This window comes from Nocardia sp. NPDC003963, assembly GCF_053605105.1.
This window is the reverse complement of record NZ_JBSGIP010000035.1, coordinates 1-57,671: the sequence shown is the minus strand read 5'-3', so window position 1 is coordinate 57,671 and position 57,671 is coordinate 1. Positions and strand designations below refer to the sequence as shown.

The following is a 57,671-nucleotide window of genomic DNA, read 5'->3' as shown; positions in this document are numbered from 1 at the left end:
GCTTTCAACAACACGAACACACCCGCCAGCACCGCCAGCTGGACCCGGGCCGGGGTGGTGAGCACACCCTCCCGACCGGTCAGCCGCAGGCCGCCGAAGATGTAGTGCGTCACCAGATTCGCGAAGAACGCGATCACCACGGCGACGAAGAGCCAATTCAGCACCATCCGGTAGAACGGCAGATCGAAGGCGTAGAAGCCCACGTCGAGCCCGAACTGCGGATCCGTACGTCCGAAGGAGCCGCCATGCAGGAACAACTGCACGGTGACCCAGTTCGACTGGGCGACCAGCCCGGACAGGATCCCCAGCAACGCCGGGGTACCCAGCCCGAACAACTTCAGCTTGCCCAGCACCGTCGTCCGGTACCGGGCGATGGGATCACCGGCGCCCGAAGTCGGCACGAAGACGGGGCGGGACCGGTAGGCCAGCAACAGCGCGAGCCAGACGATCGACCCGACCACGAGTGCGACCACCGCGAAAACCGCGATCCTGGTCAGCAACACGGTCAGGTACACCCCGCGGAAATCGACCTCCCCGAACCACAACCAGTTCGTATAGGTGTCGATGAGCCGGGGCCCTACCAACAGCAGTGCGGCCAGCACCACCGCCGCCACCAGCAGCAGACGGCTGCGCCGGGACAGCGATGGTAAACCGGCGGGGGGGCGCATGCCCACGATGCCACTCTCCAGGGTCCGGCGGCGAGTGAACCGGTGCGCCACCGGCCGCTGCACCGCAGTCCGAATTGTTGCGGTCGGGCCCTGCACGGACCCTCTGCGCCCACTTTACGGAAAACGGACATCTTCGCGACCACAGGGTTGGGGCGGTGTCGTGCCGGCGGATGCGAGGATGGTCCGGTGAGCGCCGATCTGCATGCCGAAATCGTCCTTGCCCGTTCCGTCCACGAGGTCGCGGAGTTCGTGGACGCCGAGGGCTGGGAAAGATCACCGCAGATGTTCGCGCTGGTCAGAACCGCGGATCTGGTGGCCGCCGAACCCGCGCTGATCGATCAGGTCGACGCGGCGGACGAGCTCACGCCGATCGCCCAGGACCCCCTGCCCGATCATGTGGCCGGCGGATCGATGGCGCTGGACGAATTCCTCGCCACCACCAGCTGGCCCCCCGCGGTCGCCGGCTGTGTCCTGGTCCAGGAGATCGTGGTACTCCCGCCGGACGCCGAGAACGATCTCGACGAGGCCCTCACCCCGTTGCTGGCCGACGCGGACGCCGCCGACGCGGCCGGCCGGGCCGCCGCCCACGCGCATCCGGGACGACGGGAAGCCCGGCTGTTCGCGGCCGTGCTGCGTACGGGAAACAGCCTGTGCCTGCTGCAGTTACGACCCGCCGAAGACGAAGACCCGGACGCCGACCTCGATCTGCGCACCTACCCCAACCTGGCGCCGAACCTGGTGGAAGCGCTACGGCATACGTTCGAAGACACCGGGGAATAGCTGTGTTTATGGCGGTGCCTCCGGCACCGCGTGGTGGGGCCCTATCAACCCCGCCCATGGATGCCGACCGTCCGGAAGAGTGAGGCGGTGGTGGGGTGGGGGGCTCGGCTGTAGCCGGGTGAGTCACTGCCGGAACTCGAGCGCCTCGGGCCGCGCCTGACGCATCGGTGGGTGGGCCTGCCACGTACGCCGGCCACTCGGCAGAGTGGTGGGTGGGTCCAGTTCAGGGCTCGGCTATGGGCAGACGAGCCACTGCTGGTCTGGAGCGGGGCCGGACAAGACGGGGCAGCGCTGCGGCGACTCCGGTCGACCCCGAGATTTCTTCTCACGCTCGACCACGCCCGAGAAACGACGCGTAGTTCCGACTACACACGCCGGCCGTGCGGCGCAGGTGGTGTGCGTGCCGGGTGCGGGTCTCAGCTGCAGCTGGGCGCGGCCTGGCCCGCCGACAGATCCTCCAGCGCCTGCACCGCGCCGGCCAGGGTCTCCACCCGCACCAACCGCAGGCCGTCGGGGATCCGCTGGCTCGCCTCGTTGCAGTTACCGGCCGGGACCAGGAACGTCTCGGCGCCGGCCTCCCGGGCAGCCATCATCTTGTACTGGATACCGCCGATCGCGCCGACTTTGCCGTCCTGGTCGATACTGCCCGTGCCCGCGATGAAGGAACCGCCGTCCAGATCTCCGGGGCTCAACTTCTCCACCAGGGCGAGGCTGAACATCAACCCGGCCGACGGGCCGCCGATATCGGCCAGATTGAAATCGATCTGCATGGGCGGGGCCGCCGATTCGGTGGGTGTCAGCCCCAGGAAACCCTTGGCCGCGTCGTCGGGCCGGGCGCCGAGGGTGATACCGGCGGTCTGTTCGGCGCCGTCGCGCCGGTACACCACCGTCAACACGGTCCCGGGAGCCCGGCTCGACACCTCGGTCACCACGTCCTGAGTGGTCGCGACCGGTTTACCGTTCACGCTCACGATCTGATCCCCGGGCCGCAGCACATCGTGGGCGGGGCCGTCCTCGGAGACCTCGTGCACCAGCACCGCGGTCGGCAGATTCAGCTGATGCATGGCCGCGACTTCGGCATTGCTCTCCGAGGTGGCGAAATCCTGTTCGTTCGACTCGTCGACTTCCTCGCGGGACACCCCGGGCGGGTAGACCTCGGCCCGTGGCACGATCCCGTGCCGGCCGCTCACCCAGAAACCGAGCGCCTCGAAGATCGTCAGTCCGTCCCGTACCGCGACCGTGGTCATGTTCAGATGACCGTTGGTCCGGTCCACCTCCGCGCCCGACACCTGCACGACCTGCAGACCGTCCACTTCGCCCAGCGTATCGAAGGTGGGTCCGGGACCCAGCGCCACGAACGGCACGGTGTACACACTGCCCACCACACCGAACAGCAGAACGGGGAACAGGGCGACCAGGAGCGTGATGAGCCGACGATTCACCCGGTCAACACTAGCCATCCGGACCCGCACAATGCGGGACAGGCACGCGAGCGCGAGCCACGAGATCGGCTACCGGCCGGCCGGCGCGGATCAGCTCTGGCGCGCGAGCGCCTGCTTCACCTCGGCCAAGGACGGATTGGTAGCGGTGGACCCGTCCGCGAATTTCAGGGTCGGCACGACATGGTTGCCGTTGTTCACACTTCCCACGAACTCCGCCGAAGCCGGATCCTGCTCGATATCGACCTCCACGTAACTGATCCCGGCCTCTTTGAGCTGGGTCTTCAACCGGCGGCAATAACCGCACCAGGTGGTCGAATACATGGTCAGGTCCGCAGTCACGTCAGTCACGAACAGAGCAACACCGGGGTGCTCGCGTTTATTGCAGGGTCCATCGGCGAGACCGCGGGGTCTCGATTCCGCGCCGCCGAAGACACCACCCGGGTGCACCGGCGCCGCCCGTCCCGTGCTCTCGAAATACACTGCTCCGGTGGGCGCAGTCGATCTATCCGAGTTGGACCCGGAGCAGGCCGCCGCTGTCCGCGCACCGCGGGGGCCGGTCTGCGTGCTCGCCGGCGCCGGTACCGGGAAGACCCGCACCATCACGTACCGCATCGCACATCTGGTGGCGGCCGGGCAGGTACGGGCGGATCAGGTGCTGGCTGTCACCTTCACCGCACGCGCGGCCGGGGAACTGCGCGGGCGGCTGCGGACGCTGGGGCTCGGGGACGCAGCATCGACCGTGCAGGCCCGCACCTTCCATGCCGCCGCGTTGCGGCAGTTGCGGTATTTCTGGCCGCAGGTGGTCGGCGAAGTGCCGTGGCGGATGCTGGACAGCAAATTCCCGGTGGTCGCCCAGGCCGCGAACCGGGTGGGTCTGGCCTCGGGTACCGAAAGTGTGAAGGATCTGCTCGGCGAGATCGAATGGGCCAAATCGTCGCTGGTGGCGCCCGAGGACTACGCTGCCGCGGCCGCGGCCCATCGGCGGGAGACACCGTTCGCTCCCGCCCGGATCGGGGAGGTCTACGCGGCCTACGAATCGGTGAAGACCACACCGGAGGGGCTGCTGCTGGATTTCGACGATCTGCTGCTGCACACCGCCGCCGCACTCGAGGACTATCCGTCGGTCGCCGACGAGTTCCGCGAACGCTACCGGTGTTTCGTCGTCGACGAATACCAGGATGTCACTCCGCTGCAGCAACGAGTGCTCGATGCCTGGCTGGGCGAACGCGACGATCTCACGGTCGTCGGGGACGCGAACCAGACCATCTACTCCTTCACCGGCGCCGGGCCCGGGCAGCTGCTGGACTTCTCCCGCCGGTTCCCGGACGCGACCGTGGTCCGGCTGGAACGCGACTACCGCTCCACCCCGCAGGTCGTCGATCTCGCCAATCGGGTGATCGGGATGGCGCAGGGCCGGATCGCGGGCACCCGGCTGCAGCTGGTGGGTCAGCGAGCGGACGGGCCGGAACCGGAATTCGCCGGATACGACGAACTCGCCGTCGAGGCCGCCGATGTGGCGCGGCGGATCGACGATCTGCTGGCCGCGGGCACACCGGCCGCCGAGATCGCCGTGCTTTACCGGATCAACGCGCAATCGGAAGCCTACGAACAGGCGCTGACCGAGCGCGGAATCGCCTATCAGGTGCGCGGCGGCGAAGGGTTCTTCCAGCGGCCGGAGGTACGCCAGGCTGTTCAGGAGCTGCGCCGGACGACGGCTCGCGACGACCTGCCCGCGGCGGCCTCCTCCGGGAAGAAACTGATCAGCCTGGTCCGGGCGGCCCTGGCCCCGATCGGGCTCACCACCTCGGCGCCGGCGGGCGCCCAGGCTCGTCAGCGGTGGGAGTCGCTGGTGGCGCTGGTCCGGCTGACCGAGGACCTCGTCGAACACGAACCGGAGCTGACGGCGGCCGGGCTGCTGCGTGAACTGGCCGCCCGCGCCGAAGCACGGCATCCACCGACCGTGCAGGGTGTGACACTGGCCTCACTGCACGCAGCCAAGGGCTTGGAGTGGGACGCGGTGTTCCTGGTCGGGCTCAGCGACGGCACCCTGCCCATCTCCTACACCCTGAACGGCGACGGCTCGGTCTCCGATATCGCGGCCCTGGAAGAGGAGCGTCGGCTGCTGTATGTGGGCGTCACCCGCGCCCGGATCCATCTCCGGTTGTCCTGGGCGTCGAGTCGCGGTGACGGTGATCGCCGGACCCGGCGCCGTTCCCGTTTCCTCACCGGATTGGTACCCGACAACTCACCCGCCTCCCGAATAGCCGCGCCGCCGTCGCCGGCCAACGACGCGAACCGCCCGGTGTGCCGGATCTGCGGTCGCGCGCTGCTCGATTCGGAGACACTGCTGCTGCGCCGATGCAAGAACTGTGTGGGACAACCGGATACGGAACTGCTCGGCGCCCTGCAGGACTGGCGGCGGGAGAAGGCCGCCGAACTGGCGATCGACCCGCGCGGGATCCTGGGTGTGAACACGCTGACCGCCATCGCCGAGCAGTTGCCCGAGGACGAAGCCGCGCTGGCCGCACTGGGTATCGGCGAGAGCAAGATGCGCAGATACGGTGCGGAGGTACTGGCCATCATCCGGTCCCGGCGCCGCTCGATCTCCCGCTGATCGCGCCGCTCGATCCAGCGCTGATCGCGACTCCGGCGGAGATCCCGGCAAAACCGCAGGTAGAAAATAGGTTGTCGAGTCCGGCGAGATTGCTTAAGGTGGAAATCGCGCTCGGGAGGGTACATCCACGCGCACACTGAAGAACAGTCCACATCACGACCACGAGTACAGGAGGGAGGCAGTCAGATGAACGGCACAACGAATTACGGCTTCGTCGCCGTAACGCCGAATATGCGGTCGTCAGCGGCTGCTTCCCGGGGGTTCCTCGCTTTGCAGGGGACCGGCCTGTCCTGCCTCGATTTCGCCGATGAGCAGGCGCGTATCCGCTATTCGCATCAGCAGAACATCGTCGAACCGCAGGACCAGTCCGTCGCGAACTGGCACCCGGGGGCTGCAGTCGCAGCTGCCGGCTCCTTCGCTATCGATCCCGTCATTGCACCCGCAGTGGCAGATAAGCGAGCGGAAAGCCTTCGCAAAGGACACCCAGCGACCGTGAACAGGCGGCCCCACAGCCGACCAAGGTAGGGATCAACCCCACACCTCCTGGCCACGGGACGCAGATGCGGAACCGTGGCCAGAATTATTTCCGGCCTTCAGCCCACAAGGCATCGGTTCCGCAGAACGAACACCGAACCGCTGCACAACAAGCTGAAGGAGAACGACGTGGTCACCACCACCCAGAGCTGGCCGTCGGCCACCACTGATGTGGCGTGTAGCACCGTGGCAACCGATCCCGCGGACCAGCGGCTTCCTGTCCTGCCCTGCCGGGCCGGGAACCCCGACCTCTGGTTTGCCGAGAGCCCGGTCCAGCTGGAAGAGGCCAAGGCGCTGTGCGCGGCCTGCCCGATCCGTAAGGGCTGCCTGACCGCGGCCATCGATCGGCGGGAGCCGTGGGGCGTCTGGGGCGGCGAGATCTTCGATCAGGGGGTCGTCATCGCCCGTAAGCGCCCGCGGGGCCGGCCGCGCAAGGTCGCCAGCTGTGTCTGACAGGGATTCCGTGTGCCCCACGGGTACACACCGACACCGGAAACGAGCCGCTCATCGCTTCGCCGATGAGCGGCTCGTTCGCTTGTGCGGTGATATCGACGGCCGCGCCCACCGCGCGTGATATCCGCCTGTACCGGAACGCTTTTCAGGCGCTGTCGCGCTGCTCCCGGAAGCCGGGCAGCCAGGAGGAGGCCAATTGCATGAACGGCACCTCGGCATCGAGTTGAGCGCAGATACCGATCGACCCGCCGAGCACGCGGAAGATCATGACGTATTCGGCCGGCAGCACCATCGCCCGCGCGGTCTTCATCTCCGGGGAGGAGTAATCGGTCGCCTTACCCGCCACGCGCTGCATCCAGCGCCGGGTGAAGTGGAACGATTCGGTGCGGATCGGGTCGGTGAAGGGGCGCAGGTAGTCTTCGATCTCGGTCTCGGTGAGCGTCTTACCCGGCAGCACCCAGCCGTTCGCGTGCAGGATCTTCGTCAGTTCGCCGTATTCCTCGGCGACGGCCAGGGCCAGGATCCGGCCCAGCAGCTCCGGGAAACCGCCGGGCAACGGCGCACAGGCACCGTAATCGATCACCGCGAGCTTGCCCTCCGGGGTGATCATGAAGTTGCCCGGATGCGGGTCGGCGTGCAGCAGGCCCACCGTTTCGGGGGCCGAGAAATGGAACCGGCCCATCAACCCGGCCACCCGGTTGCGCAGGAGGCGAGTGCCCGCCGGATCGGCCTGTCCGGCACTGATGACGGCGGAAACCGGTGTGCCGTCGAGCCATTCGCTGACGATCACCTTCGGGGCGCTGGCGACCACCTTGGGGATCACGAATTCGGGATGCCCGTCGTATGCCTTGCTGAAAGCCCGCTGATTGGCGGCTTCGTTGCGGTAGTCCAGTTCTTCTTCGGTGCGCTCGGTGATCTCGGCGAGCAGCGGTTTCACATCGGCGCCGGGAATGACCTTCGCGAACAGGCCGGTCATCCGGTTCAGCGTGCGCAGGTCGGCGCGCAATGCTTCGTCCGCACCCGGGTACTGCACCTTCACCGCGACCGGACGGCCGTCCGCCCAGACGGCCTTGTGCACCTGGCCGATACTGGCCGAGGCGGCCGGGGTGTCCTCGAACTCCTGGAAACGTTTACGCCAATCGGTACCGAGTTGCTGGTCGAGGACCCGGTGCACGGTGGCGGCGGGCATCGGGGGCGCGGCGGCCTGCAGTTTGGTGAGCGCCTCCCGATAGTGCTCACCGAACTCCTCCGGAACCGCGGCCTCCATCACACTCAGGGCCTGGCCGAACTTCATCGCGCCGCCCTTGAGCTCGCCGAGCACCGCGAACAGCTGTTCGGCCGCCTTCTGGTTGAGCTCGGTGTTGATCTCCTTACGATCCCCGCCCGCGAGCTTCTTGCCGAAACCGACCGCTGCGCGCCCCGCTACCCCGAGCGGAATCTTTGCCAACTTCGCATTGCGGGACATGGGCCGGCGCACGATCTCAGACACTCCCCCATAATGGCCGACAACCCGGGGCATCTGCCACGGAAAACCGCAGAGAATTACCCTCGGCGCCGAATGTGAATGTCATCACACGCTCGCTCCGGTGCCGTTCCCGAGACAACCGCAGCGGGGATGCGGCGCCCAGGATCGGCGGTCGAGGAACCGGGTATCGAGGTCGAGTTCGAGCGTCCGATCGAGCGTTTCCGGTGCTCGGCCCGGCTCGCAGGCGATGATCGTCTCCAATTCGCCGAGGGCCAGCGCGGCCACCGCGGCGATACCAGCGGGGCTGGCATGGCCGGTCCGTCCGAGAAGTTGCGCGGCCAACCGCGGCCACTCCGCGTCGTGGTCGACCCGCGTCAGATCCGCGCAGCGCAGGCAGCTGGTGCGCCCGGGCTGGACCAGTGGGCCGACGATCCCCTTACCGTCACGGAGCCGGACGACCAGATGCGCCGTCCGCGTATCGGACAGATCGCGCACCAACCGTGGATCGGGGATCAGTGTGTCGGCCAGGACCACCAGATCGGCGGGGCGGCTCCGGCCGCCGACAGCGCCGCGGTATTCGCGTGACCGCTGCGGACGGATCCCCATATCGCGCAGGCCGGCGGTGATCGCGTCGGTGAGCGGGCCGATTCCGTGCACCCGGATCGTGCGTACGGAACCGGCGGGCCGGGGCGGGTGGACCAGCAGACCCGCGCTATCGATCACCTCGAACAGGACCGTGGCCTGCCCGGGTTCCAGACCGAGCGCGCGGGACTGCCAGATGATCGCGGGTCTGCTGTTCAGCCCGTCGATCAGGCGGAGGAACCCGAGAACCTGCTGCGTTTCCAGGCCCGGTACCTCGCAGAGTAGGGCGGTATCCGGATCCCAGCCGAGTTGGACCTGCCCGTTGGAGCGGACCAGGATCGGCACCCGGGGATGCAGGAGTGGACCGCGGGGCCGGAGCGTCGTCATATGAGCAGTATGCGAGCGACGTTGCGGCGCAACGGGTTCGCCGGACCGGTTTGTCCACAGGTTCGCAGCCTGTGGACAAACCCTGTTCACGCAGGTGAGGGCCTATCCGCTACACCTCTTACGGGGCTCACGGAAAACAGCGCGAAATCGGTCCCGGAGAACTCCGTATCGGGGCCGTCCCCCGCTAGGCCCGACCGGGACCGGGATCTTCCGGATCCGTATCGGGACGCTGTTCGCCGTCCTCGGCGTCGGCGCCACCCGCGGATTCCGTATCGGCGCCGGACTTCCCGGCGGCCGCCTCGCGTTCGGCGGCCTCGGTCGCGGCCAGCTGAGCGAGCGGATCGTCGAAAACGCCGGCGCCGCCACCGATCACCGAATCGATGAAACCCGCGGGCGCGTCGAGATCGGCGGCGTCGGGAAGCAGATCGGGATGCGCCCACACACCGTCGCGCGCGGCGGTTCCGGCATCGTCGGTGAGGCGCTGCCACAGCGTCGCCGCCTCGCGCAGTTTGCGCGGCCGCAGTTCCAGACCGACCAGCGTGGCGAAGGTCTGTTCGGCGGGCCCGCCGGTGGCGCGCCGCCGGCGCAGTGTCTCGGCCAGCGCGCCCGCCCCGGGCAACCGGTCGCCCACCGCGGCGGCCACCACCACCTGTACCCAGCCCTCGATCAGGGCGAGCAGGGTCTCCAGCCGGTCCAGGGCCTGTTTCTGCTCGGGCGTGGTCTGCGGTTCGAAACTGCCCTGGGCGAGAATCTCCTCGAGTTTGGACGGATCGGTGAGCGCGGACGGATCGAGATTGCGCGCGGCGTCCTCGAGCGCGGAGAAATCCATGGTGATCCCGCGCGCGTAGTCCTCCACGGCCCCCAGGACCTGCTGACGCAACCAGGGCACATGGACGAACAGCCGCTGATGGGCGACCTCGCGCGCGGCGAGGAACACCATGATCTCGCTCTCCGGCTGTTCGAGTCCTTCACTGAACTCCGAAATGGCGGTGGGCAGCAGCGCGGCGGTACCGGCCGGGCCGAGCGGCAGACCGATATCGGTGCCGGTCAGCACCTCCTTCGCCAGCTGCCCCAGCGCCTGGCCGAGCTGCGAACCGAAGGCCAGCCCGCCCATCTGCCCCAGCATGCCCATCATGGGGCCGGCCATATCGCGGGCTTCCTCGGGCAGCCCGGCAGTCCACATCCCGGAGATCTGCTGGGCCACCGGATCGCACAGCCGCTGCCAGGTGGGCAGCGTTTTCTCGATCCAATCGTTCGCGGTCCAGGCGACGGTATTCGTCGCACCGGCCGGGAAGGTGGTCGCATCGTCGAGCCACAGTTCGGCCAGATGCGCGGCGTCGGCGACCGCCGCGGCGGTACCACTGGACACCGGCGGGACGGTTTTGCCGAGTTGCTGACGGGCCAATCGCTTGGCCACGTCGTAGTTCACCGGGCCACTGCCACCGCCGGTCATACCCTGGCCCATACCGCTGAGCATCTGGCCCAGCGACGAGAGCATCTGGCCCAGCGACGCGGGATCGAACCCGGCACCGCCGGCACCGAACCCGAAGGGATCGTTACCGCCGCCGCCCGGTTTGTCGCCGCGGCCGCGATCGTCGTCGTCGCCCTGCGAGAATCCGAACGGGAGATCGCTCATTCCGCCTCACCCGCCGGCATGACGTCCGGGTGCTGTCCGGGGAGCGCGCGCGAACCGTGGCCGGCCGGCGCTTCGTGAAGCTGCATGTCGTCCATAGTAGGCGCGACGAACCGGCCGGTCCGCCCCGCCGGACGGTCTTCGCGCAGGGTGAACATCGCGGCGCACCGGAAAAGGGTGCCGCGGCGCGCCGGTCACCGGCCGGCGGCCACCCAGGATTCCACGATCGTCCGGGCGATCGATATCGACCCGGGCAGCAGCAGCCGCGCGCCGGTGACCGGCGCGGCCGCACCGTCCTCCGGCCGCGCCCGCCAGCTCCCCGCCGCGAGCGCGCCGCGCACTTCGTCGCGGGTGAACCAATGTGCCTCGGCGATCTCACCGTCGGAGAAGACCAGCGGCTGCGCGGGGTCGGCCTGCGCACAGAACCCGAGCATCAGCGACCGCGGGAACGGCCAGGGCTGGCTGCCCAGATATTCGATATCGCGGACATCGAGCCCGACCTCCTCGCGCATCTCCCGTTCGACGCAGCGTTCCAGCGACTCCCCCGCCTCCACGAACCCCGCCAGCAGCGAGAACATCGTCTCCGGCCAGCTCGCCTGCCGGCCCAGCAACACACGGTCGCCGCCGTCGTGGATGAGACAGATCACGGCGGGGTCGGTCCGCGGGAAATCCTCCCGCCCGTCCTCGGCCAGCCGGGACCAGCCACCCTTGGCCGGTACGGTCGGCGTGCCGTCGATTCCGTGGAAGGCGGCGCTGGCGTGCCAGTTGATCAGCGCGAGCGCGGCCGACAGCACCCCGGCGGTGAAATCGTCGATCGGCGCGTCGGCCAGCTGGCGCAGATCCCGCAACGTCCCGGTGAGCGAACCGTCGGCGACCGCCCACAGGTGGACACCGTTGTCGACACCGAGGAATACGGCCTCGGGGCTGGGTTCGGCCGCGAGCTCGAGGGCGGAATCCCAGATCAGCGCACCCGATTCGAAACGCACCGCACCGCGCCGCCCGACCCGTAACAGCCGGGCGGTGGCCCAGCCCTCTTTCAGCGCTTGCGCGTCGGCGCGCAGATGGTCGGCGCGGTCGAGCGCCGAACGGGACAGCAGGGGAATCTGGTTGAGCTGGAAGACGGCCACGTTTCGAGACTATCCCGACCCGGTAACGGCCGCGCCGGGGTCAGCGGGCGCGACGGATGTAGAGCAGTTTGTCGCCGGATTCCAGGGCATCGACCGACGGTTCCCCGACCCGGACCAGCTCACCGGCCCGCACGACACCGAGCACGATATCGCTGAGGTGCCGGGGTGACCCACCGACCTCACCGGGTTCGACCTCGCGTTCGGCGACCGCGAAACCGTGCTCCGGGGTCAGCAGATCCTCCATCATCTCCACGACGCTGGGGGTGGTGGTCGCGATCCCGAGCAACCGGCCGGTGGTCTCCGAGGACACCACCACCGAATCGGCACCGGACTGCCGCAACAGGTGGGTGTTCTCCGATTCGCGGATCGAGGCGACGATCTTGGCCTTCTTGGTGAGTTCCCGGGCGGTGAGCGTGACCAGGACCGCGGTGTCGTCCCGGTTGGTCGCCACGATCACCGAGGCGGCGTTCTGCACACCCGCCAACCGCAGGACATCGGATTGGGTGGCCGAGCCGTGCACGGTGACGAGCCCGGCGGTCGAGGCTGCTTCCAGGCTCACCGCGTCGGTGTCGACCACGACGATATCGGCGGGTTGTACGCCGTCACCGAGCATGGCGTCGATAGCGGTGCGGCCCTTGGTGCCGTACCCGACGACGACGGTGTGATTACGCACGGTGCGCCTCCAACGCTGGATCTTCAATGCCTGACGGGAACGTTCGGTGAGTACCGCCAGTGTGGTACCGACCAGGACGATGAGGAACAGCACTCGCAACGGGGTGATGACGAAGATGTTCACCAGCCGGGCCGACGGGGTGACCGGTGCGATATCGCCGTACCCGGTGGTGGACAGCGATACGGTCGCGTAGTAGAAGGCGTCCAGCAGGGTCACCGAATCGTCGGCGCTGTCCCGGTAACCGTCACGGCCGAGATAGACGACGAATGCCGCGGCACACAACAGCCCGACCGCGAACAGCACCCGCCGGGTCAGCGATATCCACGGGCTGTTCTGGACCTCCGGGATACGAAGCAGGCCGACCAGCGCGAAATCCGGTGGCTCGGCCGCGCCGCGGGCCCGGCTCCCGAGATCGGCGAAACGCGAAGTCACCGGCGCCGCCCTTCACCGGCCCGGCCGTCCCGCACACCGGTCACCCTCAGTCCCTCCGACACAGCTCGGGAGCCTACCCGTTCGCCCGCCGTCACGTCGGACACGCTGTAGGGGCGGGTATCTATGGTGGTGCCATGGCAGATATCACCCCGGCGGGCGCACCGGATTCCGGTCGCACCCCGGCGCTTCGACTGGCCGCGCTGCTCATCGGCGCCGGCGTCCTGCACTTCGTGGCTCCCAAACCTTTCGATTCGACCATTCCCCCGCAGTTGCCCGGAAAGGCGCGCACCTACACCTATTGGTCCGGTGTCGCCGAGATCGGCGTGGGCACCGCCCTGCTGATCCCGCGCACCCGCCGGCTCGGCGGCCGACTGGCGGCATTGCTGTTCATCGCGGTGTTCCCGGCGAATATCCAGCTCGCGGTGGACACCCTGCGTAATCCGAAAGCACCGTCGGTACTCAAGGCGGTCTGGCTGCTGCGCCTGCCCATGCAGTGGCCGCTGGTCTCCCGGGCGCTGGCCGTGAGCCGCCGCGCGCCGCGGGACTGATATCCGACGAGCGCGCCTGGCGTTCCGGCAGGATCCGGCGCGCCGGGCCGGCTAGTTCCCGGCCGCGTCCCCGCGAGTCGGTTCGGTGAGCAGCGCGACCAGCTCCGCCGGACCCGGTAGGCGCTCGGGCGCGACGGTGCGACCGCTGCGCACATAGTGGAAGGCGGCACCGATCCGCCCGAGCATCCGATCCTCGGTTTCCCCGGTCCGCGCGGCCAGCAACCGCGCCCAGGCGAGCCGGTACACCGCCAGCTGCACCGCCACCGCGGCTTCGTCGGCGGGACCGGGCTCGGCGCCGGTCTTCCAGTCGACGACGGTCCAGCCGCCATCGGGTTCGGCGAACACCGCATCCATCCGGCCGCGGATCACCACCCCGGCGATGGTGGTCTCGAACGGCACCTCCACCTCCACCGGGCGCCGCGCCGACCAGCGCGAGGACAGGAAGGCGTCCTGCATCCGGGCCAGTTCCGCATCGGCCGCGGCCCCCGCATCGGCGGCGCCGGGGAGGTCGTCCAGGCCGGGCAACTGATCGGTGGCGAACCAGCGTTGTACCCACGCGTGGAAAGCGGTGCCGCGGCGCGCCATCGGGTTGGGCGGGTACGGGAGCGGGCGGCGTAGCCGCGCGGCCAGCCGGCCCGGATCGGCACGCATCTCGACCAGCGCGGTGGCCGGCAGCTGGGTCGGCAGTTCGACCTCGGCCGCCGCGGCCGCACCGGCCCGGTACTCCGCGAGCAATGCGTCCACATCGGCGATCCAGCCGTCGGGATCGTCATCGGGTTCGGGTGCATCCGCGCCGTCGGCGAATTCCGTCAGCGCGGCATGGACGAGTGCGGCGCCCGCCTCGATCTCCGCGCGGCGGTCACCGAGCGGATCGCCGGGCCAGGTGGCGGTCACCGGGGTGGCGGCCAGCGGATTCGGGGCGCCGGGTTCGGGTTCGACGGCCCAGTGCGCGATCTCGACTCCGCTACCGGGCAGTTCGGCGGCGGCTTTCACCTCGAGCAGGAATTCCGAGGGGCCCTTGGGTTTGTCGCCGGTTTCGGGCCAGTGGTGGGCCGAGACCAGCAGGGCTCGTTCGGTGCGGGTGAGCGCTACGTAGAACAGGCGCCGGTCCTCGTCCAGTCTGCGCCGGGCCAGCGCCTCCTTGTGCGCGGTGAGTCCGCGTTGCAGTTCGGCGCGATCGGTGACCTCGGACAGATCGAGCACCGGGACCCCGTCCGGTGCCTCCGCGGTGGCCCGATCGCCGCGCAGCGTCGTGGGAAGTTCGGCCAGGGCACCGAGCCAGGTGTTGACCCCGCGGGTGGACGGGAACACATCGCGGGTGACATGGGGTACCGCCACGACCTCCCATTCCAGCCCCTTGGCCGCGTGCACGGTGAGCACCTGGACCCGATCCGGGGCGACCTCGACCTCACCCGGTTCCAGTCCGTTCTCCACCGATTCGGCGGCAGTGAGGAAGGCGAGCAGGCCGCCCAGGTTCGCCCCGGAGTCGCCCGCGTATCCGGCGACCACCTCGGCGAAGGCATCCAGGTGTTCCCGGCCGGCACCGGCACCGGCCAGCGCGCGTCGCGCCTGGGTCTCGACGCCGACGCCGATGGTGCGTTCCACATCGGCGACCAGTTCGGTCAGTGGTTGCGCGGCCCGTTCGCGCAGCGTGGCCAGTTCCCGGCCCAGTGCGGTGACCCGCCGGTACCCGGCTACCGAATAGCGGTCCGGCGGACCGGGGTCGGCGATCGCGTCGGCCAGACCGGCGCGTTCGGCGGGTTCGGGAGCGACCTCGTGCAGGGCCGCCGCCAGGCTGGTGGAGTCGGTGATATCGCCACCGGGGTCGCGGCTGATCGACAGTTCGCGGGCACGCCGGGCCAGCGCGGCCAGATCGGCGCTGCCCAGGCGCCAGCGGGCGCCGGTGAGAATCCGGACGGCGGCACTACCGGCGGCCGGATCGGCGATCAGGCGCAGGGTGGCGACGATATCGGCGACTTCCGGTGTCGACAGCAATCCGCCCAGGCCCACGATTTCGACCGGCAGCCCGCACGCCCGGAGCTCCTCGGCCAGTTCGGCGGCATCGGCATTGCGGCGGATCAGGACCGCGGAGGTGGGCGGCGGCCGTTCGGCCGCGCGGGCCGCCGCCCATTCGGCGGCGATCCGTTCGGCGATCCAGCGGCGTTCATCGGCAACCGAATCGGTGAGTGCGAGCGCGACGGCACCCGGCTGCGCACCGGGTTTCGCGCGTAACGCGTCGACCGTGACCCCGCCGCCGGCCCGGGCCGCCCCGCGCAGCGGTTCCACGACCATATTCGCCAGCTCGAGCGCCTCGGGCGGGTTGCGCCAGCTCGTGAGCAGCGGTAGCACCGGCGCCGGAACACCCGGGCCGACGGGGAAATCGGTCGTGAAACGCGGCAGGTTGGCGGCCGAGGCCCCGCGCCAGCCGTAGATGGACTGCATGGGATCGCCGACCGCCGTCACCGAGAGCTCGGGGGCCCGGGTACGCGGCCCGCGGGACCGCTCCGGATAGCCGGCACCGAACAGCGCGGACAACAGGATGCGCTGGGCATGGCCGGTGTCCTGGTACTCGTCCAGCAGCACCAGCCGGAATCGGGCGCGTTCGGCCGCGGCCACCTCGGGATGTTCGGCGGCCAAGCGGGCCGCCAGTGACATCTGGGCCCCGAAATCCAGCGCACCGCGCTGGTGCAGCGTCTCCCGCAGTTGCTGGACCAGTGGGAGCAGCGCCACCCGCTCGCGCTGCGCGCGCAGGACGGCGAGCAGATCCTTGTTCGGGCCACCGCGCTGCCGCGGGCCGGGCGGGAGAGTGTGCACGAGTTTCTCGAGTTCGGTGTGCGCTTCGGCGAGTTCCTCGGGTTCCACCAGATGCTCGGCCAGCTGACCGGACAGCGCGAGCACCGCTTCGGTCACCGTCAACGGCGACCGCTCGGTCTCGAGGTCTCCGTCCCAGCCGCGCACCACCTGGTGGGCGAGCTGCCACAACTGGGTTTCGGTGAGCAGCGCGGCCGACGGTTCCACCGGGAGCAGCAGACCGTGCTCGCCCAGCAACCGGCCGGCGTAGGAGTGGTAGGTGCTGATCTCCGGTTCCGCGCCGGCCAGGGTGCTACGCAGTTCACCGGAGGGATCGAGATCGCGCAGCAACCGGGATCCGGCCAGCCGGGCCAGCCGGGTACGGATCCGGGCGGTGAGCTGCTGGGCCGCCTTACGGGTGAAGGTCAGCCCGAGCACCTCCTCGGGCGTGACCAGCCGGTTGGCGACCATCCACACCACCCGGGCCGCCATGGTCTCGGTTTTTCCCGCCCCGGCCCCGGCCACCACCAGGGCCGGGCCCGGGGGCGCGGCGATGACCGCGGCCTGTTCGGCGGTCGGTGGCGGGAGCCCGAGCGCGTCGGCCAGCCGGCCGGGCGAGACCCGGGCGCTCACTCGTCGGTCACCTGACGCCCGGCGTCCTGCACCGGGCAGCTGTTCTTCACGGCGCAGTGCCGGCAGCCTTCGTTGCGGATGGCCAGGAAGCCGGGGCCTTCGGTACTCGCCGCTGCCGCGTGGATGGTTTCGCGCCAGGTATCCAGCGCTTCGGCGTCCAGCGCCGGCTGGACGCGTTCCTTGGCGACCCCGCTGGAGGACGGCAACCCGACATACACCAGCCGGGCTCCACCGGGTTCGGGATCGGTGGTCCCCTCGTCCAAGGCTCCCGCGGCCGCCGCGACCTGGTAGGTCGCCAGCTGCGCGTGCTGGGCCGCGTCCGCCTCGCTGACCGGATTCTTGCCCGTCTTCACATCGACGATCACGAACCGGCCCTCGGCATCACGTTCCAGCCGGTCGATCCGGCCGCGGATCCGGACTTCGGGCGCGTCGGCGGCCGGAGCGGGCAGTACACAGTCGACCGATACCTCGATACCGGCCTGGGTCAGTTCGCGGCGGGTGTTGCGCACCCAGGCGACGAACGCGTCCAGCATGGCTTCGGTGCGGCGCAGTTCCTGCCGGGAGTACCAGTTGGTCTCCGGATCGATATTCGACCAGCTCTCGGCGAGTTCGGCACGGACCTGCTCGAGCGGTACCCGGCCCGCCAGCGCCTGGACCAGGGTGTGCACCAGAGTTCCCTTGACGGCGTAGGGATTGTCCCCGTCCGAACCGCCGTTACGTTCCAGCGCCCAGCGCAACGGACAGGTCCGCAGCAGTTCCACGGTCGACGGGGACAGCGCGATCGGCGCGTCGTCCTCCCACAGGGACTCGCTGGAGCTGAGTCCGGGTACGCCGTACCAGTCGTCGGGTGCGGTACCCGGAATTCCGGCGAGCGCGAGCCGGGCCAGCTGCCGGGCGGCGCGGCCGCGGCGTTCGGCACCGGCCCCCGGATCGCAGACCGCGGCGCGTAATTCGGCGATGAGCGCGTGCAGGGCGAGTACCCGGCCGGGTTCGGCGATCGGGAGAGCGCCCGGCTCACCGTCGGTAGCACCGCCGAGCAGTTCGGCCAGGAACCGGGAGGGGACCAGATCGCGGTCGCCGGTCACCGATTCCACCGCGGTCACCAGCAGCGACCGCCGGGCGCGGCTGCACGCCACGAACAGCAGCCGGCGCTCCTCGGCCAGGATCGGCGCGGCACGACTGACCCGTTCGGTGATCCCGGCGATATCGTCCACCAGATCCTCGGTGTGCAGCAGCGTGCCCCGCGGCCGGGGGTCGGGCCAGATCCCCTCCTGCACCCCGGCGACGGCCACGACCTCCCATTCCCGGCCGGCCGCCGCATGGGCGCTCAGCAGATCCACCGCCTCCTCCCGGTGCGATCGCACCGCCCGGTCGTGCGGTATCTGCTGCTGGAGCAGATATTCGACGAATCCCTCGATGGTCGCGCCCGGCAGCCGGTCGGTATAGGCGGCCGCCGCGTCGAACAACGCGACGGCCGCGTCGAGATCGCGGTCCGCCTGCATCCCCGCCGCGCCGCCGCGCCGGGATTGCGCCAGCCAGCGCCGTTCCAGCCGCGATCCGGTCCACAGCGCCCACAGCACATCCTCGAGCCCGCCGCCGTCGCGCCGGACCCGGCGCGCGCGGTCCAGTGTGCGGGCCGCCCGGTTCAGGGGCGCGATCTCGACCTCGGTGAGTCCGGCCACGATGCGGTCGTCGCCGGCGCCGAGCAGCAGATCCCGCAGCACTTCCACCGAAGGCCGGTCGGGGACGGGGGCAACGCGGGTCGTCTGCCCAGCGGGGTCACCCGGGTGGTGCTGCGCACCGCCGGTATCGCCCCCCTGTCCCTGGTCGCCGATGCCGATCTGCCACCGGGCCTGCACATCTCGCTCACCGGCACCCGGATGCCCGGTGACCTGGTCGGGGCCACCTGTCGGGCTCTCCTGCCCACCCACCGGAATTCCGGATTCGCGCCGGGCGGCGCGGGTCTCCGGCGCTGCCGCCGGACCCTTCGATTCGCTTCGAACAGTGCGGGTTTCCCGGCGCACCGCACTATGCGTGCCGGTATCGGTGGCATCTGGCGGCTCGGTGGCGAGCCGGTCGGCCGATTCGGCAGCCGGCCCGGTGGCCGACCCGGTGGGACGCTCCCCGGCCGATCCGAAGGCTTGTCCCTCGGCCGGCTCGGCGACCTCCCCATCAGCCGGTTCGGCAGCATGCCTGTCGATCGGGTGCGGCTGCTCCGGTGGGAATTCCTCGTCGTCCGGCGGCTCCGGTGGGAGGCCGTCCCAGGGATCCGCGGAGTAGTTGTCGTCGAGCCCGTACCAGTCCGCGTCGGCCACATGCCGACTGATATCGGCGAAGGGGTCCCGGGGCGGAAGGTCCGCGGTGGGATCGTCGGCGGACTCCGGGTCGAGGACCGGCGGCTCATCGACCGGTTCGAGCGGGAAACCCGCCGCCGCCGTGTCCGAGCCGGCGGTGCGGGCGAGTTCCACCGCGGTGCGGCGGATACCGCGGCGCAACCGGCGCAGCGCGATCGAATCGGCTCCGCCGAGCGGTCCGGCCAGCAGATCGAGCGCCTCGTCGGGGCCGAAGAGGGATCGGGTGGAACCCGCACCGCGTGGTGTCGCCTCCCCGGCGAGTACCGCTCGCAGCGCCAGCAGCATCCAGGCCGCGCCGCGGCGACGCGCCAGCGGCATATCGTTCGCGGGCTGCGCGATCGGGACCCCGGCCGCCAGCAACGCCCGCCGCAGCGGCGGCAGCAGCAGCGGTACCGACCGCACGACCACGGCCATCTGCGACCACGGCACCCCTTCGGTGAGATGCGCGCGGCGCAGATGGTCCGCGATCAGCGAGGCTTCCTTGGCCGGACTGCCCAGCACACGTACCCGGACCTCCGCCGGAGCGGGCGGCTCGGCGCCGGGGTCCGGCGGCGCTTCACCACGCTCCGCCGGGCCGAGATCGGCCCGGACGACTCGATGGGCGGCAGCGCCCGGCAGCCGGGACGCGATCCGGGCCGTGGCGGTATTGATCGCCGGACCCGACCGGTGGTTGTCGTAGAGGACGATGCGCCGCGCCGCCGGTACCTCGAGTTCGGTGAGGAACCGGGCATCGGCACCGCGGAAGGTGTAGACGGCCTGATCGGGATCACCGGCGACGACCGTGGTCGCGGCACCGGCGGCCAGCACCCGGACCAGCAGCGCAGCCTGCGGATCCAGATGCTGCGCGTCGTCGACCAGGAGACATTGCAACCGGGCCCGTTCGGCCGCCAGCAGTTCGGCATCACCGGCCAGCGCGTCCAGGGCCGCGCCGACCAGTTCCGCCGCGTTCAGGGCGGGCGCCGATGCCTCCGGTGCGGCCACCCCGACCGACCAGCGCAGCAGCATGGCCTGTTCGTAGCGCAGCGCGAAACCACCGGCGGCCACCCAGTCGGGCCGGTCGCGACGCCGCCCGAGTTCGATCAGGCCCTCCGGGCCCAGACCGCGTTCGGCGGCCCGCAACATGAGATCGCGCAGTTCGTCGGCGAAACCGGTCAGGCCGAGCGCGGGCTGTAACCGCCGCGGCCACAGATCCCCGGCTCCGGCGGCGATATCGGCCAGATCACCGCGCAACATCTCACGCAGTACCGCGTCCTGTTCGGCACCGGTGAGCAGCCGCGGCGGTGGGTTTCCGTATCGCGCGGCCTGGCGCCGCAGGATCCCGAAGGCGTAGGAGTGCACAGTGCGGGCCAGCGGCTCCCGGGTCGCACCGGCGACGCCCCGCACAGCAGAATCGGGAAGCGGGGACACCGGTTCGGGGAGCACGAACAAGGAGTCGGTGCCGATCGAGTCGTCCGCCGTCGCGGGTTCCGCGACCACCGGGGCGCACACCGACCAGTGGTCCAGCCGTTCGGTGAGCGCGTCCCGGGCGGCACCGGCCGCCTGTTTGGAATGGGTGAGCAGCAGCACCGATTCCGGATCCGCCCCGCCCGCGATCCGCGTGGCCGCCACATCCACCAAGAGCGCGGTCTTCCCGGTACCCGGGCCGCCCAGCACCCGCCAGATCCGATTCGCGCCCGGTCGCGCGGCGGTCGCGGGCGGGGTGCCGGCGAACAGCGCGCCGAGGTCGGCGCCCCAGGTCCGAGCCCGGGGAGCCGCTGCCTTCCGGCGCACCAGCCGCACCGGCCTATCCGAACGCACCACGACGGCTATTGCAACAGACGGGGCCGACAGCGCCGATACCACGTCGGACCCGCACCCGCAGCGGTGTCGGTGCGCTCGGCTAAGAATGTCACTGTGTCCACACTGCATGTTCATCGTTTCGGCCCGGCCACCGGGCCGGTACTACTGGCCCTGCACGGCTTGAGCGGCCACGGGAAGCGCTGGGAAACACTGGCCACCGGAGCACTGCCCGATATCCGGGTGATCGCCCCCGACCTGCGTGGACACGGTCGCTCCACCGCACTGCCGCCCTGGGACCTCGAAACGATCGTCGCGGATCTGGTGGCGCTGATCACCGCCGAAACCGATGAACCGGTGCTGGTGGTGGCCCATTCCTTCGGCGGCGCGTGCGCCCTGCAGCTGGCCCGGCGGCATCCGGAACTCGTACGCGGACTGGTACTGCTCGATCCGGCCGTGACGCTGGACCCGGCGTGGTTACACGAGATCGCGCAGGCGACTCTCGACTCGCCCGATTACACCGATACCGACGAGGCGCGGATGGACAAACTCGCCACGGGCTGGGGTGCGGCCGCGCCGGATGTGCTGCGGGCCGAACTCGACGAACACCTGGTGCCCGCCGCCAACGGCCGGATGAGATGGCGGGTGGATACCGCGGCGCTGATCTCCTATTGGGGACAGCTCGCCCGTGACCTCGCCCTCCCCGAGCCCGGTCTGCCGACCGTGGTGGTCCGGGCCACGAAGGTGGATCCGCCGTTCGTCACCCCCGCGCTTCTCACCGCGCTCACCGACCGGCTCGGCGACGCGCTGACGGTGCACGAATGGGATTGTGAGCATATGGTCGCCCAGATCCTGCCGCACGAGACCGCGGCGCTTATCCGCGCGGCGCTGTAGGTCCGGATGGTCACCACCGACGAACAGATCGAACGCGTCCGGGCCCTGGTCGCGTCGATTCCGGCGGGCCGGGTCGCGACCTACGGCGATATCGCCGCGGCCGCCGGGCTGTCCACACCGCGGACCGTGGGCTGGATCATGCGCACCGACGCCGCCGATCTGCCCTGGCATCGGGTCCTGGGCGCGTCGGGCCGGCCGGCGGCTCATCTCGCGGGGCGTCAGCTCCGGCTGCTGGTGATCGAGGGGGTGCCCGTCACGGACGGGCGAGTCGATCTGCGTACCGCGCGGCATCGGTTCGACTGATTCACCGAACAACAGCGATCCGGCCGTCGGTCCGCGGGCTGCGCGGCCGAAGCCGGACTCGCTCGCGATTCCCCGGCGGTCTCCGGTGGCCGGTCAGCCGGGATCGAGAATCCGTTTCAGGAACCGCCGCGTCCGGTCCTGCTGCGGATCGCCGATCACCCGGTCCGCCGGACCTCGCTCGACGACGACGCCCTCGTCGAGGAACAGGACCTGATCGGCCACCTGCTGCGCGAAGCGGATCTCGTGGGTGACGATCACCATCGTCCAGTCCTGGGCGGCCAGATCCTTGATCACCGCGAGCACCTCGCCCACCAGCTCCGGGTCCAGCGCCGACGTCGGCTCGTCGAACAGCACCACCCGCGGTTTCAGCGCCAGGGCCCGTGCGATTCCGACCCGCTGCTGCTGCCCGCCCGAAAGCTGGAACGGATAGGCGCCGGCCCGATCGCCGAGCCCGACCTGGTCGAGCAACGCCTTCGCCTCGGCGACGACCTCCGCACGCGGACGCTGTTGCGCGACGACCGGGCCCTCGATCACGTTCTCGAGCACGGTGCGATGCGGGAAGAGATTGTGGGACTGGAAAACCATCCCGCTCTGCGCCCGCAGCCGGCTCGTTTCCCGGCGCCCGGCCCGGCCCGGTGCGAGCCGGGCGAAGTCGATCTCGACATCGTCGATGCCGATCACGCCGCGTTCCGGGGTGTCCAGCGCGTTGAGCGACCGCAGCACAGTGGTCTTACCCGATCCGGAGGGTCCCAGCAGCACGGTCGACGTCCCGCGCCGGGACTCGAAATCGATACCGCGCAGGACCTGCCGGTCGCCGAAGGATTTCGCCAGCCCGTGTACCCGGACGCGGGCGGGTTCGGTGGTGGTGTCGGTGGTGTCGGTCATTTGGCCACATACCTGTCGAATCGGATCTCCAGTCGTTTCTGCGCGGCGGACAGCGCGACACAGATCACCCAGTAGTACAGGGCGGCGAACGAGTAGAGCGCGAGGAAGTCGTTGCTCTCGGCGGCCGCGAGCTGCGCCTCCCGGAACAGTTCGGTGAGCAGCACCACCGAACCCAGCGAGGTGTCCTTCAGCAGGGAGAGCAGCGTATTGGACAGCGGCGGTACCGCGGTTCTGGTCGCCTGCGGCAGGATCACCCGGCGCAGCGTCTGCGCGTATCCCAGGCCGATGGTCGCCGCCGCCTCGAACTGGCCCTTCGGTACGGACAGAATCGCCGACCGGATCACTTCGGCCGCGTAACCGGCCACATTGAGGCTGAACGCGATGACGGCCGCGACGAACGGATCGAATTTCAATCCGATCTGGGGCAGCCCGTAGAAGACGATGAACAGCTGGACCAGCAGCGGAGTACCGCGAATGATCGAGATGAACGCACGGGCCGGAGCGGAGCAGAGCCGGTAGGAGGAGATCCGCGCGAGCGCCACCAGCAGGGCGAGCACGAGCCCGATGCCGAAGCTGAGCGCGGTCAGCGGAATCGTCACCTGCACCAGCCCGACGAACATCGGCCAGGCCGCCCCGCGCACCACCTCCCAGGTACTGCGCGGGCCGCGTCCTTCGGAGAGGTCGGCCGTGCCGCCGTCCGGAACCGAGACATCGGCCTTGAAGTACTTCTCCGAGATATCGGTGAGCGTCCCGTCCGCCGCCAGGGCGGCGATCGCCCGGTCCGCCTCGTCGAGCAGGGTCGCGTCGTCCTTGCGGAAGGCGAGGACCTGCTCGCTGGTCTCCGCCCCGGCATCACCGACGATCTCGATATCCGTGGACCCGGTGCTGGCCAGATAGTCGAGTACGGCGATGTTGTCGTTGACGATCGCGTCGACCCGGCCCTGGGTGAGCAGCGCCGCCGCCTGCGCGAACCCCTCGACCGCCTCGACCTCGGCACCGGCCTCCCGGGCGACGCGCGCCCAGTTGCTGGTACTCGATTGCGCCGTGGTCCGTCCCGCGAGATCGTCCATGGTCCGGATGCGCTCATCGCCTGTACGCCGGACGATCACACCGTGGGAGTAGGTATAGGTGCTGGACAGGCCGTACTTGTCCCGGCGCTCGTCGTTGACCGAGACCTGGTTGGCGATCACGTCGATCCGGCCGGAATCCAGGGCGGGAAATATCGCGTCCCACTGCGTCTCGACGAACCGGATATCCCATCCGGCCCGGTCGGCGATCGCCTCCATCACTTCGATGTCGTAGCCGGTCAGCCGCTGGGATCGTGGATCGTGGAACGAGAAGGGCGGATAGGTGCCCTCGGTACCCACCCGGACCACCGGCCGATCGGGATCCTGAGCCGTCGCCACGCCCACCTGGACGATCCCGGTGAATATCAGCAGCAGGGACAGCAACCCGCCCCGGAGCATTCGTCGCATAGGCGACCCCCTCGTATCGGCCGGAAACCGGAATCCGGCGCTCCGGTGGAGGGTAGTGCGAACGCGCCCCCGGGGCCGGGCGGGCCGTCCCCGCGGGCCCCGCCGACCGGTCGTTCCCGACCGGATCGGCGCAGTTCGAGATGGGCGATCCGGCACTACCGGGCCGCTCATCGTCCCAGACGGCGAATAGCATGAGCCCATGCCGAATTCTCCGCTGGCCCCGGATGTGATCGTGCTCGCCGGGGGTCGGGCGAGCCGTATGGGTGGGGTCGACAAACCGGGCCTGGTGGTCGGCGGACGATCCATGCTGGAGACGGCCCTGGCCGCGGTGGCGCCACTCGGCCGGACGGTGGTGGTCGGGCCACCCCGGCCGGGACTGGGTGAACACATCCTGCAGACCCGGGAGCCGGAGCCCGGCTCGGGTCCGGTGGCCGCCGTCGCCGCCGGACTCGCCGCGCTCGGCGCGGGACCCGCCTCCCATATCGTTGTCCTCGCCGCCGATCTGCCCTTTCTCACCGATGCCACGATCAGCGAATTGCTGCGGCATCGTAGTGATTTCGACGCGGTGTTCGCGGCCGACGCAGCGGGACGTCCGCAGTACCTCATCGGGGTGTGGCGAACCGAACCGCTGCGGGCCCGGCTCGGCGAACTGGATACGGTGATCAATCAGCCGATGAAAGCCCTGGTTCCGCTTCGCACGGATATCGTCGCGCTCCCCGGGGTCGACGATTGCGATACCCCCGGCGAGATCGACGCGGCGCGGGCCGTGTTCGATGCCCGCGCCGGCACCACGGTGCCCCCGCGCAGTGCGCCCGCGGACACCACGCCACTGTCTCTGGACCGGGCGCGGGCGATCCTGCGCCACGAACTCACCCGCCTTCCCGAACACCGGGCGGAACTGCGCGCGGCCCGGGGCGCCGCCCTGGCCGCGCCGCTGACCGCTGCCGAAGCCCTGCCCCGCTTCGACGTCTCGGCCATGGACGGATACGCCGTGGCGGGCGAGGGTCCATGGGAACTACGCGCGGATATCGGTTTCGCCGGCGGGCAGCGCCCCGACGGTCTGCGACCGGGTGAAGCGGTACGCATCGCCACCGGGGCACAGGTTCCCGAGGGTACGACCCAGGTGCTGCGCGACGAATTCGCCCGCGGTCCTCGTTCGCTACCGGCGGGACCCACCGCCGAGCGCCGGCTGCACCGGCTGCCGGACAGCCCGCCGCGCTCCGATATCCGCCGGCGCGGTGAGGATCGCGCAGTCGGCGACGAGATCGCCCCGGCGGGCACCGCCGTGACTCCCGCGCTCGTATCCGCCGCGGCGGCGGTCGAGGTCACCGACGCGGTCGTGCGGGGCCCGGTCCGGGCCCGGATAGTCATGACCGGCGACGAGATCCGCAGTTCCGGTCCGCTACAGGCCGGACAGACCCGGGATTCGATCGGCCCGATCCTGCCCGATCTCCTCGCCGCCCACGGCGTACCGGTGATCGATCAGGTCCATCTGCGCGATACCGCGCACGGTTTCGACCAGGTCCTGGCCACCGCGACCGATTGCGATCTGCTGGTCGTGGTGGGCGCGACCGGGGGCGGCGCGGCCGACCAGCTCCGCGGCGCGCTCGACCGTCGCGCGGGCCGTCTCCTGATACCCCGGCTCGCCCTGCGCCCGGGCGGTTCTACGGTGGTCGCCGAAATACCCTCGGCGACAACTGTTCTCGGGCTTCCCGGCAATCCCTACGCGGCGATCGCGACACTGCTCGCACTGGTGCCGGCGATAATCGGCGGCCGCACCGGCCTACCGACGCCGCGTCGGCTCACCGGGCCACTGCGCAACGCGGCCGAGATCTCCGGCCCGGTGGCGCGGATCGTGCCCGCCCGATACAGCGAGCAGGCCGGCGGCGGCTGGATCGGCGATCCCGCGATCCGCACCGGCCACCTCGGCGGTCTCGTCGACCGGGACGGCCTGGTCGTCGTCGCCCCGGAAGCCCGGGACGACGACACTGCCGAATTCATCCCGTTGCCCTGAAACGTCCGGGTTTACATGGGTTTACCCACGCCGGAGCGGCCGAGGCCACTCGGCGTCCGCCGGCCGGCCGGAGAACTCCACGGCCACTTCCACCGGCTGGGAAGTCCGCCCCGGCACCGTATCGGCGGATCGTCTACGCTGACTGCCCGATCCGACCGCGCGGCGGTCGCTCGAGCAGGTTCGAGGTACGCGATGTTCAGCGTTTTCCGGTGGGGTCGGAATCGGCGTCCGGTATCCGTTGCAGCCATTGTCTGCGCGGTATTCGCGGTGGCCGGTGCGGGACTGATGCCCGGATCCGTCGCAGCGGCCGCCCCGGCGGTGACGGTGTATCCGGGGATGGAGATCCGGCACAGCGAGATAGCCGACGGCAAGGCCGTGATCACCCGCTGCACGGTGGGTCTCACCGGTTCGATCGGCTCGGCACAGTACGCGGTGACCGCGGGCCACTGCTACCACCAGGGAATCGTCACCGATAAAGTCGGCAACCCGATCGGCTATTTCGAATTCCATCGCCCGGACGAGGGTCTGAAATTCGGATTCGGGCTGATCCGGCTGTACGACGGCATCGGTGTCGCCGCGTCGATGGGACGGTTCGGGCTGTCCTCCGTGGATATGGAACCACAACTGAACCAGGAGATCTGCAAGATCGGCGCGACCACCGGCTGGAGTTGCGGGTCGATCACCGAAGCCAACGACGAATGGATCTACGCGACCAACGCGCTCGGTGCCGAAGCCGGCGATTCCGGCGGGGTGGTGTACCGCCAGACCGCCGACGGCCACGCCGCCTTCGTCGGCATCCTGGTGGCCTACGACAACGCACAGGGGCGCAGCGCGGTCGTGGAGCCGGCCGCCCTGCTGTTCGACCAGATCGACCGGTACGGCCCGACCCGCGACAACAAATTCGTGTGGTACCGGGTCTGATCCGGCTCGCCACACCGGATTTGCGTGGCCGCGCCCGAGATCTCACCGAAGCGGAAGCGGCCGCAGCGTCCCACTGGGCTCGATCTCCGTGCGACCCGGACCGGGCGAAGTGCCGCATTTCTCCGAAGACCCGACGGTATCCAGCTGCGGGTACTTCCCGAACTGTCGAACTTCTGGAAGAGGCCGCCGGCACTCCGGGTTTCAGCGGTATCCGGCTGCGCAACGCCCGCTGCTCCGGCCGCTTCGCCTCGGCGGGCCGGTCAGCGCACGCGTGCGCGGTCCATGTCCCGGACGGCCGCCCGGTAGCGATCCGCGATCAACCGGACCACCGCGGGGTGCACCCCGATCGGCTCGGCCACTCCGGTCGCGCCCGCCTGGTGGAGCCGCTCGTGGAAGAGCCCGTGCGCGAGCAGGTACGAGGCGATGAACACCCGCTCCTGCCCGGTCGCCCGCACCTGTTCCACCACTTCCGGAACACGCGGAGTCCCGGTGGCGACATAGGCAATCCGCACCGGGGTCGCGAGTTGCGCGGTGAGCTCGGCGGCGGCGCGGCGCACATCGGCGCGGGCGCGCGGATCCGAGGATCCCGCGGCCGCGAAAACCACGGCGTCCCCCGGACGCCAGCCGGCCGCGCGCAATCGCACGGCCATGACCCGGGCCAGCGCGGGATCGGGGCCCATAGCGGCGGTGACGGTCACCGCGGGATGTGCGCTGTCCGCGACCTCTCGGGGAACATCCTGGTAGACGTGGTATCCGGAGGCGAGGAACGCCGGAACCACCACGGCCGGAACAGTTTCGCCGGATACAGTTGATCCCGGATCACGCAGCACCTCGGCCGGCGACGGTCCGAGCACATCGACGAACGCGGTGCGTACGGCCGGGGTGACGGCGGGCCCGGGTTCGGGGCTCACGATCGGATCGGGCACACAACCGCAGATCGAGTACGCGCCGGGCAGTAGCGCGGCGCGACGGTCCCGGCCGCCCGGGACGACGGTATGCCCGCACCGGCCGTCCGATTCAGCCGACCGGCGACCCAGCTCGTGGCCGACGGCTTCGGCCAGTGCGGCGATCATCTGTACGCCCTTGGCGCTGCGGGTGCCGTGCGCGACCAGCACCAGCGCCGCGGGGCTCATCCGGGCACCACCGTGCGGACATAGCGCGCATTGCGCGGCGCGGCCGCCGGCAGCGGCGCGGTACCGGCATCGTTGTCGTTGCATTCGGCAGGGTCCATGGCCAGGCGGTATCCACGTTTGACCACCGTCTGGATCGCCTTCGGAGTACCCAGCCCCGCCCGCAACCGGGCGATGGCCGTCTCCACGGCGTGGGTGTCGTCACCACCGCCGGGCAGCGCCGCCAGCAGATCCTCGCGGGAGACGACCCGGCCGGGCTGGCGGGCCAGCGACCGCATCAGCGCCATCGGTGCCGGGGCAAGCTGTTTCACCGTGCCGTCGACCACCACGCACGCGCCGCGCACGCTGATGGTGTGACCGGAGGCGTTGATCCGTCCGGCGCGGCGCGGAAGCTCTTCGGCGACATGCCGGGCCAGCGCACCCAGCCGAGCCCGGCCGGGCATCGTGGTGGGCACGCCGAGTTCCTCGAGCGGGGCCGCGGTGATCGGCCCGACACAGGCCGCCGGCACTCGGCTGCGCAGTGCGTGCAGGACGCCCTCGAGCACTCCGGTTTCCTTGGCGCGCATCAGCATCGAGGCCACGGCCGGTGCGCTGGTGAAGGTCACGCAGTCGATCGCGGAGGTCACGATGGCCTCGATCAACTGGTCCATCGGGCCGCGGTCGGCCGGCGGCTCCCACCGGTACACCGGGACCGGCACCACATCGGCGCCCGCACAGCGCAGTACTTCACAGAAATCGGGAATGGGTTCCCATTCGGTGGTGGCACCGTGCAACTGGACCGCGATCCGGACGCCCTCGACCCCCTCGGCCAGCAGATGATCCAGTACCTCGGCCGAGGACTCCGACGCCGGGGACCACTCCTCGCGCAGTTCGGCGGCCCGGATCGCGCCCTTGGCCTTGGGACCGCGCGCGAGCATCCGGGTCCCGCCCAGGGTGGACCGCAGCCGCTCGGCCAGCCCCCAGCCCTCGGCGGCCTCCATCCAGCCGCGGAATCCGATACCGGTGGTCGCCACGGTGATCTGCGGCGGATCCGCGACGAGTTCCCCCGTCACCCGTTCCAGTTCGGTGTCGTCGGCGAGCGGAATGATCCGGATGGCCGGCGCGGACACCACCGACGCACCCCGCCGGGTGAGCAGGGTGGTGAATTCCTCGGCCCGCCGGGCCGCGGTGATACCGATGGTGAAACCGGCCAGCGAGGCACTCGCTTCCGGCACCGTCATGCGGGGCAGCCGTTCGGGGCCACGGTTACGGGCCGGTCCGAGATCGACACCTGTCCGTCGTCCACGCGCACGGAATATACCGGCAGGCTCTCCGTATCGTTGTCCAGGCACCGCCCGTCGAGCAGCGAGAAGGCCTGCTTCAGCAGAGGCGACGCGACCACCGGCTCACCACCGCGGTCGCCGACGATCCCGCGCGACATCACCGCCGCCCGGCCGAAGGGGTCGATATTGCCGACCGCGTACAGCATCCCCTCGGGCATCAGGAACAGGGCCGCCTGAGCACCGCCGGGCAGCAGTACCGCCACACCACGTCCGGGGATCAGGTACTCGAGCGCGCACGCCCGCGTCCAACCGGTGGTCGCCGGGACAACAGCCGGGCTATCGATAACAGTCATTGTGCCTCCTCAGAAGCAGTTACATACGGTCCGCGGAGGCCGCAGCGGAGGCCGAGGTATCGCATCGTTCATGCCTCCTCGGAAGCTGTTGCGTACGGTCCGTGGAGGCCGCCGCGAAGGCGGACGTACCGCATACCCAATTGGTACCGGCGGCCTGTTTCCTGGCGGTTAAGCCGTCATTTCCCACTCGTAGCGAGCCGCACTGCCACCACGGTCCCGGGCGATCGATCACCACGGGGCGCGCCCGGAACGCCCCGCGGCCGGGCTCCACTGCCCCTCATCCGGCCGGCTGCGGCGCTACCGGCCCGTCACCTCCCTACTCGGTCACACTCCCTGGCTGTCGCCGGGCATACCGGGCAGACCCAGCAGCACCGGAACCTTGCGCTCACCGCTCTCGTCGAAGGCGATGGTCGGATCGGCCTCGGCCGGAGCGTTGACGAACGAGACGAACCGGGAGAGCTTCTCCTCGTCGTCGAGGACCGCGGCCCATTCGTCGCGGTAACCGGCTACATGGTCGGCCATCGCCTGTTCCAGATCGGCGGCGATGCCGAGACTGTCCGCGCAGACCACGTCACGGATGTAGTCGATCCCGAGGTCCTGCTGCCACGGTGCGGTGCGCTGCAGCCGGTCGGCGGTGCGGATGTAGAACATGAGGTAGCGATCGATATAGGCGATGAGGGTCTCGTCGTCGAGGTCCCCGGCCAGCAGCACCGCGTGCGCCGGGGTGAGGCCGCCGTTACCGCCGACGTAGAGGTTCCACCCGTTCTCGGTGGCGATGACACCCACGTCCTTGCCGCGGGCCTCGGCGCATTCCCGGGCGCAACCGGATACCGCCAGCTTCAATTTGTGCGGCGACCGCAGTCCACGGTAGCGCTTCTCCAGTAGCACGGCCATGCCCACCGAATCCTGCTGGCCGTACCGGCACCAGGTGGATCCGACGCAACTCTTGACGGTGCGCAGCGATTTACCGTAGGCGTGACCCGATTCCATACCGGCGTCCACCAGCCGCTTCCAGATGAGCGGCAACTGTTCGACGCGGGCCCCGAACAGGTCGATCCGCTGCCCGCCGGTGATCTTGGTGTAGAGCCCGAACTCCTTGGCGACCTCACCGATCACGATCAACTGCTCCGGGGTGACCTCCCCACCCGGCATCCGCGGCACCACCGAATAGGTGCCGTTCTTCTGCATATTGGCCAGGAAGTGGTCGTTGGTGTCCTGTAACGCGGCCTGCTCGCCCTCCAGGATGTGCTCGCTGGAAGTCGAGGCGAGAATCGAGGCCACGGTCGGTTTGCAGATATCGCAACCGGCGCCCTTGCCGTGCCGGGCGATGAGTTCGGAGAAGGTGCGGATACCGGTGGCCTGCACGATCTGGAACAGCTCCGCGCGCGACTGCGCGAAATGCTCACACAGTGCCCTGGACATCTCGACACCGGACTGTTCGAGCACCTTCTTGATCATCGGCACACAGCCGCCGCAGGAGGTACCGGCCTTGGTGCAGGCCTTGACGGCCGGAATATCGCAGGCACCCTCGGCGATCGCGCCGCAGATGGCGCCCTTGCTCACATCGTTGCAGGAGCAGATCTGCGCCTCGTCGGGCAGGGCGTCGGCGCCCAGTTCCGCTCCGGCCGGGGAGATCAGCGCCGCCGGTTCGGCGGGTAGCGGCCGGCCCACCAGGGGGCGCAACGCCGCGTACTGGGTGGCGTCGCCGACCAGGATGCCGCCCAGCAGGGTCTGCGCATCGTCGGAGATCACCAACTTCGCGTAGGTGCCCCGGGCCGCGTCGTGCAGTACCACCGACAACGCGCCCTCGGTGGTGCCGTGCGCGTCGCCGAAACTCGCCACATCCACACCGAGCAGCTTCAGTTTGGTCGACATATCGGCGCCGGGGAACTCACCGGCACCACCCAGCAGGCGGTCGGCCACGATCTCGGCGGTGCTGTAACCGGGCGCCACCAGGCCGTAGCAGACACCCTCGATCGCCGCGCATTCGCCGATGGCGTAGATATTCGGATCGGAGGTGACCAGGCCCAGATCCGTGATCACACCCCCGCGGGGGCCGACCTCGAGACCGGCGTCGCGGGCGATCTGGTCTCGTGGGCGGACGCCCGCGGAGAACACCACCAGCGCGGCGTCGATCGCCGTATCGTCGGAGAGGCTGATCCGCAGCCGTTCGGCCGGGCCCGCCGCCTCGTCGCGCTCGATCCCGGCAGTGCCCACTCCCGTATGCACCTCCAGTCCCAGATCGGTGACCAGTTTCTCCAGGATCGCGCCACCGCCCTCGTCGACCTGGGCCGGCATCAGGCGATCGTTGTACTCCACCACATGCGGGGTCAGCCCGAGCAGGCGCAGCGCGTTGGCGGCCTCCAGCCCGAGCAGGCCGCCGCCGACGACCACGCCGTGCGCGCCCGGTCCGGCCGTATCGGCGGCGGCCCTTATTCCGTCGAGATCCTCGATGGTCCGGTAGACGAAGCATTCCGGGTGTTCGTGCCCCGGCACGGGTGGCACGAACGGGTAGGAACCCGTCGCCAGGACCAGCGCGTCGTAGTCGAGGACCTCGCCGGAAGTGGTGGTGATCTTCCGATCGTCCCGGTCGATGATCTCGGCCCGCTCCCCGAGTCGCAGATCGACCAGATCGTCACCGGCGTACTCGTTGCCCGGCAGCGCCAGTGCGGCGGCTTCCCAGGCACCGACGTAGGAGGACAGACCGACCCGGTCGTAGGCGGCCAGCTTCTCTTCGCCGAGTACGACGACCTGCCACTGTCCCGCTTCGTCGCGGGCGCGGATCGCCTCGACGAACCGGTGCCCGACCATGCCGTGACCGGCGACGACGACTGTTCTGCGCTGTGCGTTCATGGTGTCCTCCGTGGGGATCCGGTGTCAGAGGCTCGCCGGCGACCGGGCGGACCGGGATTCGGTGGGCAGAGCGGAGTTGCGGGAGCCGGATTCGGCCCGGCGGACCAGCGCCTCGGCTTCGGCCACGATCTCGTGGTCGCGGGCCGGGACGCCGGGCCGGCGCAGGAACACCGACCAGGTGGCCAGGGCGCAGGCGATATAGAACGCCGTGAACACCCAGAAGGCGGTGGTCGCGGATTGGGTCGAGGAGTACGAGGACCGCAGCACCAGGTTGATCCCGACCCCGCCGAGGGCGCCGATGGCACCTACGAAGCCGATCAGCGCGCCGGAGGTGTTCTGCGCCCAGGCGGCGCGTTCGGCGGCACTCCCGTCCAGGCTGCGGGACCTGGCGTCGAAAACCGACGGGATGATCTTGGTGACCGATCCGTTGCCCACTCCGGACAGGATGAACAGCGCCACGAAACCGGCCACCAGCACGCCCAGGACCGGACCCGAGAAGCCCCGGTGCGAACCGTCGGCGACAGTCGACGCCGTGGCCACCGCGATCGCCGCGACCATCATCGCCGCGAAGGTGAACAGCGTTACCCGGCCGCCACCGATCCGGTCGGCGAGTTTGCCGCCGTAGGGCCGGGCGATCGACCCGAGCAGCGGTCCGATGAACGCGATCTGCGCGGCGTGCAAGGTCGCCTGGGCGGCGGTGTCCCCACCGGCGACGAAACTGATCTGCAGGATCTGGCCGAACGCGAAACTGTATCCGATGAAAGAACCGAAGGTGCCGATGTAGAGGAACGAAACCGCCCAGGACTGCGGCACTTTCAACGCGGTGCGCATGAAGGACAGATCGGCCTTCTGGTTGGGCAGATTATCCATGAACAGTGCCGCGCCGAGTCCGGCGAGTACCACCAGCACCAGATAGGCCGCGCAGATCACCGAGGCGTACTCGTTACCGAGGGTCGCGATGACCAGCAGCCCGAACAACTGGATGACGGGTACCCCGATATTGCCGCCACCCGCGTTCAGTCCCAGCGCCCAGCCCTTGAGCCGCTGCGGGTAGAAGGCATTGATATTGGTCATCGAGGAGGCGAAGTTGCCGCCACCCAGACCGGCGAACGCCGCGACGATCAGAAAGGTCGTATAGGACGTGCCGGGCTGGTTCACGAAGTACAGGGTGAGACCGGCCGGCACCAGTAGGGCCGCCGCGCTGAACACCGTCCAGTTACGGCCGCCGAACCGGGCCGTGGCGACCGTGTACGGGATGCGCAGGATGGCGCCGACCAGGGTCGGTACGGCGACCAGGAAGAATTTGCCCGCCGCGTCGATCCCGTAGGTCTCGGTCGGCATGAACAGCACCATGACCGACCAGATGGACCAGATCGAGAAGCCGATGTGCTCGGCCACGACCGACCAGGTCAGATTGCGGGTGGCGATCTTCTTACCGCCGGCCTCCCAGGCCGCGGTGTCCTCGGCGTCCCAGCGCTCCAGCTTCGGCCGCCGGAACATCGCCGACAGGGCGTTTCCGCGGCTTTCGGTCTGCGTGCTCACAAGGGCCTCCCAACGTGGTTCGACCCCACGGTAGGAAACCGGTATTGCGGAAATGCTGCCCAAAATGACCGTCGAATCAACGGTTTCTCACGCGGCCGGCACCGCTCAGGTGAGAAGGCCGCCGGTGTTAACTCGTTGTGACATCAGCGTTTCCGCCGGTGAAGAAATGCCCATATCCGCCGGTATGCGCGGTGCGGGCCCACCCGATGATGACCTGCGTCACTGCCCGGCGCAACCGGAGGCATCGGACGCGGTGCCGGGTACCGGCTTCCCGCGATTCCGGTTCAGCGCGCCGAAATCGAATCCTCGAGCATCCGCGGTTTACAGGCCTGCCAGGCACCGATCAGCAGCACCAGAACCGCGACACAGAGCAGCGCGAACGGCGCCGCCCACCCGTCGGTGAGGGTGTGCAGCATGCCGAACACCAGCGGCCCCACACAGGCGAGCGCGTAACCGACACCCTGGGTGAACCCCGACAGTGCCGCCGAACCGGCCGGTGTGCGCGTGCGCAGATTGATCAGGGTGAGGGTCATGGGGAAGGTACTCGGCCCCAGCCCCAGGATCGCCACCCACAGCACCGGCACGCTCATGGGAGCGAGGAGCAGTCCGGCGAAGGCCACGAGGAAACACACCGCACAGCCCACGACCACCGGATAGGGGTTGGTGAGGCGCGCGGCCACGGTGGGTGCCGTCAGCGCGGCGACCAGGCCGACGAGCGCGAACAGCGCCACCATCGAACCGCCGAAGGCCGCGTCGGCACCGGCGTCGGCGAGGATGGTGGGCAGCCAGGTGAACACCGAATAGGTGGTCAGCGAGGTCATCCCGAAGGTGGCGGCCATTCCCCAGGCCAGCGGCGACCGCCATACCTTGGGCGCCGGTGCGCTACCCGAGTCGGGCAGGCCGGTGGTGTCGGACACCGCGCGGCCACGGCGAATCCGCAGCACCCCTATCCAGGGCACCGCCGCCGCGAAACCGAGCAGCGCCCACACACCCAGCGAGACACGCCATCCGTGCGCCTCGGCCAGCGGTACGGCCACCAGCGCGGGCAGGACGGTGCCGATCTGCACCATGGTGATGTAGAGCGCGCTCACCGTGGCGAGCCGATCCGGGAAGTAACGCTTCACCAGCGGCGGGACCACGATATTGCCGATACCCATACCGCCGAGCGCGAGCGCGGAGAACAGCAGCAGCTCGACGGTCCCCGAGACGAGCACCCGGACCAGCATGCCCGTACCCGCGGCCGCCATCGCGACCAGCACCGTGCGTTCCAGGCCGAGCGCCCGGACCAGCAGCGGTGTCAGCAGGCCCGTGATGGAGAACATCAGGGTGGGAATCATGCCGAAGACCCCGACGACCGCGGTGGAATAGCCGATCTCCCGGCCGATATCGTCGGCGAGCGGTGTGAACGCGGTAACCGCCACGCGGAGGACCAGAGCCGACATGACAATGGCTGCCAGTACCAGTAAACGGCCCTCGATAAGACTGCGTTTCCGCTGCTCGAGGGGTGGATCGGCCGCTTGGGAGGTTTCGGGCAGCGCAGCAGTCACCGAGAAATCATAGGATGACCCTATGACTGGGGCAATAAGATTGTGATGGGCGGTACTCTGTTGCGGTGCAAAGTGTGCGCCGCACCAGCCTCATCGCCCAGGTGACCGAGCAACTCAAAGAGGATATCCGCTCGGGACGCTGGCCGATCGGGACGCGGATCCCCACCGAACCCGAACTCGCCGAACTCACCGGAACCGGCCGCAACACGCTACGCGAAGCCGTCCAAGCGCTGGTCCACGCCGGAATGCTGGAACGCCGACAGGGCTCCGGCACCTACGTCATCGCGGCCTCCGAGGTCGGCGGAACTCTCTCCAAATACTTCGCCGAGGCCGCCGAACGCGATGTGCTGGAGCTACGGCACGGCCTCGAGTCCACCGCTGCCGCGCTGGCCGCGCACCGACGGGACGACTCCGATATCGCCACCCTGCGCCGGCTACTCGACGACCGGAACCGGCTGTGGCGGGTGGACCGGACCGCGGCCATCGAAGCCGATGTCCAACTGCACCGGGCGATCGTGCTCGCCAGCGGCAACGCCGTCTACATCGAGTTCTACGATTCGATACTCGGCTACATCGAATCCTCGATCCGCTCGCGTACCGACCGTATCGACAGCTGGTACGCCGCCGAACACCGCGAACTGGTGCAGGCGATCGTCGACGGCGACGCCGAGAAAGCCGCCCGGACCACCCGCTGTTTCCTCGATACCCTGCTGGCCGACTACCCCGACCACTGAGCACCCCTCGGCGTCACCTCCGGCTCCGAACCCAGCACGATCGGGGCGATCCCGAGCAGGTTCCATCGAGGTTACGGACCGATCACCCGGGTGTTCCCGCTCCGTGAGCGGGAATTGCGGCGATCGTCATTGCGCGCTATTTCGTCGAAACACCCGGCTTCTAGCGTTTTCTCACGTCACAACACGCACTCGACCGCCCGGCCGCCGTGGCCGGGCGCCCCGTCCGGGGGGCGTCGAGTAACGACGAGAGGGACGCCGATGACCGCGATAGCCGACACCGGCCGGCAATTACCCGAGACGACAACGACGTTCACCCATCAGCGCCGGGGACGCTGGATCGACCGGTGGGAACCCGACAGCGAGCGGTTCTGGAAATCCGGCGCCGATCGCACTGCCAGGAAGAACCTGCTGTTCTCGGTGTTCGCGGAGAATCTCGGATTCAGTATCTGGGTTCTGTGGGCCAGCGTCGTCACCGGAATGGGCGCGGCCGGATTCACCTTCCTGGACGGCCTGGGCAAGGGGAACCCGACCGCGGTCAGCAACGCACTGCTGCTCACTTCCATTCCGACACTGGTCGGTTCGGCCCTGCGCATCCCCTACACCTTCGCCATCCCCCGGTTCGGCGGCCGGGCCTTCACAGCGTTCAGCGCCGCGATGCTGCTCATCCCCACCCTGGGCCTGATCTGGTTCGTCAACCAGCCCGGCACCCCGATGTGGGTTTTCGTGGTCCTGGCCGCGCTGTCCGGCTTCGGCGGCGGGAATTTCTCGTCGTCGATGGCCAATATCTCGTTCTTCTTCCCCGATGGTAAGAAGGGCGCGGCGCTCGGGATCAATGCGGCGGGAGGCAATCTCGGCGTCGCGCAGACCCAGCTGCTGGTACCGCTGCTGATCACCCTCGGCACCCACCTCACCGCGAAAGACGCTGCCGGATACCGATTCGGGATAACGCTCGCGGTACTGGTGTGGATCCCGTTCATCCTGGCCGCCGCGTTCGGCGCGCTGCGCTATATGGACAGCCTCGCCACCGCGAAATCCGACGGTCGTTCCTACAAACCGGCGCTGACCAACCGGCACACCTGGGTGATGGCTTTCCTGTACATCGGCACCTTCGGTTCCTTCATCGGTTTCTCGTTCGCTTTCCCCACCCTCATCAAGGCCAATTTCCCGGACCTCGCGGGTATCGGCTGGATCACCACCCTGGGCAATCTCGCCTTCCTCGGCGCGCTGGTCGGCTCCTTCTCGCGGCCGTTCGGCGGCTGGCTCTCGGACAAACTCGGCGGCGGCGCGAAGATCACCATCATGGTGTTCGGCGCGATGGCCGTGGCGGTCGCGCTCATCATGGCCGCCCTGGAGATGAAGAGCTTCCCGCTGTACCTGCTCGCCTTCCTGATGCTCTTCGTGCTCGCCGGTATCGGCAACGGTTCCACCTACCGGATGATCCCGTCCATCTTCACCGCCCAATCGAAGAAGTACGCCTCCGAACACGCGATGGAGCCGTCGGAAGCGGCGGCGTCCGCGAAGCGGCAGGCGGGCGCGGCGATCGGCGTCATCGGTGCGGTGGGCGCCTTCGGCGGCTTCGTACTCCAGCAGGCACTACGGCTGTCCAACACCCACTTCGGCACCATGGCGCCCGCGTTCTGGGCCTATGCCGGGGCGTTCCTGGTGATGGCCGGGGTCACCTGGTGGTGCTACAGCCGTACCTCGTTCGCGGTCGGCCGGGTGCCGTCCCTGGCCTACGCCAACGTCTGAGAATCGTCCGGCACGCGGGCAGTGCCCGGCCGGGATCGACCGGCCGGGCACTGCCGCGTATCGAACTCATCGGGGATCGCCGCCGCGGCGACCGCCATCACAGCAGGAATCGCACCATATCCGCCGTCCGGATCAGTCCCGGCAACGCTTCCGGAGTGGACCGCGGATGCAGGACGTGCACCGCCAGCCGGAACATCACCGCACGCAACAGCATCTGCGGCCATTCGGGCAGATCGGACCAGCGCTCCAGCAGCCCGTCGTCGGCCCCGCCCCAGGACAACGCATCCACCACGACCACGCCCGCCGCCCATGCCGGTGGGCGCCAGTACGGAGTGAGATCGGTGAGCGCGGGAGTCTGCGCCCCGGCGAACAGCACCGTGCCGAACAGGTCACCGTGGACCAGCTGCGGCGCGGTGCGTACCGGTTTGCGCAGCGTGGCCAGCTGACCGATCAGCTCGAGACTGTGCCGCCCGTCCGGCGAGTTCTCCATCACCGCGCCCGCCGCCCGCAATGTACGCAACGGCACCGCTTCCCAGGCCGCCCGGTCCGCGGCCACGAAAACATCCACATCCAGCCACGGTGTGACCGGCGGCTGGGACAGGAACCTGGGCCGCTCGAGCGTCGCGGTGGCCTTGTGCAGCCGTAACGACACCGAGACCACCTCGTCGTGCCGCGGTTCCGGGAAACCCGGCATGAAGGTGTCGCACCGCCAGCCCGACACCACGTACCGGCCGTCGGTGGCCCGCACCGGGCGGGCCACCCGCACGCCGTCCACCCGCAGGCTCTCCCGGACCTTGGCCGACCAGGCCGCGCGGGCATGATCGGCGACCGGACTGAGCACCACATCACCGAGGCGCCAGCCACCCTCCCAGTCGCCCAGGGCGACGGGGGTCATTTCCCGCAGACCGTACGTGGCCCGCACATGCTCGGGGGGTTCGACAGTGGTGGTCACGGCCGTACCGTACTCCCGCGGCCGAGCCCCGCTACCGCGCCACACCGTGGCGTAGCAGTGCCGCGACACACCTGCGACCGGCCCTGGACACACACCGCCGACGGACCCCGCCACCGCCGCCCGCGCACTGTTCGCGCGCAGGTCAGCGGCATATCGGGGGTGTCCGGTAGATCGGTCGGCTCAGTACACCGGCAGCGAAGGATCCACCTGGTGGGCCCAGGCGATGACGCCGCCCTGCAAATGGGTCGCGTCGGCGAAACCGGCCCGCTTGAGCGCGGCGAGCGCTTCGGCCGACCGGATACCCGTCTTGCAGTGCAGCACGATCTTGCGGTTCTGCGGCAGCTCCGCCAGCGCCTCACCCGAGAGGATGCGGTCCTTCGGGATCAGGGTCGCGCCCTCGATGTGCACGATGTCCCATTCGACGGGCTCACGGACATCGATCAACTCCACATCACCGGCGTCCAGGAGCTCCTTGAGCTCGCGCGCGGTCACGGTGGAACCGGCCGCCGCGGCCTGCCCCTCCTCGGACACCACACCGCAGAACGCCTCGTAGTCGATCAGTTCGGTGATCGGCTGACGAGCCGGGTCACGGCGCAGCTTGATGGTCCGGTAGCTCATATCCAGCGCGTCGTACACCATGAGCCGGCCCAGCAGCGGATCACCGATACCGGTGATCAGTTTGATCGCCTCGGTCACCATGACCGAACCGATCGAGGCGCACAGCACACCCAGTACGCCGCCTTCGGCGCAGGACGGCACCATTCCCGGCGGCGGGGCCTCCGGGTACAGATCGCGGTAGTTGATCCCGCGACCGTCCGGGGCGTCCTCCCAGAACACCGACACCTGGCCCTCGAACCGGTAGATCGAACCCCACACATACGGTTTACCGGCCAGTACCGCGGCATCGTTGACCAGATAGCGGGTCGCGAAATTATCGGTACCGTCCACGATCAGGTCGTATCCGGCGAACAGTTCCACCGCGTTCTCCGGCTCCAGCCGGATCTTGTGCAACCGCACATCGATCCCGGAATTGATCTCCAGAATGGAATCGCGGGCACTGTCGGCCTTGGGGCGGCCGATATCGGATTCACCGTGGATGACCTGCCGCTGCAGGTTGGAGGCGTCGACCTCGTCGAATTCGACGATCCCGAGCGTGCCCACCCCGGCGGCGGCCAGATACAGCAGCGCCGGAGAACCCAGCCCGCCGGCACCGATCACGAGCACCTTCGCGTTCTTCAGCCGTTTCTGCCCGTCCATCCCGAGGTCGGGGATGATCAGGTGACGGCTGTAACGGGCGACCTCGTCCCTGGTGAGTTCGGCGGCGGGCTCCACGAGTGGGGGCAGGGACTGCGGTGATGACACGTCTTCGAACTCCTCGTATCGAAATAGCCGGATGCGGTGTGCGCGGGCGCGGTGCGTTCGGCCGGTGACCCGTAGCCGCGGTACCCGCACCCACACCGGCGTAGGTTCCCAGTACAACGCGGACGCGCGAACCATTCTTCCCGGCACGATCGCGAGGCGCACCGGCGGGCTCAGCCGCGCGGATACGGCCACGGGTTGAAGCGGCAGGTCTTCCCGTCCATCGGCACCACCCCGTACGGATCCAGGGCGGCGATCTCGTCGTTGGCGGTACCGAAGGTCTGCTGCATCATCACCGGAGCCAGACCGCCCTCGCTTTCGCACGGCTGGTGCTCGTGATAGCCGATCGCATGCCCGACCTCGTGGTTGACCAGATACTGCCGGTAGGAGCCGATATCACCGTCGAACGCCGGGGCACCGCGTACCCAGCGCGCCTCCGACAGCACCACCCGGGCCTCGTCGGAGTTGTAGCAGGAGGAATCGATCGGGATATCGAATCCGCAGACCGCGCGGGTGGTGCCCCGGGCGGTCAGCGAGATCCGGAAATCCGGTTCACCCCGATCGATCCGCTGGAACGCGAACTTACGGTCGTGCACCCAGCTCTTCGGATTGCCGAGGGTCGATTCGACCATCCGGGCCACCGATTCGTCACCACCGAAATTACGGGTGTCGATACCGTTCTCGATCTCGACCGTGTAAGTGAAGGTGTACGCCTCGCCCGCACCGATACGAGGCGAGGTACCCGCGACGATCCGCCAGGTGCCTTTACCGGTCTCGGTGAACTTGCCGCCCGCGGGCAACGCCCCGATCGGCAGATCCTCCGGGAAAGTACCGTCGCCCGGCGGAGCCCCGATCACCCCGACGCTGGCCGGGGGCGGGCCCAGCGCCCCGAAACCCGGTTCGATGGGATCGGTGGGATTTCCCGTACCGGTACGCACCGCGTCGACCACCACCAACACCGTCAGCACGACCAGGACCGGCAGCGCGTACACCCGCCAGCCGTACCGGGACACCACGAACCGCAGCCGGCGCCGCTTCCCACCGGCGGCAAGTCTGGCCGCCGGGGGCGGATCGCCCACCGGGTCCCGGCGCGCGCACAACGGCTCCCGGGATTCGTCGCCGGGCGGCGTCGTCACCGTCGCCCGCGCGGCTACCGCGAGCTCTGAATCCTGGGGGCGGTGCGCGCTGCGCCCGCCGCCGGAGGCGTTTTCCGGTCGGTCGGTCACGGCTCCAGACTCTCACAACCCGCCGTACCGGCCACAATGGAAGTACCCGCCGGGCGGCCGGACCGGTATCGCACCGGCCACCTTCCAGCATTTCCTCAGGGCACCATAAGGATCGGAGCCCGTCCCGGGTTCGCCCACCCGGGTCGGCAACAGCATCGGAAGCGAGTATGGTGCTCGAAAGACCCGGTACACACCCCTTTGCCGGGGAATCGACTGGGAGATCCGAATATGACCGACCTCGTGGACCGGATGACGTCCCGCCCGGCGTCCGGCACCGCCCCCAAACGCGGCACACGGCTTCCCCGTGACGAACGGCGCCAGCAACTACTCGCCGCCGCCAGTGAGATCTTCGTGCTACGCGGTTATCACGCCGCCGGAATGGACGAGATCTCCCAGTGCGCGGGCGTCAGCAAGCCTGTCCTGTACCAGCACTTCACCAGCAAGCTGGAGCTGTACCTCGCCGTCCTGCAGAACTATGTGGACATGCTGGTGTCGAGCGTGCGCCAAGCGCTGCGCTCCACCACCGACAACAAGCAGCGTGTCCGTGCGGCGGTCGCGGCCTATTACGACTTCGTGGACAACGAGATGCAGGGCTTCCGCCTGGTCTTCGAATCCGATCTCACCAACGAACCCCAGGTCCAGCGCCGCGTCGAACAAGCCACCGAAGCCTGCGTGGACGCGGTGTACGACCTCGTCGCCCACGATTCCGGCCTCGACCCGTACCGGGCCCGCATCCTCGCGGTCGGCCTCGTCGGTGCGAGCCAGTTCACGGCCCGGTACTGGCTGGAAGCCGACCGCCCGATCCCCAAGGACGAGGCCGTCGACACCACGGTCGCACTGGCCTGGGGCGGCCTCAAACACGTCCCCCTCCACCCGATCGGCTGATCCACGACGAACCCGGATACGACGAAGCCCCCGCCGCATCGGCAGGGGCTTCGGCTCGTCCGGGGGCTCGGAGGTCAGACCGCCGCGAAACCCACCCGGCCGCCGGTCACCGCACCGATCTCCACATAGGCGACCTTGCCGGCCTGGATCAGGTACTTGCGGCCCTTCTCGTCGGCCAGCGCCAAGACCCCGCTCGTAGCGCCCAGCGCCTCGGAGACCAGGGCCTCGACCTCCTCCGGAGTCTGCGAGCTGGCGATGACGAGTTCACGCGGGCTATCCGAAATACCGATCTTGACCTCCACGGCCAACCTCCGAACCTAGAGTCCTGTGCTGTCCCAGTAAGGCTAGTTCAGCCGACGCACCCCGGACACACGACGGGGGTGCGCTGTCAGCGAACAGTGTCTGATTGCCCCGCCTCCGGCGGGGCGGGGCGGGGCCCTATCAACCCCGGTTCTTCACTCCTACGCTCAGTCGCTGCGCTCCTTCGCTTCGTCGCTCCAGAACCGGGGCGGGCCCCGCCTGCGAAGGCCGACCGTCCGGAGTAGTCGGAGGGGGTGTGGGATGTGGACTTTCGGCTCGTACGGGTGCATCCGCGCCGCTGTCCGGGCTCACGGTCGCCGAGCTCTGGGCGGTGGTGGCGGGTCAGGGACCGTTGTGCCGGAGGGAAAGTGCCCGGGAAGGAAGGTGGAGGGTTGACCTCTGGCGGCGTGGTCGGTTGACGACGATGCTGTGAATGCTCGCCCGCCGCCATCCACGGACAGCCATCGCCGGGCGTCGCTCCACCAGGCGGATCACCCGGTCGCTGCGCACACCCGCTCCCCCGCCCGAGACCGAGCCGGACCCGTCCGCGCTGTCGGTCCCCGCGTGGCGGGCAGCACCTTGTGCGCGGCGCGGACCCGCGCACGAGCAGGATCGGCTACGAATTCCGGCCGCCCGGCCGGGACGTGCGGGTTCGTACGGTTCCGGTCAGTCGCACCGGCCGGTATTGAGTCGGGCGGCACAGCGGATCAGGTGGTCGCGCTCGGCCAGGTTCGAGGCCGCGCGGGCGGCCTCGGCGTACAGGCGGGCCGCGGTCACCGGATCGCCGTCGCGTTCGTGGAGGTAGGCCGCGACCGCGGTGTAGCGGGGTAGCGAATCGTCCAGTTCGGCGAGCGCCGCCAGACCCGCGCGCGGGCCGTCCGCCTCGCCGACGGCGACCGCGCGGTTGAGCCGGGCTACCGGGCTGTCGGTCAGGCGTACGAGTTCGTCGTACCACTCGACGATCTGCACCCAGTCGGTTTCGGCGGCGGTCCGGGCGTCGGCGTGCAGGGCCGCGACGGCCGCCTGGGCCTGGAACTCGCCCAACCGGTCGCGGGCGAGGGCGGCCTGTAGGATCTCCACGCCCTCGGCGATCAGCCGGGTATCCCAGCGGCCGCGGTCCTGGTCGGCGAGAGGTACCAGGCTGCCGTCGGCGGCGGTGCGGGTGGCCCGCCGCGCGTGGTGCAGCAGCATGAGGGCGAGCAGCCCCGCGACCTCGGGGTGGTCGATCGCGGCCGCGAGCTGCCGGGTCAGCCGGATGGCCTCGGCGGCGAGGTCGATATCGCCCGTGTAGCCCTCGTTGAACACCAGGTAGAGCACGCGTAGCACGGTGCCGACGTCACCGGATCGGTCGAATCGGACTCCGCTGACGGTGCGTTTGGCCCGGCTGATGCGCTGCGCCATCGTCGCCTCCGGCACCAGATATGCCCGGGCGATCTGCCGGGTGGTCAGGCCGCCGACAGCGCGCAGGGTGAGCGCGACCGCCGACGACGAGGTGAGCGACGGGTGGGCGCACAGGAAGTACAGCTGCAGAGTGTCGTCCACCGGAGCCGCCGGGCCGGGCGCCGGTTCCTCGGCGCCGAGGTCCTCGCGCCGGCGCCGGGCGGTATCGGACCGGGTCGTATCGAGGAATTTGCGCCAGGCCACCGTGACCAGCCAGCCCTTGGGGTCGTGCGGCGGATCGTCCGGCCAGATGCGCAGCGCCTCGACCAGCGCTTCCTGCACCGCGTCCTCGGCCGCCGCGAAATCGGCGCCGCGGCGGACGAGGACGGTGAGCACGCTCGGCACGAGGCTCCGGAGCAGGGCCGCGTCGTGCACGGAGACTGCTCCGGAGTCGTTCATCGGTGCAGCCACTCGGTGGCGACGGGCGCATCGGTCAGGAAAGGGCGCAATTCGAGCCATTCGTGGATCGGTTTCCCGCCGGCCCCGGGTGCGGCCGACAGTTCTGCGGCCAGTTCGAGGGCCCGTTCGTAACTGTCGACATCGATCACCATCCACCCGGCGATGAGGTCCTTGGTCTCGGCGAACGGACCGTCGGTGACCGGCGGCCGCCCCGCGCCGTCGAATCGGACGAAGGTGCCTTCGGGGGCCAGCGCCTGACTGTCGACATATTCACCGGTCTGCACGAGCCGCGCCGCGAAATCGTCCATGTACTGCACATGCGCCGATATCTCCGCCGGCGTCCACCGGTCCATCGGCACATCGTTGCGCGCGGCCGGGGCGCCGCGGTAATGCTTCAGCAGCAGATACTTGGCCATCGTGTTCTCCTCGGTACGGTGCGACCATTCCGATCGCATTCATACCGGGGACGGTGCCGCGCCGGGGTTCTCGACATCGCCGCCGACATTGTTTCCGGAATTCCTTCCCGGGGTCCCCGGACGGTCAGAGACCCAGTACCGCCATCCGTTCGGCATGCGCGGTCTGCATATGTTCGAACAGTGTGGCGATGCCGTTGAGATCTCCCGTGGCCGCGAGCACCAGTTCGGTGAGTTCGTCACGCTGCGCCATCACGTACTGGGCCTGAGTGATCGCTTCACCGAGCAGCCGCCGGCCCCACAGTGTCAGCCGGTCGCGCTCGGATCGGCTGGCCGCGACGGCCCGGCGGACCTCTTCGACGACGAATTCGGAGTGACCGGTATCCGCGAGGACATCGCGCACCACGGCTGCCACATCGGGGCTCAGGGCACCGGCGATCTCCCGATAGAAGTCGGCGGCGATCCCGTCCCCGACATGGAATTTGACCATCGATTCCAGCCAGGTGGACGGGTCGGTGGAGCGATGGTAGTCGTCGAGTGCCCGGGTGAACGGGGCCATGGCCGTGTACACGTCGGCACCGCGCGCGGTCAGCGCGATATCGAGCCGTTCGAAATGCGCGAGTTCGGCCGATGCCATCCGCGCCACCGCGACCTTGCCGCGCAAGCTCGGTGACAGCGCGGCTTCCTCGCTCAACCGGTAGAACGCGGATATCTCACCGTAGGCGAGTACGGCGAACAAGTCGGTCACGCCGGCATGGTCGGCGGGAATCGGCGAAGTGGGCGAATCGCTCGGTGTTACTTCCAACCCGGCGGGTGACTGTGCTCCCATGGAACTCCAGCGTAGTACGCCCCCGGCGCGGACCGCGGCGGTCATACCGGTGTGGTGAGGAACTTGTCGAGATAGGTCCAGGTCGTCGCACGGGCGGAGGCTCCGGCGAGGATGCCCAGATGGCCACCGGGCGCAGTCTCGTAGTGGACCGCCTCGGCACCGGTGAGTGTGCGCAGCCCGTGTTCCACCGCGCGGGCCGGAGTGATGACATCGGCGGGCCCGCCGACCAGCAGTACCGGTGCGGTGATATCGGCCAGCCGGATCGGACCCTGTCCGAAATCGACCTCGCCCCGGCCGATTTCGTCACGCAGCACCAACCGGTTCCACAACTGCTGGTACACCCGCCCCGGATAGCCGGGCATATCGGCCATGAAACGGTCGATGGCCTCCATCCGGGCCAGCGATTCGGTGCGGGCGAGGTTGTTGGCGACGAACCAGGGTCGTTTGACTTCGCGATCCCAGGCGGTGATGCGGTAGCCGAGCCGGGTGAGCGGCGCGGGCACGCCACCCACCGCGCGCAGCGCCGCACCGACGGCAGCGCCGGTCCCGGTGAACCGCGCGGCCGCGGCGAGCTGCGGGGTCATCGGCATGGCGTTGTAGTTCAGTGGGGCCCCGACGGCGGTGATCGAGCGCACCGGCAGACCGGCGTTCGCGGCGACGGTCAGCAGGGCCATGGTGCCGCCCAGCGACCAGCCGACCAGGTCCACCCGCGGTTCACCACCGGCCGCGGCGCGATCGGCCGCGGTGCGCCGGACAGCTTCGGGCAGGATGTCGTAGACCCAGTCGTCGAAGCCCATCCGGCGATCGGCGTAGGTGATCTCGCCGTAGTCGATCACATACGGCGCGCGACCGGTCTCCAGCAGGAATTCCGCGAGACTCTGGCCCGGGCGCAGATCGAAACAACTGGCGGGCGCGGCCAGCGGCGGTACCAGCAGTACCGCGGGCGCCGAGGGATCGCCGGTGCCCGCGAGCAGACCCGGTTCGAAACGCCGGAGCTGACGATGCGGTTCGTCCCAGAGCACCGACGCCGGGGTGGGCCGGCGACCTTCCACGCCCGCACCGAAGGTGAGGGCCCAGGCGTTACGGGCGGCTCGCTCGACGGTCCGGGACAGCTCGCCGTCCGGATCGACCGCACGGACGGCACGGTCGGCCAGGGCGATACCACGGTCTGCGATGCTCACGGCACGAATCTCTCATACATGTACATGCCGGTACCAGCTATGCCCGCGGCCGACCAGCCGGGTGTGTGCCGAATCACTGCCGGGACACGGTGGTATCCGGGCTCGTGCGCACGGTCGCCGCACCGGGCGAAACGCTCTGCCGCACAGGACCGCTCACTCGGCGGGCGAACCGAAACGAACAACATCCAGCGCATTTGCGACGGCGCCTTTCGGAGCGCGGAACAATAGCACGCTACAATCGCGACGGACAACGGAAGAATTCGGCCGATCCATGAGAACGGCAGTACCGAAAGTCGCGCACCCCGGGTGCGCCGTGCGGTGGTCAGAGAATTCTCCGGGGTCCACGGAAAATGTGCGCGCACCAGATCCGCGTCACCGATGCGCTGCGCCGATGTCCGAGCTTCGCTGCCCCATCCGCGGGTACCTGCCGACATCCGGCGGCGGCCCGGGTGAGTATCGCAGGGCGGATCCGTGGTCGTCGCGGGCCGGCCGGTCCGCCCCACGCCTCGTGCGCGTGTAGCGCGATAACGAGGGAAGGCACGAACCTGAGCAAGATCACAGTAGAACCGGAACCCGGTCTGGCGGAGACCCTGCTGACAGCCGAGTTGGACTCCGCACACACCGCACCGACATTCACCGAATTGGGAGTGCGCGACGAAATCGTGCGTGCGCTCGGTGAGATCGGTATCGAACGCACTTTCGCAATCCAGGAACTCACCCTGCCCCTGGCGCTGGCCGGCGAGGATCTCATCGGTCAGGCCCGTACCGGTATGGGTAAAACCTTCGGTTTCGGAGTTCCGTTGCTGCACCGGATCAGTACCACCGAATCCGGGACCACGCCGCTGGACGGCACACCGCGCGCCCTGGTCATCGTGCCCACGCGCGAACTGTGCATCCAGGTGACCCAGGACCTGGAGAACGCGGCGAAATACCTCACCAACCAGAAGGGACCGCTGCGGGTCACCTCGATCTACGGCGGCCGTCCCTACGAATCGCAGATCGCGGCGCTGCGCGCGGGTGTGGATGTCGTGGTGGGTACGCCCGGCCGCCTGCTCGACCTGGCCGATCAGCAACATCTGATCCTGGGCAAAGTGGGCGTCCTGGTATTGGACGAAGCCGACGAAATGCTCGATCTGGGCTTTCTGCCAGATATCGAACGTATTCTCGGAATGGTCCCGGACAAACGGCAGACGATGCTGTTCTCGGCGACCATGCCCGGCCCGATCATCACCCTGGCCCGCACCTTCCTCACCCGCCCGACCCATATCCGCGCCGAGGAGCCGCACGATTCCGCGGTCCACGATCGCACTACGCAATACGTCTACCGGGCGCACGCCCTGGACAAGAGCGAGCTGATCGCACGGGTGCTGCAGGCCGAGAGCCGGGGCGCCACCATGATCTTCACCCGCACCAAACGCACCGCGCAGAAGGTCGCCGACGAACTGGCCGAACGCGGTTTCGCCGTCGGTGCCGTCCACGGTGACCTCGGGCAGATCGCCCGCGAGAAGGCACTCACCAAATTCCGGAAGGGCACCATCGATGTCCTGGTCGCGACCGATGTGGCGGCGCGCGGGATCGATATCGACGATGTGACCCATGTCGTCAACTACCAGTGCCCGGAGGACGAGAAGACCTACGTGCACCGGATCGGCCGCACCGGCCGGGCCGGCCGCACCGGTGTCGCGGTCACCCTGATCGACTGGGACGAACTGACCCGCTGGGCGTCCATCGACGCCGCGCTCGGACTGGGCATCCCCGACCCGGTGGAAACGTATTCGCGCTCACCGCACCTGTTCGCCGATCTGGGTATCCCGGAAGGCGTCACCGGTACCGTCGGAGCGCAGAAGCCGCAACGCGACCCGGACGCCGTGGTGGTGGAACGCCCCGAGCGGGCGCCCCGCAAACGCAACCGCAGGCGCACTCGCGGCGGTCAACCGATGGAGGCGGATACCACCACGGCCGTCCCCGAGACCGAGACATCCGACAGCACCGGCCCGGACGCCGGTGAGCAGGCCGGCGAGGCACCCGCCCGGCGCCGGCGGCGACGCCGGCGTTCGGCCGATACCGAATCCGGTGCGCACGAGGACAGTGGTTCGACCGAGTCCGGCACCACCGAATCCGGCACCACCGAGTCCGGCACCACCGAGTCCGGCACCGCCGGGACCGGTACCGACATCCCGGAGAAGCCGGCCCGCCGCCGGCGGCGCCGCAAACCGGCCGATGCCGAAAAGAGTGGGGAGTCCGCCCCGCGCGCGGACCGCGACGACAACGCCGGATCCCCGGCGAGCGAGAACGCTACGGCCCAGGCCTGACCGACGCACCCGCGAGCGCCGACGGTGGCACCGTCGGCGCTCGCGGCGTCTCCGGACCCGCACGGTCCGGAGACGGGGCTCGTCGGCACCGTCCGACCGCGGCCCGGCCATCCGTTACGCTCGCCTACGTGCTCGCACCCGAGCGGCGAACGCGCGCCGACGTCATCACCGCAGCCGCGATCGCCGTATTCGTGGTGGTCGCGGTGATCGTGGCGTGGGCGACCAGCGGAGTGGCGAACACCGAATCCGTCGTCGCCGATCAACCGGCCCGGCCGCCGCAGCCCGCCACGAAACTGCCCGGGAAACTCCAGGAGATGTGGCGCGCCCCCGATACGGCGACCACCCGGGCGCTCACCGCCGAGGGAGTGGCTGTCACCGGGGCCGGCGGCAGTGTGGTCGGGCACGATCCGCGGACCGGCGAGCAGGTGTGGCGCTATACGCGCGAGCTACCGCTGTGCGGGGTGGAATCGCAGTTCGGAATGGTTGTGGCGGTGTACCGCACCGAGCGCGGCTGCAGCGAGACGACCATGGTCTCCGGCGCCGACGGTCGGCGACGTACCGCGCGCAGCAGCTATATGGACGATCAGGTGCGCCTGTCGGTGGACGGCACCTATGTGGTCGCCCAGGGTCCCGACCGGCTCGAGGTCTGGCGTTCGGATCTGGTGCGCACGCTCGAATACGGCTATGTCGACGCCAAGGAGAACTGGAAGACCCAGCCGCGTAAGGGTTGCCGGCTCCTGTCGGCCCTGTCCAGCCCGTCCCGGCTGGTGGTGCTGGAACAGTGCCCCGGCGAGCCGGCGAACCGGATCTCGGTGCTGGCGCCCGCGCCCAAGGACGACAACGTTCCCGAGGAGTACGGATCGCATCTGCTGGAAGGCCCGGGCGCCGCGTCCGCCGATACCCGCGTGATCGCGGTATCGGATAATCGGATCGCGGTCTATCAGCCCGGTACCGGCGGTACCGACCCGGCGGCCCCGCGGTTGACGATCCTCGACGCCAAGGGCAATCCGGTTGTGGTGCAGGAACTCTCGGCTCCACTCGACCGGACCGCGGCAACCGTCCGCACTGCTTCGGCCTTCCTGGTGTTCACCGGGAACAGCGTTATCGCCCTGAACGCAGGTACGTTCGAGCCGATGTGGACCGCCGCCGACGCGCTCGGTACCCCGGTACCCATGGCCGGGAAGATACTGCTCCCGGTACCCGGCGCGATCGCCGCACTGGACCCCGCCACCGGCGCGCAGGTGAGCCGTATCCCGGTGGCGCGCCCGGATTACGGTGGCGGCCCGATCTCCCTCGGCGTCCTCGGTAGCACCGTGCTGGAGCACCGCGACGGCCGACTCGTGGCCCTCGCCGATCCGGATACCACCGATTCGCCGCGCAGCGATACCGAACGACCCGCAAAACCGTTGCGCTGAAACATTTTCTGTCGGTGCCCTCCGGCAGACTGCCCGCCATGACCGAAGCAGCACACCCCCTCGACGCGGTCCCCGTGGCCGGCCACCTCCGCTACGACGACCCGGAGGCCCCCTGGAACCGGGCCACCGAGCAGGGCCCGGCCGACTGGAACACCGAGGTGATCCGGGAGTTCCGGGCCAACGGCGGCCGGGTCGGCGGGGTCTACGAGGGCGCCGAACTGCTGTTGCTCACCACCACCGGCGCGCGGACCGGCAAAAGGCACGTGGTCCCGCTGGGCGCGCTCTATCGCGGCGAAACCCTGTACATCAGTTCGTTCGCCGCGGGTGGCTACCCGTCGTGGTACCACAATGTGCGCGCCGATCCCGCCGTGATCGTGGAATACGGCGATCACATCCATCACGGCACGGCCCGGGTGCTCACCGGCGCGGCGTACGCGGAATTCGCGGCCTGGGTGTTGGAGCACAACCCGTTGCTCGCCGATTTCCAGGCCACCACCGACCGGCCGGTCCCCCTCGTGGTGCTGACCCTGGCGAAATGATCCCGATACCGCCGACGGCCCCGCATCGCATCCCGGGCCCGGCCGGGCATGATGGACCGTATGCCCGGCTCCGACGATGCCCGCCTGGTGCTGCTCCGCCACGGTGAGACCGATTGGTCCGTCCAGCACCGGCACACCGGCCGCACGGATGTACCGCTCACCCGCACCGGTATCCGGCAGGCCGCGGCCGCGGGCCGAGTGCTGGCGGGCCTGCGACTGCGCGACCCCTTCGTGTGCGTCAGCCCCCGGGAGCGTGCGCGGCACACCGCCGAACTGGCCGGATTGACCGACCTCACGATCGACCCCGACCTGGCCGAATGGGATTACGGCGAGTACGAGGGCCGCACCACCCCGCAGATCCGCACCGGAGATCCGGGCTGGACGGTGTGGACGGGCGCTGTACCCGGTGGCGAATCCGCCGCGGCGGTCGGCGCGCGCGCCGACCGGGTACTGAGCCGGGCCGCGGCTGTCCTGGGCGACCGCGATGTGATCCTGGTCGGGCACGGCCATTTCTCGCGCGCCCTCATCGCCCGCTGGCTGGGTTTCGACGTCCGGGAAGGATGTCGTTTCGCCCTGACCACAGCCGCGGTCAGCGTGCTGGGTTACGAACACGAAGACGCCACGTTGTGGGCACACAATCTCCGCCCGGACCACTCCTGACCGCCGCTCCGGGCGATCCGCGCATCCACTCCCCAACCGGCAAGGAGCCCTCGACCGTGACATCCGCCCCGCTCATCCGCCGTGCCGAGCCCGGCGATGTGCCCGCCCTCGTCGATCTGGTGTACGGCTTGGCCGAGTACGAGAAGGCCCGCCACGAATGCACGCTGACGACCGGACAACTGCATACCGCGCTGTTCGGGCCCGATCCCGCCGTGTTCGCCCATGTTGCCCTGCTGGACGGCACGATCAGCGGATGCGCGGTCTGGTTCCGGAACTTCTCCACCTGGGACGGCGTGCACGGGATCTACCTCGAGGACCTCTACGTCACTCCCGAGGCCCGGGGCAGCGGTCTCGGGAAGGCATTGCTCGCGGCTCTCGCGCGAGAAGCCCGCATCCGCGGTTACAGCCGGGTGAGCTGGTCGGTACTCACCTGGAACACACCGTCCATCGGGTTCTACGAATCGTTGGGCGCCCGGGTTCAGGACGACTGGGTGGGCTATCGCCTGTCCGGCGAAGCGCTCAGTGCCCTCGCCGATACCGTGGCGGACACCACCGGCGGCTGATCATCCGCCCGGCCTCACTCCTCGGCCGCGACCCCGTACTCCTGCGCTGCCCAGCGCGAAGTGGGCGGCGCGAACAGGAGGCCCAGCGCCCCCAGCGCCACCACCCCCAGCAGTGTCCCGTACAGCGGCTGCCCCGACCCGAAGAGAAGCGACCACACGACCGGTAGCAGCAGCAGCTGCGTGATCACCGCGATCGCCCGCCCCCATCGCTGCCCGAACAGCAGGCCGATCCCCGACGCCAGTACCGCGCCGCCGAGGATGCCGAACCACATGGCCGTGCCGTACCCGCTGATCTCGTCCTCGTGATGTCCCAGCAGCGCCCGCACGATCAGCACCACCGCCACGGTCACCGCGACCGCGCCCTCCAGCGTCACCAACCCCCCGGCCCCACGGACCGTCCCCGGCACACCCACGTCTTTTCGCTCGACCACCCGGCCAGCTTAAGTGTTGTGCCGGTGGCGCCGCCTGCGGCGTCGCAGGGCCGCGCCGCGCCGGGTCCCGCCGTTCCGCCCGCGGACTCGCGGCGCCACCGCGGGCACGACGCGGCGGTTCCGGGAGCGACACAGCGAAGGGCCTCGGCGACCGAGCGGAGGAATGAAGACCCGGTGTGGACAGGGTCCGCCCTGCGGCGCCGAAGGCGGGACGATCGACGCAGTCCATTAAGGTGCGTAGGTGCGGACGTTGTTGATCGTCAACCCGAATGCGACCTCGACCACGGCGGCCACGCGTGATCTGCTCGCGCACGCGTTGGAGAGCCGGACCCAGTTGACGGTGGCCCACACCCAGCATCGCGGGCACGCCGCCGAACTGGCGCAGTGGGCGGCGACCAACGAGATGGATCTGATCGTCGTACACGGCGGGGACGGGACGGTCAACGAGACCATCAACGGGTTCGTACCGCTGCCGCAGGTGGACGACGGCCAGATGTGGCGGCCGCGGCTCGGCATCATTCCCGGGGGTTCGGCCAATGTGTTCGCGCGGTCGCTGGATATCGAGCCCGATCCGGTGGCGGCCACCAATCAGTTGATCGATCTGCTCAAGGCAGGAGACTCCGATCGCCGAATCGGGTTGGGGCTCACCGATGATCGCTGGTTCTGTTTCAGTGCGGGAGTGGGACTGGACGCCGATGTGTGTGCCGCGATCGATACGGCTCGCGCCAAGGGGCGCACCGCGACGCCGGCGCGCTATCTGCGGACGACCGTCCGGCAGTTCTTCCATGTCAAACGCAACCTGCCGGACGTCACCGTGCACGTCCCCGGCCACGAGCCCGTTTCCGGCGTTCATTACGCCTTTGTGACGAATACCAGCCCCTGGACTTATCTGAACGCGACTCCGGTCCGCACCAATCCGGGGACCAGGTTCGAAGCCGGGCTCGGTGTGTTCGCCGTGCGAACTATGGCGTTACTGCCTACACTGCGCCTGGCGACACAACTGTTGTCGCCACACTCCGAGCCGAAGTCGCGGAAATTGTTCCGTGACGACGACGTCCCGTCGGTGCGCATCACCAGCGCCGATCCGATCGGCCTGCAAATCGACGGTGACTTCATCGGCAAACGCGACGTGGTGGATTTCACCGCTGTGCCCAACGTCCTGGACGTGGTCGCGCCGCGATCGGTTTGAGCTGACGCATTCGGGAAATACATCCCATTGTGCTGCAGAAACCGGCGTGGGCGAGTACAAAGGACTGCGGCAGGTCCCGATGCGGGACTTCAGTGCGTGAGCTTCCCCACGGTGCATCGGATACCTATTGACATCTACGGTGTTCGTGAAAGCATTCACAAGCAACCGTGCGGAAACATTCAGTTCGCACAAGTGAACGACCCACCAACCGATCGGCGCCCGGATGCGGCGCCCTACAAAGGAGCAGAAGGAATGGACTGGCGCCATAAGGCCATCTGTCGCGACGAGGACCCTGAACTGTTTTTCCCGGTGGGCAACAGTGGTCCTGCGCTCGCGCAGATTGCCGATGCCAAGCTGGTCTGCGCTCGCTGCCCTGTTACCGCCGAATGCCTGTCCTGGGCTCTGGGATCCGGGCAGGACGCCGGCGTATGGGGTGGTATGAGCGAGGACGAGCGGCGTGCGCTCAAGCGCCGCAATGCGCGCACTCGCACCCGGACTGCCGTCTAGGAGCGCGGGGAAGCGATTACCGGACCCAGCCCGGCCCGGGAGTCGCGATTGCCCGGCACCAGAATTCTGGTGCCGGGCCGAATTTTTTCTACGGCCCGGACCGACGGCCGAGAGTTTGCCGGAATATTTCCCAGTAAATCACCGCCGTGTTTTCGACCACAGATGATCACAGGTATGCATAATTGAAACCGGCGAGTTTCGTCGGGTATCAACGTGCCGAACGGCGCCCCAATGGCACCCGCAGCACCGCGTCCGTTCCGATATCGGCACCCGGATGCAGGCCGATCGTACCGCCCAGTTCCGCCGTCACCAGCGTGCGCACGATCTGCAGGCCCAGACTGTCGGACGACTGCAGACTGAACCCCTCCGGAAGCCCGCGACCGTCATCACTGATGATCACGTCCAGCCAGCGCGCCGACCGCTCCGACCGAATGGTCACGGTACCGTTCTGGCCGCCGTCGAAAGCGTGCTCGATAGCGTTCTGCACCAGTTCGGTCAGCACCATCACCAGCGGTGTCGCGCGTTCGGCCGAGAACACTCCCAGAGATCCCGCCCGCCGCACCGTGATCCGGGCCGTGTGCACGGTGGCGACATCGGCCATGATCGGCAGCAGCCGGTCCACCACCTCGTCCAGATCGACTTCCTCGTCGACGGACATGGACAGCATCTCGTGCACCGACGCGATGGAAGTGACCCGGCGCACCGACTCGGTGAGCGCCACCCGGGCCTCGTCGTTCTCGGTACGCCGCGCCTGCAACCGCAACAGCGCGGCCACGGTCTGCAGGTTGTTCTTCACCCGATGATGGATCTCACGGATGGTGGCGTCCTTGCTGAGCAGTGCCCGGTCCCGGCGTTTGACCTCCGTGACATCCCGCACCAGCACAGCGGCTCCCGCCAGCTCTCCGTGCGGCCGCAGCACCAATGTCCGCAGCAGCACCGTGGCACCACGCGCCTCCACTTCCATCCGGCGGCCGGTACGCCCCGCCAGCGCGGCCTGGATATCCCCGACCACTTCCTGCGCGTCGAACGGATCGGTGATCAGCGACCGCGTCGTGGTCGCCAGATCCTGCCCCGCCAGATCGGCCTGCAACCCCATCCGGTGATAGGCCGACAGCGCGTTCGGACTGGCGTAGGTGACGATCCCTTCGGTATCGAGCCGGATGAATCCGTCGCCCGCCCGTGGACTGGAATGGGTGGCGGCGCGGTCCTCGGTGGTCGGAAACGTGCCGTCGGCCATCATCTGGCAGAGATCGTCGGAGCATGCGACATAAGCGATCTCCAAACCGCTGCGCACCCGTGACCGCTGCTGATCGGTATCCCGGCTGAGCACCGCGATCACATCGTCACCGCAGCGCACCGGAATCGCCTCCCGGATCGCGTGAACCGGATGCGGGTGATAAACGCCCTGCGCCTCCCCCTCGGTATCGGTGCGCACGATCTCCCCGCGCGTCAGCGCCTCGAACACCTGCGAATGCTCCGCATGCCGCGCCGTGGTACCGACCAGATCTTCCAGATGCACGGTCGGCGCGGTGGTCGGCCGGCACTGTGCGACACAGACGATATCGGCGCCGTCGTGTACCGGCCCCGCCCCTACCCACAACAGCAGATCCGAGAACGACAGATCGGCGAGCAACTGCCAGTCCCCGACCACCCGCTGCAGATGATCTACCGCCACCCCGGGAAGATCGGTGTGCTCGGCCAGCAGATCACTGAGTGTCGACATACCCACGACCTTTCCACAATCCCCGCCCGACCTCGCCCGCTGCCGCTTCCACGCGCCCACTTGGGATTCAGTTCACAGCGGGCACTGTCCCGGCAGCACTGCCCGGGCACATCCGCACAGCTGAAACCGCCTTCGAGAGGGGAGGATTCGGGTGGGCCCGACCGCGACAGCGGATGGTCGGCCGAGTCGGGCTGGGACGCGGGCCTACTCGCCGACGCGAGAGGTAGACCCACACTCCGACGCAGGAAGTGGACCCACACGTGAAGGTGGGATGTGGGCCTACACGTGAAGGTGCTGTGTTTTTGGCGCCGCCTTCGGCGTCGCGGGGTCGAGGCCCCCTGGTGTCCCGCCGTTCAGGCCTCGAGACTCGCGCTTCGCGCATGCGACGTGCGGTCGGCCATCCACGGAACGTGACCATTGAGCACCTCCGGCCAAGGGCGGGACGGGCCTCAACCCTTTCAGGTGTCTCGTAAGACTCGACTCGGGGGGTTGCGGGGGCATTGACGGCCCGGTCGGCATGCGGACCTGCCGCCTGTGGCCACATAGGTTCCGCGTCTGTCTCGACGTTCGGCATCTCGGATCAGCGCTCGCTGTTCTGGAGTGTGCGCCGGTCCTCGATAGGGCGGGGCATCGGGCACTGTCAGGTGGCGACCGCCCAGGCCGGCCGACACGACAACGCGGCTTCCTCACTCCGGATGGTCCACCTCACCGGGTGGGGCCCGCCCCGGTTCTGGAGCGACAGAGCGAAGGAGCGCAGCGACTGAGCGCCGGAGTGAAGAACCGGGGTTAATAGGG

47 protein-coding genes (1 of these 47 running past the window's edge) are annotated in these 57,671 nt (G+C 69.1%); 18 read left to right on the top strand and 29 right to left on the bottom strand.

Going from position 1 to position 57,671, the window contains the following annotated elements; all coding sequences use genetic code 11:
* Positions 1–674, bottom strand: partial view of a UPF0182 family protein gene (locus ACWEWT_RS30765; protein ID WP_452564242.1) — the beginning only. 2,329 nt of this gene lie to the left of the window's left edge; the window shows 674 of its 3,003 coding nt (coding positions 1–674); its start codon is at positions 672–674; the stop codon falls past the left edge of the window.
* A 180-nt stretch (positions 675–854) separates the two neighbouring features.
* Between ACWEWT_RS30765 and ACWEWT_RS30760 the strand changes: the two genes are divergently transcribed.
* Positions 855–1,448 (top strand): PPA1309 family protein, encoded by a 594-nt coding sequence (locus ACWEWT_RS30760; protein ID WP_452564241.1) that lies wholly within the window; start codon positions 855–857, stop codon positions 1,446–1,448.
* 416 nt (positions 1,449–1,864) lie between these two features.
* On the opposite strand, the gene ACWEWT_RS30755 is transcribed toward ACWEWT_RS30760, so the two are convergent.
* Positions 1,865–2,890: a YlbL family protein gene (locus tag ACWEWT_RS30755; protein WP_452564239.1), complete on the bottom strand. Its 1,026-nt coding sequence runs from the start codon at positions 2,888–2,890 to the stop codon at positions 1,865–1,867.
* 90 nt (positions 2,891–2,980) lie between these two features.
* A complete protein-coding gene (locus ACWEWT_RS30750) occupies positions 2,981–3,211 on the bottom strand; it encodes a mycoredoxin (RefSeq protein ID WP_452564254.1) in 231 nt (76 codons plus the stop codon).
* 166 nt (positions 3,212–3,377) lie between these two features.
* Here ACWEWT_RS30750 and ACWEWT_RS30745 point away from each other — a divergent pair, with 166 nt between their 5' ends.
* Both ACWEWT_RS30745 and ACWEWT_RS30740 read left to right on the top strand, forming a co-directional pair.
* On the top strand, positions 3,378–5,504 hold the full coding sequence (locus tag ACWEWT_RS30745; RefSeq protein ID WP_452564238.1) for an ATP-dependent DNA helicase UvrD2: 2,127 nt from the start codon (positions 3,378–3,380) through the stop codon (positions 5,502–5,504).
* A gap of 705 nt (positions 5,505–6,209) precedes the next feature.
* Positions 6,210–6,491, top strand: coding sequence for a WhiB family transcriptional regulator (locus ACWEWT_RS30740; RefSeq protein WP_452564252.1), 282 nt, complete (start codon positions 6,210–6,212; stop codon positions 6,489–6,491).
* Between the two features lie 145 nt (positions 6,492–6,636).
* Here the strand turns inward: ACWEWT_RS30740 and ACWEWT_RS30735 are convergent, their stop codons facing one another.
* From ACWEWT_RS30735 to ACWEWT_RS30710, 6 genes are all read right to left on the bottom strand, one after another.
* Positions 6,637–8,010 (bottom strand): ABC1 kinase family protein, encoded by a 1,374-nt coding sequence (locus ACWEWT_RS30735; RefSeq protein WP_452564236.1) that lies wholly within the window; start codon positions 8,008–8,010, stop codon positions 6,637–6,639.
* Positions 8,011–8,061: 51 nt separating this feature from the next.
* Complete coding sequence (locus ACWEWT_RS30730) at positions 8,062–8,925, bottom strand: TOMM precursor leader peptide-binding protein (RefSeq protein WP_452564234.1); 864 nt, start codon at positions 8,923–8,925, stop codon at positions 8,062–8,064.
* Between the two features lie 184 nt (positions 8,926–9,109).
* Positions 9,110–10,561 carry a zinc-dependent metalloprotease gene (locus ACWEWT_RS30725; RefSeq protein WP_452564232.1) on the bottom strand — a complete coding sequence of 484 codons (1,452 nt, stop codon included), beginning with the start codon at positions 10,559–10,561 and terminating at the stop codon, positions 9,110–9,112.
* Positions 10,558–10,716 (bottom strand): hypothetical protein, encoded by a 159-nt coding sequence (locus tag ACWEWT_RS30720; protein WP_452564230.1) that lies wholly within the window; start codon positions 10,714–10,716, stop codon positions 10,558–10,560. The genes ACWEWT_RS30725 and ACWEWT_RS30720 overlap by 4 nt, the downstream gene beginning before the upstream one ends.
* 36 nt (positions 10,717–10,752) lie before the next feature.
* Positions 10,753–11,685, bottom strand: coding sequence for an NAD(+) diphosphatase (nudC, locus tag ACWEWT_RS30715; protein WP_452564229.1), 933 nt, complete (start codon positions 11,683–11,685; stop codon positions 10,753–10,755).
* Positions 11,686–11,725: 40 nt separating this feature from the next.
* A complete protein-coding gene (locus ACWEWT_RS30710; protein ID WP_452564228.1) occupies positions 11,726–12,790 on the bottom strand; it encodes a potassium channel family protein in 1,065 nt (354 codons plus the stop codon).
* A gap of 134 nt (positions 12,791–12,924) precedes the next feature.
* Between ACWEWT_RS30710 and ACWEWT_RS30705 the strand changes: the two genes are divergently transcribed.
* Positions 12,925–13,338, top strand: coding sequence for a DoxX family protein (locus ACWEWT_RS30705; RefSeq protein WP_452564226.1), 414 nt, complete (start codon positions 12,925–12,927; stop codon positions 13,336–13,338).
* Between the two features lie 51 nt (positions 13,339–13,389).
* On the opposite strand, the gene ACWEWT_RS30700 is transcribed toward ACWEWT_RS30705, so the two are convergent.
* Both ACWEWT_RS30700 and ACWEWT_RS30695 read right to left on the bottom strand, forming a co-directional pair.
* On the bottom strand, positions 13,390–16,761 hold the full coding sequence (locus tag ACWEWT_RS30700; RefSeq protein WP_452564224.1) for an ATP-dependent helicase: 3,372 nt from the start codon (positions 16,759–16,761) through the stop codon (positions 13,390–13,392).
* Entirely contained in the window at positions 16,758–20,912 is a 4,155-nt protein-coding gene (locus ACWEWT_RS30695; RefSeq protein WP_452564251.1) for a PD-(D/E)XK nuclease family protein, read from the bottom strand. Before ACWEWT_RS30695 ends, ACWEWT_RS30700 begins: the two co-directional genes overlap by 4 nt.
* Positions 20,913–21,008: 96 nt before the next feature.
* Between ACWEWT_RS30695 and ACWEWT_RS30690 the strand changes: the two genes are divergently transcribed.
* On the top strand, positions 21,009–21,785 hold the full coding sequence (locus ACWEWT_RS30690; RefSeq protein ID WP_452564222.1) for an alpha/beta hydrolase: 777 nt from the start codon (positions 21,009–21,011) through the stop codon (positions 21,783–21,785).
* Positions 21,786–21,791: 6 nt separating this feature from the next.
* Complete coding sequence (locus ACWEWT_RS30685) at positions 21,792–22,088, top strand: MGMT family protein (protein ID WP_452564221.1); 297 nt, start codon at positions 21,792–21,794, stop codon at positions 22,086–22,088.
* Positions 22,089–22,181: 93 nt separating this feature from the next.
* On the opposite strand, the gene ACWEWT_RS30680 is transcribed toward ACWEWT_RS30685, so the two are convergent.
* Together ACWEWT_RS30680 and ACWEWT_RS30675 are read right to left on the bottom strand one after the other, a co-directional pair.
* Positions 22,182–22,973, bottom strand: a complete 792-nt coding sequence (locus tag ACWEWT_RS30680; RefSeq protein WP_452564219.1) for an amino acid ABC transporter ATP-binding protein — start codon at positions 22,971–22,973, stop codon at positions 22,182–22,184.
* On the bottom strand, positions 22,970–24,448 hold the full coding sequence (locus ACWEWT_RS30675) for an ABC transporter substrate-binding protein/permease (RefSeq protein WP_452564217.1): 1,479 nt from the start codon (positions 24,446–24,448) through the stop codon (positions 22,970–22,972). The genes ACWEWT_RS30680 and ACWEWT_RS30675 overlap by 4 nt, the downstream gene beginning before the upstream one ends.
* Before the next feature lie 199 nt (positions 24,449–24,647).
* Between ACWEWT_RS30675 and ACWEWT_RS30670 the strand changes: the two genes are divergently transcribed.
* Both ACWEWT_RS30670 and ACWEWT_RS30665 read left to right on the top strand, forming a co-directional pair.
* On the top strand, positions 24,648–26,462 hold the full coding sequence (locus tag ACWEWT_RS30670) for an NTP transferase domain-containing protein (protein WP_452564215.1): 1,815 nt from the start codon (positions 24,648–24,650) through the stop codon (positions 26,460–26,462).
* Between the two features lie 285 nt (positions 26,463–26,747).
* Positions 26,748–27,383, top strand: a complete 636-nt coding sequence (locus ACWEWT_RS30665) for a hypothetical protein (RefSeq protein WP_452564214.1) — start codon at positions 26,748–26,750, stop codon at positions 27,381–27,383.
* Between the two features lie 260 nt (positions 27,384–27,643).
* On the opposite strand, the gene ACWEWT_RS30660 is transcribed toward ACWEWT_RS30665, so the two are convergent.
* From ACWEWT_RS30660 to ACWEWT_RS30635, 6 genes are all read right to left on the bottom strand, one after another.
* The gene (locus ACWEWT_RS30660; protein ID WP_452564212.1) at positions 27,644–28,516 is read right to left on the bottom strand and encodes a sirohydrochlorin chelatase; all 873 of its coding nucleotides are present in this window, start codon (positions 28,514–28,516) and stop codon (positions 27,644–27,646) included.
* A complete protein-coding gene (locus tag ACWEWT_RS30655) occupies positions 28,513–29,733 on the bottom strand; it encodes a uroporphyrinogen-III synthase (RefSeq protein ID WP_452564210.1) in 1,221 nt (406 codons plus the stop codon). Before ACWEWT_RS30655 ends, ACWEWT_RS30660 begins: the two co-directional genes overlap by 4 nt.
* On the bottom strand, positions 29,730–30,128 hold the full coding sequence (gene nirD, locus ACWEWT_RS30650) for a nitrite reductase small subunit NirD (protein WP_452564209.1): 399 nt from the start codon (positions 30,126–30,128) through the stop codon (positions 29,730–29,732). The genes ACWEWT_RS30655 and nirD overlap by 4 nt, the downstream gene beginning before the upstream one ends.
* Before the next feature lie 324 nt (positions 30,129–30,452).
* On the bottom strand, positions 30,453–32,981 hold the full coding sequence (gene nirB, locus ACWEWT_RS30645; protein ID WP_452564207.1) for a nitrite reductase large subunit NirB: 2,529 nt from the start codon (positions 32,979–32,981) through the stop codon (positions 30,453–30,455).
* A 24-nt stretch (positions 32,982–33,005) separates the two neighbouring features.
* Positions 33,006–34,481 carry a nitrate/nitrite transporter gene (locus ACWEWT_RS30640; protein ID WP_452564249.1) on the bottom strand — a complete coding sequence of 492 codons (1,476 nt, stop codon included), beginning with the start codon at positions 34,479–34,481 and terminating at the stop codon, positions 33,006–33,008.
* 326 nt (positions 34,482–34,807) lie between these two features.
* The gene (locus tag ACWEWT_RS30635) at positions 34,808–36,070 is read right to left on the bottom strand and encodes an MFS transporter (RefSeq protein ID WP_452564206.1); all 1,263 of its coding nucleotides are present in this window, start codon (positions 36,068–36,070) and stop codon (positions 34,808–34,810) included.
* A 65-nt stretch (positions 36,071–36,135) separates the two neighbouring features.
* Between ACWEWT_RS30635 and ACWEWT_RS30630 the strand changes: the two genes are divergently transcribed.
* Positions 36,136–36,804 carry a FadR/GntR family transcriptional regulator gene (locus ACWEWT_RS30630; RefSeq protein ID WP_452564204.1) on the top strand — a complete coding sequence of 223 codons (669 nt, stop codon included), beginning with the start codon at positions 36,136–36,138 and terminating at the stop codon, positions 36,802–36,804.
* 258 nt (positions 36,805–37,062) lie between these two features.
* Positions 37,063–38,553, top strand: a complete 1,491-nt coding sequence (locus ACWEWT_RS30625) for an MFS transporter (RefSeq protein ID WP_452564202.1) — start codon at positions 37,063–37,065, stop codon at positions 38,551–38,553.
* Positions 38,554–38,650: 97 nt separating this feature from the next.
* On the opposite strand, the gene ACWEWT_RS30620 is transcribed toward ACWEWT_RS30625, so the two are convergent.
* The 3 genes from ACWEWT_RS30620 to ACWEWT_RS30610 form a co-directional block, all read right to left on the bottom strand.
* Positions 38,651–39,505 carry a TIGR02569 family protein gene (locus ACWEWT_RS30620; protein ID WP_452564200.1) on the bottom strand — a complete coding sequence of 285 codons (855 nt, stop codon included), beginning with the start codon at positions 39,503–39,505 and terminating at the stop codon, positions 38,651–38,653.
* Positions 39,506–39,685: 180 nt separating this feature from the next.
* Positions 39,686–40,867, bottom strand: coding sequence for an adenylyltransferase/sulfurtransferase MoeZ (gene moeZ / locus ACWEWT_RS30615; protein ID WP_452564199.1), 1,182 nt, complete (start codon positions 40,865–40,867; stop codon positions 39,686–39,688).
* 170 nt (positions 40,868–41,037) lie between these two features.
* Complete coding sequence (locus ACWEWT_RS30610) at positions 41,038–42,090, bottom strand: DUF3152 domain-containing protein (RefSeq protein ID WP_452564197.1); 1,053 nt, start codon at positions 42,088–42,090, stop codon at positions 41,038–41,040.
* Positions 42,091–42,318: 228 nt separating this feature from the next.
* Between ACWEWT_RS30610 and ACWEWT_RS30605 the strand changes: the two genes are divergently transcribed.
* Entirely contained in the window at positions 42,319–42,975 is a 657-nt protein-coding gene (locus ACWEWT_RS30605; protein WP_452564195.1) for a TetR/AcrR family transcriptional regulator, read from the top strand.
* Between the two features lie 74 nt (positions 42,976–43,049).
* Here ACWEWT_RS30605 and ACWEWT_RS30600 read toward each other — a convergent pair whose 3' ends face one another.
* The 5 genes from ACWEWT_RS30600 to ACWEWT_RS30580 form a co-directional block, all read right to left on the bottom strand.
* Positions 43,050–43,277: a DUF3107 domain-containing protein gene (locus tag ACWEWT_RS30600; RefSeq protein WP_452564193.1), complete on the bottom strand. Its 228-nt coding sequence runs from the start codon at positions 43,275–43,277 to the stop codon at positions 43,050–43,052.
* Between the two features lie 664 nt (positions 43,278–43,941).
* The gene (locus ACWEWT_RS30595; RefSeq protein WP_452564191.1) at positions 43,942–45,114 is read right to left on the bottom strand and encodes an RNA polymerase sigma factor; all 1,173 of its coding nucleotides are present in this window, start codon (positions 45,112–45,114) and stop codon (positions 43,942–43,944) included.
* Complete coding sequence (locus ACWEWT_RS30590; RefSeq protein ID WP_452564189.1) at positions 45,111–45,530, bottom strand: YciI family protein; 420 nt, start codon at positions 45,528–45,530, stop codon at positions 45,111–45,113. Before ACWEWT_RS30590 ends, ACWEWT_RS30595 begins: the two co-directional genes overlap by 4 nt.
* Before the next feature lie 124 nt (positions 45,531–45,654).
* Positions 45,655–46,356 (bottom strand): ferritin-like fold-containing protein, encoded by a 702-nt coding sequence (locus tag ACWEWT_RS30585; RefSeq protein ID WP_452564187.1) that lies wholly within the window; start codon positions 46,354–46,356, stop codon positions 45,655–45,657.
* A gap of 41 nt (positions 46,357–46,397) precedes the next feature.
* Positions 46,398–47,537, bottom strand: coding sequence for an alpha/beta hydrolase (locus ACWEWT_RS30580; protein WP_452564185.1), 1,140 nt, complete (start codon positions 47,535–47,537; stop codon positions 46,398–46,400).
* Positions 47,538–48,115: 578 nt separating this feature from the next.
* Between ACWEWT_RS30580 and ACWEWT_RS30575 the strand changes: the two genes are divergently transcribed.
* The 5 genes from ACWEWT_RS30575 to ACWEWT_RS30555 all read left to right on the top strand — a co-directional run bounded on the left by ACWEWT_RS30575 (position 48,116) and on the right by ACWEWT_RS30555 (position 53,026).
* Entirely contained in the window at positions 48,116–49,849 is a 1,734-nt protein-coding gene (locus tag ACWEWT_RS30575) for a DEAD/DEAH box helicase (protein WP_452564247.1), read from the top strand.
* Between the two features lie 128 nt (positions 49,850–49,977).
* A complete protein-coding gene (locus ACWEWT_RS30570) occupies positions 49,978–51,264 on the top strand; it encodes an Rv3212 family protein (RefSeq protein ID WP_452564183.1) in 1,287 nt (428 codons plus the stop codon).
* A 38-nt stretch (positions 51,265–51,302) separates the two neighbouring features.
* Positions 51,303–51,803 (top strand): nitroreductase/quinone reductase family protein, encoded by a 501-nt coding sequence (locus tag ACWEWT_RS30565; RefSeq protein WP_452564181.1) that lies wholly within the window; start codon positions 51,303–51,305, stop codon positions 51,801–51,803.
* A 60-nt stretch (positions 51,804–51,863) separates the two neighbouring features.
* Positions 51,864–52,463: an acid phosphatase gene (locus ACWEWT_RS30560; protein WP_452564179.1), complete on the top strand. Its 600-nt coding sequence runs from the start codon at positions 51,864–51,866 to the stop codon at positions 52,461–52,463.
* Positions 52,464–52,519: 56 nt separating this feature from the next.
* A complete protein-coding gene (locus ACWEWT_RS30555; RefSeq protein ID WP_452564177.1) occupies positions 52,520–53,026 on the top strand; it encodes an N-acetyltransferase family protein in 507 nt (168 codons plus the stop codon).
* Positions 53,027–53,040: 14 nt separating this feature from the next.
* On the opposite strand, the gene ACWEWT_RS30550 is transcribed toward ACWEWT_RS30555, so the two are convergent.
* Complete coding sequence (locus tag ACWEWT_RS30550; protein WP_452564175.1) at positions 53,041–53,457, bottom strand: hypothetical protein; 417 nt, start codon at positions 53,455–53,457, stop codon at positions 53,041–53,043.
* Positions 53,458–53,698: 241 nt separating this feature from the next.
* On the opposite strand from ACWEWT_RS30550, the gene ACWEWT_RS30545 reads away from it, so the two are divergent.
* Both ACWEWT_RS30545 and ACWEWT_RS30540 read left to right on the top strand, forming a co-directional pair.
* Positions 53,699–54,646, top strand: a complete 948-nt coding sequence (locus ACWEWT_RS30545) for a diacylglycerol/lipid kinase family protein (protein ID WP_452564173.1) — start codon at positions 53,699–53,701, stop codon at positions 54,644–54,646.
* Between the two features lie 252 nt (positions 54,647–54,898).
* Complete coding sequence (locus ACWEWT_RS30540; protein WP_033243220.1) at positions 54,899–55,153, top strand: WhiB family transcriptional regulator; 255 nt, start codon at positions 54,899–54,901, stop codon at positions 55,151–55,153.
* Positions 55,154–55,361: 208 nt separating this feature from the next.
* Here the strand turns inward: ACWEWT_RS30540 and ACWEWT_RS30535 are convergent, their stop codons facing one another.
* Positions 55,362–56,876 (bottom strand): sensor histidine kinase, encoded by a 1,515-nt coding sequence (locus tag ACWEWT_RS30535; RefSeq protein ID WP_452564172.1) that lies wholly within the window; start codon positions 56,874–56,876, stop codon positions 55,362–55,364.
* Between the last annotated feature and the right edge of the window lie 795 nt (positions 56,877–57,671).

What these genes read in the sequence shown, in the direction of transcription:
- ACWEWT_RS30655 (WP_452564210.1), bottom strand. Translation starts at nt 29,733, where the DNA reads ATGACGGTGCCGGAAGCGAGTGCCTCGCTGGCCGGTTTCACCATCGGT.
- ACWEWT_RS30680 (WP_452564219.1), bottom strand. Translation starts at nt 22,973, where the DNA reads ATGACCGACACCACCGACACCACCACCGAACCCGCCCGCGTCCGGGTA.
- ACWEWT_RS30670 (WP_452564215.1), top strand. Translation starts at nt 24,648, where the DNA reads ATGCCGAATTCTCCGCTGGCCCCGGATGTGATCGTGCTCGCCGGGGGT.
- ACWEWT_RS30535 (WP_452564172.1), bottom strand. Translation starts at nt 56,876, where the DNA reads ATGTCGACACTCAGTGATCTGCTGGCCGAGCACACCGATCTTCCCGGG.
- ACWEWT_RS30625 (WP_452564202.1), top strand. Translation starts at nt 37,063, where the DNA reads ATGACCGCGATAGCCGACACCGGCCGGCAATTACCCGAGACGACAACG.
- ACWEWT_RS30595 (WP_452564191.1), bottom strand. Translation starts at nt 45,114, where the DNA reads ATGAACGACTCCGGAGCAGTCTCCGTGCACGACGCGGCCCTGCTCCGG.
- ACWEWT_RS30725 (WP_452564232.1), bottom strand. Translation starts at nt 10,561, where the DNA reads ATGAGCGATCTCCCGTTCGGATTCTCGCAGGGCGACGACGACGATCGC.
- ACWEWT_RS30705 (WP_452564226.1), top strand. Translation starts at nt 12,925, where the DNA reads ATGGCAGATATCACCCCGGCGGGCGCACCGGATTCCGGTCGCACCCCG.
- ACWEWT_RS30685 (WP_452564221.1), top strand. Translation starts at nt 21,792, where the DNA reads ATGGTCACCACCGACGAACAGATCGAACGCGTCCGGGCCCTGGTCGCG.
- ACWEWT_RS30675 (WP_452564217.1), bottom strand. Translation starts at nt 24,448, where the DNA reads ATGCGACGAATGCTCCGGGGCGGGTTGCTGTCCCTGCTGCTGATATTC.
- ACWEWT_RS30605 (WP_452564195.1), top strand. Translation starts at nt 42,319, where the DNA reads ATGACCGACCTCGTGGACCGGATGACGTCCCGCCCGGCGTCCGGCACC.
- ACWEWT_RS30585 (WP_452564187.1), bottom strand. Translation starts at nt 46,356, where the DNA reads ATGGGAGCACAGTCACCCGCCGGGTTGGAAGTAACACCGAGCGATTCG.
- ACWEWT_RS30590 (WP_452564189.1), bottom strand. Translation starts at nt 45,530, where the DNA reads ATGGCCAAGTATCTGCTGCTGAAGCATTACCGCGGCGCCCCGGCCGCG.
- ACWEWT_RS30540 (WP_033243220.1), top strand. Translation starts at nt 54,899, where the DNA reads ATGGACTGGCGCCATAAGGCCATCTGTCGCGACGAGGACCCTGAACTG.
- nirB (WP_452564207.1), bottom strand. Translation starts at nt 32,981, where the DNA reads ATGAACGCACAGCGCAGAACAGTCGTCGTCGCCGGTCACGGCATGGTC.
- ACWEWT_RS30750 (WP_452564254.1), bottom strand. Translation starts at nt 3,211, where the DNA reads ATGTATTCGACCACCTGGTGCGGTTATTGCCGCCGGTTGAAGACCCAG.
- ACWEWT_RS30665 (WP_452564214.1), top strand. Translation starts at nt 26,748, where the DNA reads ATGCCCGGATCCGTCGCAGCGGCCGCCCCGGCGGTGACGGTGTATCCG.
- ACWEWT_RS30560 (WP_452564179.1), top strand. Translation starts at nt 51,864, where the DNA reads ATGCCCGGCTCCGACGATGCCCGCCTGGTGCTGCTCCGCCACGGTGAG.
- ACWEWT_RS30730 (WP_452564234.1), bottom strand. Translation starts at nt 8,925, where the DNA reads ATGACGACGCTCCGGCCCCGCGGTCCACTCCTGCATCCCCGGGTGCCG.
- ACWEWT_RS30565 (WP_452564181.1), top strand. Translation starts at nt 51,303, where the DNA reads ATGACCGAAGCAGCACACCCCCTCGACGCGGTCCCCGTGGCCGGCCAC.
- ACWEWT_RS30735 (WP_452564236.1), bottom strand. Translation starts at nt 8,010, where the DNA reads ATGCCCCGGGTTGTCGGCCATTATGGGGGAGTGTCTGAGATCGTGCGC.
- nirD (WP_452564209.1), bottom strand. Translation starts at nt 30,128, where the DNA reads ATGACTGTTATCGATAGCCCGGCTGTTGTCCCGGCGACCACCGGTTGG.
- ACWEWT_RS30720 (WP_452564230.1), bottom strand. Translation starts at nt 10,716, where the DNA reads ATGTTCACCCTGCGCGAAGACCGTCCGGCGGGGCGGACCGGCCGGTTC.
- ACWEWT_RS30640 (WP_452564249.1), bottom strand. Translation starts at nt 34,481, where the DNA reads ATGTTCCGGCGGCCGAAGCTGGAGCGCTGGGACGCCGAGGACACCGCG.
- ACWEWT_RS30660 (WP_452564212.1), bottom strand. Translation starts at nt 28,516, where the DNA reads ATGAGCCCCGCGGCGCTGGTGCTGGTCGCGCACGGCACCCGCAGCGCC.